Annotated in this window: 56 protein-coding genes and 1 pseudogene (2 of these 57 running past the window's edge); 36 read left to right on the top strand and 21 right to left on the bottom strand. The window is 62.8% G+C overall.

Annotated elements, in window-relative coordinates:
• A protein-coding gene (gene hutC, locus O3299_RS17760; protein WP_070254615.1) for a histidine utilization repressor crosses the window boundary here: on the bottom strand, window positions 1–492 show its 5' portion. Its footprint begins 228 nt before the window's first position; 492 of the gene's 720 nt are visible here — the first part of the coding sequence; it begins with the start codon at window positions 490–492; its stop codon lies off the left edge, out of view.
• A gap of 180 nt (window positions 493–672) precedes the next feature.
• On the opposite strand from hutC, the gene ada reads away from it, so the two are divergent.
• The 3 genes from ada (at window position 673) to O3299_RS17745 (ending at window position 4,145) form a co-directional block, all read left to right on the top strand.
• Window positions 673–1,728 carry a bifunctional DNA-binding transcriptional regulator/O6-methylguanine-DNA methyltransferase Ada gene (ada, locus tag O3299_RS17755; protein ID WP_305062824.1) on the top strand — a complete coding sequence of 352 codons (1,056 nt, stop codon included), beginning with the start codon at window positions 673–675 and terminating at the stop codon, window positions 1,726–1,728.
• Entirely contained in the window at window positions 1,725–2,414 is a 690-nt protein-coding gene (locus O3299_RS17750) for a 2OG-Fe(II) oxygenase (protein WP_305062823.1), read from the top strand. The genes ada and O3299_RS17750 overlap by 4 nt, the downstream gene beginning before the upstream one ends.
• A 75-nt stretch (window positions 2,415–2,489) precedes the next feature.
• Window positions 2,490–4,145: a mechanosensitive ion channel family protein gene (locus O3299_RS17745; RefSeq protein ID WP_305054097.1), complete on the top strand. Its 1,656-nt coding sequence runs from the start codon at window positions 2,490–2,492 to the stop codon at window positions 4,143–4,145.
• A gap of 7 nt (window positions 4,146–4,152) precedes the next feature.
• Here the strand turns inward: O3299_RS17745 and O3299_RS17740 are convergent, their stop codons facing one another.
• Together O3299_RS17740 and O3299_RS17735 are read right to left on the bottom strand one after the other, a co-directional pair.
• Window positions 4,153–4,632 carry a hypothetical protein gene (locus tag O3299_RS17740; RefSeq protein ID WP_305054096.1) on the bottom strand — a complete coding sequence of 160 codons (480 nt, stop codon included), beginning with the start codon at window positions 4,630–4,632 and terminating at the stop codon, window positions 4,153–4,155.
• Complete coding sequence (locus O3299_RS17735; protein ID WP_305062822.1) at window positions 4,607–5,689, bottom strand: hypothetical protein; 1,083 nt, start codon at window positions 5,687–5,689, stop codon at window positions 4,607–4,609. Before O3299_RS17735 ends, O3299_RS17740 begins: the two co-directional genes overlap by 26 nt.
• A 108-nt stretch (window positions 5,690–5,797) precedes the next feature.
• On the opposite strand from O3299_RS17735, the gene O3299_RS17730 reads away from it, so the two are divergent.
• From O3299_RS17730 to O3299_RS17690, 9 genes are all read left to right on the top strand, one after another.
• Window positions 5,798–6,412 (top strand): GNAT family N-acetyltransferase, encoded by a 615-nt coding sequence (locus O3299_RS17730; protein WP_305054094.1) that lies wholly within the window; start codon window positions 5,798–5,800, stop codon window positions 6,410–6,412.
• A 66-nt stretch (window positions 6,413–6,478) separates the two neighbouring features.
• Window positions 6,479–8,152 carry an amidohydrolase gene (locus O3299_RS17725; protein ID WP_305062821.1) on the top strand — a complete coding sequence of 558 codons (1,674 nt, stop codon included), beginning with the start codon at window positions 6,479–6,481 and terminating at the stop codon, window positions 8,150–8,152.
• Window positions 8,153–8,258: 106 nt separating this feature from the next.
• Window positions 8,259–9,962, top strand: a complete 1,704-nt coding sequence (gene hutU, locus O3299_RS17720) for a urocanate hydratase (protein ID WP_305054092.1) — start codon at window positions 8,259–8,261, stop codon at window positions 9,960–9,962.
• A 19-nt stretch (window positions 9,963–9,981) separates the two neighbouring features.
• On the top strand, window positions 9,982–11,541 hold the full coding sequence (hutH, locus tag O3299_RS17715; RefSeq protein WP_289900202.1) for a histidine ammonia-lyase: 1,560 nt from the start codon (window positions 9,982–9,984) through the stop codon (window positions 11,539–11,541).
• Between the two features lie 20 nt (window positions 11,542–11,561).
• Window positions 11,562–12,350, top strand: coding sequence for an N-formylglutamate deformylase (gene hutG / locus O3299_RS17710; RefSeq protein WP_305057355.1), 789 nt, complete (start codon window positions 11,562–11,564; stop codon window positions 12,348–12,350).
• Window positions 12,335–13,711, top strand: a complete 1,377-nt coding sequence (locus O3299_RS17705) for a formimidoylglutamate deiminase (protein ID WP_305062820.1) — start codon at window positions 12,335–12,337, stop codon at window positions 13,709–13,711. Before hutG ends, O3299_RS17705 begins: the two co-directional genes overlap by 16 nt.
• Window positions 13,711–14,286, top strand: a complete 576-nt coding sequence (locus tag O3299_RS17700) for a HutD family protein (protein ID WP_305062819.1) — start codon at window positions 13,711–13,713, stop codon at window positions 14,284–14,286. Before O3299_RS17705 ends, O3299_RS17700 begins: the two co-directional genes overlap by 1 nt.
• A 12-nt stretch (window positions 14,287–14,298) precedes the next feature.
• Window positions 14,299–15,525, top strand: coding sequence for an imidazolonepropionase (gene hutI / locus O3299_RS17695; protein WP_305062818.1), 1,227 nt, complete (start codon window positions 14,299–14,301; stop codon window positions 15,523–15,525).
• A gap of 84 nt (window positions 15,526–15,609) precedes the next feature.
• Window positions 15,610–17,040, top strand: a complete 1,431-nt coding sequence (locus O3299_RS17690) for a glycine betaine ABC transporter substrate-binding protein (protein WP_305062983.1) — start codon at window positions 15,610–15,612, stop codon at window positions 17,038–17,040.
• 11 nt (window positions 17,041–17,051) lie between these two features.
• Here O3299_RS17690 and O3299_RS17685 read toward each other — a convergent pair whose 3' ends face one another.
• The 3 genes from O3299_RS17685 to O3299_RS17675 form a co-directional block, all read right to left on the bottom strand.
• Complete coding sequence (locus tag O3299_RS17685) at window positions 17,052–17,231, bottom strand: hypothetical protein (RefSeq protein WP_034746290.1); 180 nt, start codon at window positions 17,229–17,231, stop codon at window positions 17,052–17,054.
• Window positions 17,232–17,820: 589 nt separating this feature from the next.
• Window positions 17,821–18,327 carry a GNAT family N-acetyltransferase gene (locus O3299_RS17680; RefSeq protein WP_305062817.1) on the bottom strand — a complete coding sequence of 169 codons (507 nt, stop codon included), beginning with the start codon at window positions 18,325–18,327 and terminating at the stop codon, window positions 17,821–17,823.
• Window positions 18,324–19,268, bottom strand: coding sequence for a DMT family transporter (locus O3299_RS17675; RefSeq protein ID WP_305062816.1), 945 nt, complete (start codon window positions 19,266–19,268; stop codon window positions 18,324–18,326). The genes O3299_RS17680 and O3299_RS17675 overlap by 4 nt, the downstream gene beginning before the upstream one ends.
• A 182-nt stretch (window positions 19,269–19,450) precedes the next feature.
• On the opposite strand from O3299_RS17675, the gene O3299_RS17670 reads away from it, so the two are divergent.
• Entirely contained in the window at window positions 19,451–19,582 is a 132-nt protein-coding gene (locus O3299_RS17670; protein WP_257218848.1) for a hypothetical protein, read from the top strand.
• Between the two features lie 24 nt (window positions 19,583–19,606).
• On the opposite strand, the gene O3299_RS17665 is transcribed toward O3299_RS17670, so the two are convergent.
• Together O3299_RS17665 and O3299_RS17660 are read right to left on the bottom strand one after the other, a co-directional pair.
• Window positions 19,607–20,056 (bottom strand): glycine zipper 2TM domain-containing protein, encoded by a 450-nt coding sequence (locus O3299_RS17665; protein WP_034780449.1) that lies wholly within the window; start codon window positions 20,054–20,056, stop codon window positions 19,607–19,609.
• A 144-nt stretch (window positions 20,057–20,200) separates the two neighbouring features.
• Window positions 20,201–20,629 carry a DUF962 domain-containing protein gene (locus O3299_RS17660; RefSeq protein WP_305062815.1) on the bottom strand — a complete coding sequence of 143 codons (429 nt, stop codon included), beginning with the start codon at window positions 20,627–20,629 and terminating at the stop codon, window positions 20,201–20,203.
• Between the two features lie 62 nt (window positions 20,630–20,691).
• Between O3299_RS17660 and O3299_RS17655 the strand changes: the two genes are divergently transcribed.
• On the top strand, window positions 20,692–21,264 hold the full coding sequence (locus O3299_RS17655) for a DNA-deoxyinosine glycosylase (RefSeq protein WP_305062814.1): 573 nt from the start codon (window positions 20,692–20,694) through the stop codon (window positions 21,262–21,264).
• Between the two features lie 167 nt (window positions 21,265–21,431).
• Here the strand turns inward: O3299_RS17655 and O3299_RS17650 are convergent, their stop codons facing one another.
• Together O3299_RS17650 and O3299_RS17645 are read right to left on the bottom strand one after the other, a co-directional pair.
• Window positions 21,432–21,608: a hypothetical protein gene (locus O3299_RS17650; RefSeq protein ID WP_305054083.1), complete on the bottom strand. Its 177-nt coding sequence runs from the start codon at window positions 21,606–21,608 to the stop codon at window positions 21,432–21,434.
• A gap of 60 nt (window positions 21,609–21,668) precedes the next feature.
• Entirely contained in the window at window positions 21,669–22,754 is a 1,086-nt protein-coding gene (locus O3299_RS17645) for a DUF6516 family protein (protein ID WP_305062813.1), read from the bottom strand.
• A 295-nt stretch (window positions 22,755–23,049) separates the two neighbouring features.
• Here O3299_RS17645 and O3299_RS17640 point away from each other — a divergent pair.
• Window positions 23,050–23,394: pseudogene (locus O3299_RS17640) on the top strand (DNA-deoxyinosine glycosylase); the annotation flags it as partial.
• A gap of 9 nt (window positions 23,395–23,403) precedes the next feature.
• On the opposite strand, the gene O3299_RS17635 reads toward O3299_RS17640, so the two are convergent.
• The 3 genes from O3299_RS17635 to O3299_RS17625 all read right to left on the bottom strand — a co-directional run bounded on the left by O3299_RS17635 (window position 23,404) and on the right by O3299_RS17625 (window position 26,352).
• On the bottom strand, window positions 23,404–24,066 hold the full coding sequence (locus O3299_RS17635) for a hypothetical protein (RefSeq protein ID WP_305054081.1): 663 nt from the start codon (window positions 24,064–24,066) through the stop codon (window positions 23,404–23,406).
• 103 nt (window positions 24,067–24,169) lie between these two features.
• Window positions 24,170–25,378 carry a hypothetical protein gene (locus O3299_RS17630; protein ID WP_305054080.1) on the bottom strand — a complete coding sequence of 403 codons (1,209 nt, stop codon included), beginning with the start codon at window positions 25,376–25,378 and terminating at the stop codon, window positions 24,170–24,172.
• Window positions 25,379–25,485: 107 nt separating this feature from the next.
• Window positions 25,486–26,352 carry an HDOD domain-containing protein gene (locus tag O3299_RS17625; RefSeq protein ID WP_099666424.1) on the bottom strand — a complete coding sequence of 289 codons (867 nt, stop codon included), beginning with the start codon at window positions 26,350–26,352 and terminating at the stop codon, window positions 25,486–25,488.
• A gap of 290 nt (window positions 26,353–26,642) precedes the next feature.
• Between O3299_RS17625 and O3299_RS17620 the strand changes: the two genes are divergently transcribed.
• Complete coding sequence (locus tag O3299_RS17620) at window positions 26,643–27,206, top strand: DNA-3-methyladenine glycosylase (protein WP_305054079.1); 564 nt, start codon at window positions 26,643–26,645, stop codon at window positions 27,204–27,206.
• A gap of 175 nt (window positions 27,207–27,381) precedes the next feature.
• Here the strand turns inward: O3299_RS17620 and O3299_RS17615 are convergent, their stop codons facing one another.
• On the bottom strand, window positions 27,382–29,079 hold the full coding sequence (locus O3299_RS17615; RefSeq protein ID WP_305054078.1) for a methyl-accepting chemotaxis protein: 1,698 nt from the start codon (window positions 29,077–29,079) through the stop codon (window positions 27,382–27,384).
• Window positions 29,080–29,147: 68 nt separating this feature from the next.
• Window positions 29,148–29,606 (bottom strand): cache domain-containing protein, encoded by a 459-nt coding sequence (locus O3299_RS17610; RefSeq protein WP_099666427.1) that lies wholly within the window; start codon window positions 29,604–29,606, stop codon window positions 29,148–29,150.
• A gap of 282 nt (window positions 29,607–29,888) precedes the next feature.
• Here O3299_RS17610 and O3299_RS17605 point away from each other — a divergent pair, with 282 nt between their 5' ends.
• From O3299_RS17605 to O3299_RS17585, 5 genes are all read left to right on the top strand, one after another.
• A complete protein-coding gene (locus O3299_RS17605; RefSeq protein ID WP_305054077.1) occupies window positions 29,889–31,253 on the top strand; it encodes a KamA family radical SAM protein in 1,365 nt (454 codons plus the stop codon).
• A gap of 2 nt (window positions 31,254–31,255) precedes the next feature.
• Window positions 31,256–32,596, top strand: a complete 1,341-nt coding sequence (locus tag O3299_RS17600) for an MFS transporter (protein ID WP_305062812.1) — start codon at window positions 31,256–31,258, stop codon at window positions 32,594–32,596.
• On the top strand, window positions 32,541–33,389 hold the full coding sequence (locus O3299_RS17595; RefSeq protein ID WP_099666429.1) for a fumarylacetoacetate hydrolase family protein: 849 nt from the start codon (window positions 32,541–32,543) through the stop codon (window positions 33,387–33,389). Before O3299_RS17600 ends, O3299_RS17595 begins: the two co-directional genes overlap by 56 nt.
• On the top strand, window positions 33,389–33,955 hold the full coding sequence (locus O3299_RS17590) for a carboxymuconolactone decarboxylase family protein (RefSeq protein WP_289900216.1): 567 nt from the start codon (window positions 33,389–33,391) through the stop codon (window positions 33,953–33,955). Before O3299_RS17595 ends, O3299_RS17590 begins: the two co-directional genes overlap by 1 nt.
• Before the next feature lie 95 nt (window positions 33,956–34,050).
• Entirely contained in the window at window positions 34,051–35,610 is a 1,560-nt protein-coding gene (locus O3299_RS17585) for a S1C family serine protease (RefSeq protein WP_305062811.1), read from the top strand.
• A gap of 56 nt (window positions 35,611–35,666) precedes the next feature.
• Here the strand turns inward: O3299_RS17585 and O3299_RS17580 are convergent, their stop codons facing one another.
• The 3 genes from O3299_RS17580 to yjgA all read right to left on the bottom strand — a co-directional run bounded on the left by O3299_RS17580 (window position 35,667) and on the right by yjgA (window position 37,654).
• Window positions 35,667–36,335, bottom strand: coding sequence for an alpha/beta hydrolase (locus O3299_RS17580; protein ID WP_251350193.1), 669 nt, complete (start codon window positions 36,333–36,335; stop codon window positions 35,667–35,669).
• Entirely contained in the window at window positions 36,332–36,964 is a 633-nt protein-coding gene (gene mog, locus O3299_RS17575) for a molybdopterin adenylyltransferase (protein WP_099666433.1), read from the bottom strand. The genes O3299_RS17580 and mog overlap by 4 nt, the downstream gene beginning before the upstream one ends.
• A gap of 90 nt (window positions 36,965–37,054) precedes the next feature.
• Window positions 37,055–37,654, bottom strand: coding sequence for a ribosome biogenesis factor YjgA (gene yjgA, locus O3299_RS17570; RefSeq protein ID WP_099666434.1), 600 nt, complete (start codon window positions 37,652–37,654; stop codon window positions 37,055–37,057).
• 92 nt (window positions 37,655–37,746) lie between these two features.
• Between yjgA and pmbA the strand changes: the two genes are divergently transcribed.
• On the top strand, window positions 37,747–39,099 hold the full coding sequence (pmbA, locus tag O3299_RS17565; RefSeq protein WP_305062810.1) for a metalloprotease PmbA: 1,353 nt from the start codon (window positions 37,747–37,749) through the stop codon (window positions 39,097–39,099).
• Between the two features lie 46 nt (window positions 39,100–39,145).
• On the opposite strand, the gene O3299_RS17560 is transcribed toward pmbA, so the two are convergent.
• Entirely contained in the window at window positions 39,146–40,255 is a 1,110-nt protein-coding gene (locus tag O3299_RS17560) for a cytochrome-c peroxidase (protein WP_305062809.1), read from the bottom strand.
• Between the two features lie 279 nt (window positions 40,256–40,534).
• Window positions 40,535–41,659, bottom strand: coding sequence for a M14-type cytosolic carboxypeptidase (locus O3299_RS17555; protein WP_034746346.1), 1,125 nt, complete (start codon window positions 41,657–41,659; stop codon window positions 40,535–40,537).
• A gap of 141 nt (window positions 41,660–41,800) precedes the next feature.
• Here O3299_RS17555 and O3299_RS17550 point away from each other — a divergent pair, with 141 nt between their 5' ends.
• On the top strand, window positions 41,801–42,055 hold the full coding sequence (locus tag O3299_RS17550) for a hypothetical protein (protein ID WP_077408596.1): 255 nt from the start codon (window positions 41,801–41,803) through the stop codon (window positions 42,053–42,055).
• A 106-nt stretch (window positions 42,056–42,161) separates the two neighbouring features.
• On the opposite strand, the gene paaX is transcribed toward O3299_RS17550, so the two are convergent.
• Window positions 42,162–43,091 carry a phenylacetic acid degradation operon negative regulatory protein PaaX gene (paaX, locus tag O3299_RS17545; RefSeq protein WP_305054074.1) on the bottom strand — a complete coding sequence of 310 codons (930 nt, stop codon included), beginning with the start codon at window positions 43,089–43,091 and terminating at the stop codon, window positions 42,162–42,164.
• Window positions 43,092–43,358: 267 nt separating this feature from the next.
• Between paaX and paaA the strand changes: the two genes are divergently transcribed.
• From paaA to O3299_RS17480, 13 genes are all read left to right on the top strand, one after another.
• Entirely contained in the window at window positions 43,359–44,348 is a 990-nt protein-coding gene (gene paaA / locus O3299_RS17540; RefSeq protein WP_034780404.1) for a 1,2-phenylacetyl-CoA epoxidase subunit PaaA, read from the top strand.
• A 28-nt stretch (window positions 44,349–44,376) separates the two neighbouring features.
• Window positions 44,377–44,661 (top strand): 1,2-phenylacetyl-CoA epoxidase subunit PaaB, encoded by a 285-nt coding sequence (paaB, locus tag O3299_RS17535; RefSeq protein ID WP_034746356.1) that lies wholly within the window; start codon window positions 44,377–44,379, stop codon window positions 44,659–44,661.
• A gap of 14 nt (window positions 44,662–44,675) precedes the next feature.
• Window positions 44,676–45,428 carry a 1,2-phenylacetyl-CoA epoxidase subunit PaaC gene (gene paaC, locus O3299_RS17530; RefSeq protein WP_305054257.1) on the top strand — a complete coding sequence of 251 codons (753 nt, stop codon included), beginning with the start codon at window positions 44,676–44,678 and terminating at the stop codon, window positions 45,426–45,428.
• Entirely contained in the window at window positions 45,428–45,955 is a 528-nt protein-coding gene (gene paaD, locus O3299_RS17525; protein WP_305054073.1) for a 1,2-phenylacetyl-CoA epoxidase subunit PaaD, read from the top strand. The genes paaC and paaD overlap by 1 nt, the downstream gene beginning before the upstream one ends.
• Window positions 45,956–45,995: 40 nt before the next feature.
• Window positions 45,996–47,075 (top strand): 1,2-phenylacetyl-CoA epoxidase subunit PaaE, encoded by a 1,080-nt coding sequence (paaE, locus tag O3299_RS17520; RefSeq protein ID WP_305054072.1) that lies wholly within the window; start codon window positions 45,996–45,998, stop codon window positions 47,073–47,075.
• Between the two features lie 84 nt (window positions 47,076–47,159).
• Entirely contained in the window at window positions 47,160–47,951 is a 792-nt protein-coding gene (gene paaG / locus O3299_RS17515) for a 2-(1,2-epoxy-1,2-dihydrophenyl)acetyl-CoA isomerase PaaG (RefSeq protein WP_251350199.1), read from the top strand.
• Between the two features lies 1 nt (window position 47,952).
• Entirely contained in the window at window positions 47,953–49,518 is a 1,566-nt protein-coding gene (gene paaH, locus O3299_RS17510; RefSeq protein ID WP_251350200.1) for a 3-hydroxyacyl-CoA dehydrogenase PaaH, read from the top strand.
• A complete protein-coding gene (gene paaI / locus O3299_RS17505) occupies window positions 49,511–49,957 on the top strand; it encodes a hydroxyphenylacetyl-CoA thioesterase PaaI (RefSeq protein WP_251350201.1) in 447 nt (148 codons plus the stop codon). The genes paaH and paaI overlap by 8 nt, the downstream gene beginning before the upstream one ends.
• A 68-nt stretch (window positions 49,958–50,025) precedes the next feature.
• Entirely contained in the window at window positions 50,026–51,354 is a 1,329-nt protein-coding gene (gene paaK / locus O3299_RS17500; RefSeq protein ID WP_251350202.1) for a phenylacetate--CoA ligase PaaK, read from the top strand.
• A gap of 22 nt (window positions 51,355–51,376) precedes the next feature.
• Window positions 51,377–52,582 (top strand): 3-oxoadipyl-CoA thiolase, encoded by a 1,206-nt coding sequence (gene pcaF / locus O3299_RS17495; RefSeq protein ID WP_305054071.1) that lies wholly within the window; start codon window positions 51,377–51,379, stop codon window positions 52,580–52,582.
• Window positions 52,583–52,664: 82 nt separating this feature from the next.
• Window positions 52,665–53,816: an ABC transporter substrate-binding protein gene (locus O3299_RS17490; RefSeq protein WP_305054070.1), complete on the top strand. Its 1,152-nt coding sequence runs from the start codon at window positions 52,665–52,667 to the stop codon at window positions 53,814–53,816.
• A gap of 81 nt (window positions 53,817–53,897) precedes the next feature.
• Window positions 53,898–54,776 (top strand): branched-chain amino acid ABC transporter permease, encoded by an 879-nt coding sequence (locus tag O3299_RS17485; RefSeq protein ID WP_230538975.1) that lies wholly within the window; start codon window positions 53,898–53,900, stop codon window positions 54,774–54,776.
• Window positions 54,773–55,475 carry the 5' portion of a branched-chain amino acid ABC transporter permease gene (locus O3299_RS17480; protein ID WP_251350205.1) on the top strand. 281 nt of this gene lie beyond the right edge of the window, so 703 of the gene's 984 nt are visible here — the first part of the coding sequence; its start codon is at window positions 54,773–54,775; its stop codon lies beyond the right edge, outside the window. Before O3299_RS17485 ends, O3299_RS17480 begins: the two co-directional genes overlap by 4 nt.

The raw sequence follows: 55,475 nt of genomic DNA, 5'->3' as shown, positions 1-55,475 counted from the left end.
GGAAAAATCCTGCGTCATGTAGTCGGGCGCGCACTCGGGATTGACCCAGCGGTCTTCCACCTGGATCGGCACGCCGTTTTCAAAATGCACGATCAGCGAATGAAACAGCGGGTGTTCCGGCGGCAGGCCGAATTGCTTGGCCAGCAAGTCGGACGCCTTGGTGCGTTCCAGCAATTGCAAGCTGCTGCGGTGGATATGTCCGCGTGCCCGCACTTCATCGGCGATACTCTTGATTTCCAACAAGGTCGCCTGATATTTTTGCTGTGCCACATAGGTACCGGAACCCTGGCGGCGCGTCAGCACTTGCTCGCTGGTCAGTTCGCGCACGGCGCGGTTGACCGTCATGCGCGAGACGCCGAATTGTTTGACCAAGGCTTGTTCGGAGGGAATCACGTCGCCTTCCTTCCAGCGTCCGGCGGCGATGCCGGCCAGCAGAAAATCCTTGATGCGCTGGAAAATGGGCGTATTTTCTTGTGTATTGTGGTCGTCCAATGCGATTTCTCCGGGGCACGGGCAGGGCGCGCCGCCGGCTGGAGGCGCGATGGCCGATTTTAGCACCGAGCAAGGCAGGCGCCGCCAGCCTTTTTTGAATTCAAAAGCAAGCGCCGGAGTGTGGTGCGCCCAGGCGCTGGCTATGCTGGAGACTTGCCAATCACAAGCACGGAGTCCGACATGCCTCACTCATACCTGACCGACGACGAGCGCTGGGACGCCCTGCAGCGCCGCGCCGCCGACGCCGACGGCGTCTTTTACTATTCTGTGCGCACGACGGGCGTGTATTGCCGGCCATCCTGCGCGGCGCGCCCCGCCTTGCGCCGCAACGTGGCCTTCCACGCCAGTTGCGAGCAGGCGGAGGCGGCCGGTTTTCGTCCCTGCCTGCGCTGCAAGCCCAACCTGCCGCCGCTGGCCCAGCGCCAGGCGGCCATCGTGGCCGATATCTGCCGTTTGATCGACGCCAGCGACGAGCTGCCCGACCTGGACAGCCTGGCACAGGCCGCCGGCCTGAGCCGCTTTCACTTTCACCGCGTCTTCAAGGCGCACACGGGCATCACGCCGAAAGCGTATGCGGCGGCGCGGCGCGGCGAGCGCCTGAAGGCCGGCTTGCAGGGGGCGGGCAACGTCACCGAGACCCTGTACGCGGCCGGTTTCAATTCCAGCGGCCGCCTGTATGCCGCCACGCCGGGCTTGCTGGGCATGACGCCGGGCGCGTTTCGCGCCGGCGGCAGCGGCGCCGTGATCCGCTTTGCCATCGGCGCCTGCTCGCTGGGCGCCATCCTCGTGGCCAGCACGGACAAGGGCATTTGCGCGATTTTGATCGATGACGACCCGGAAGTGCTGCTGCGCGACTTGCAGGACCGCTTTCCGCAAGCCGAGCTGCGCGGCGCGGAAGCCGACTATGAACAGACGGTGGCGCAAGTCGTCGGCCTGGTCGAGGCGCCGGGCCTGGGACTGGACTTGCCGCTCGACGTGCGCGGCACCGTGTTCCAGCAGCGCGTGTGGCAAGCCTTGCGCGAGATTCCTGCCGGCAGCACGGTCAGCTATGCCGAGCTGGCGCGGCGCATCGGCACCCCGCAAGGCGCGCGCGCCGTGGCGGGCGCCTGCGCGGCGAATGCCCTGGCCGTCGCCATCCCCTGCCACCGCGTGGTGCGCAACGATGGCGCGCTGTCCGGCTACCGCTGGGGCGTGGAGCGCAAGCAGGCGCTGCTCGAGCGTGAGGGCGAACGGTGAGGGCGCTGGACTGGCGCCAGATCGAGGATGATCTGAATCAATACGGCTGCGCCGTCGTGCCTGGCTTGCTGAACCCCGCGCAATGCGCTGCGCTGGCGGCGCAGTACGACGATGCGTCGCGCTTTCGCAGCAGGGTGGTGATGCAGCGCCATGGTTTTGGGCAAGGCGAGTACCAGTATTGGGCGCATCCGCTGCCCGATGCCGTGGCCGCCTTGCGCACGGAGCTGTATCCGCCGCTGGCGGCCATCGCCAACCGCTGGCACGCCGGCATGGGCCTCGATAGCCGCTTTCCCGTGGCGCACGCCGATTTCCTCGCGCGCTGCCATGCGGCAGGGCAAACCCGGCCCACACCCTTGCTGTTGCGCTACCGCAAAGGCGATTACAACTGCCTGCACCAGGACTTGTATGGCGAGCACGTGTTTCCGCTGCAACTGGCCGTATTGTTGTCGCGCCCGCAAGACGATTTCACTGGCGGCGAGTTCGTGCTGACGGAGCAGCGCCCGCGCATGCAGTCGCGCGCCGAAGTGGTGCCGCTGGCGCAGGGCGACGCCGTGCTCTTTCCCGTCGCGCAGCGCCCCGTGAATGGCACGCGCGGCAGTTACCGCGTGAACATGCGCCATGGCGTGTCGCGCCTGCGTTCGGGCTTGCGCCACACCCTGGGCATCATTTTCCACGATGCGAGCTGAACGGTAGCTGCGGCGCTTGAGTTTCCAGGATTACATGGCATGATGGCTGCTTCTTGTCACTCTTTCATTTCTGCCATGTCCGCGCTGCTCCGCCTGTTGTGCCTGTTGACCATTTTCCTGCTGCCCGCAGCCCATGCGGACGATGGCGTGCCCGCGCTCGTTGCGGAGGCCGCGTCCGTCGTGGCGCCGTCGCAGGCCGCGGCGGCCAGGACGGCGCCGCTGATGTTTGCCAACCGCAAGGTGTTCGTCTTCCGCGCCGCGCTGGCCGGCTATCCGCCCGATGAGCGGGCCACGGGCGCGCAGCGCCGGCTGGAAGGCGTGCTGGCCAAGAATGGCCCCTTGCAGACGAGCACGCGCATGATTCCCGAAGGCACGCAAGTGCTGCTCGACGGCGTGCAGTTGTTCGTCGTCGTGCCTGGCGATGTCAACCAGCTGGCCGGCGACACGACGGAAAGCGTGGCGAAAACGGCGGCCGGCGAGTTGAGCAAGGCCGTGCTCGATTACCGCGAACAGGGCAGCTGGCGTTACCTGGCCATTGCCGCCGCCGTGTGCGCGGCCGCCACCCTCGTGTTCTGGCTCGTGTGGATGGGGCTGACGCGCCTGTACCACTGGGCCAAGCGCCGCAGCGGCATCCTGCTGGCCTCGCGCCTGCGCGACGTGCGCCTGAAGAATGTGCGCGTGCTCGACGCCGAACACTACATCGCCTTTGCGTATCAACTGCTGAGCGCCGTGCTGTGGGGCTTGCGCCTGATGGCCACGTATCTGTGGGCCGCCTTCGTGCTGGGCCGCTTGCCCTACACGCGCTCCTGGGGCGAAAGCCTGAGCGGCTATCTGTTCGACGTGGCCGCCGACGTCTTCCACGCCATCATCGGCGCCTTGCCGGGGCTGGTGCTGGTGTGCGTGATCTTCGCCATCGCGCGCCTGATCGCCGCCACGGCCGCCTCGCTGTTCAAGCGCGTGGAAAGCGGCGAATTGCAAATCGGCTGGCTGGACAAGGACACGGCCCTGCCGACGCGCCGCATCGCCAGCGTGGTGATCTGGCTGTTCGCGCTGGCCATGGCCTACCCGTATCTGCCCGGTTCGCACACGGCCGCTTTCCAGGGCCTGTCCGTGCTGGTGGGCCTGATGGTGTCGATTGGCGCGTCGAGCATCGTGGGCCAGGGCGCCAGCGGCCTGATCCTGATGTACACGCGCGCCCTGCGCAAAGGCGAATATGTGCGCGTGGGCGACAGCGAAGGCACGGTGGTCGACGTGGGCATGTTCGAGACGCGGCTGCGCACGGGCCTGGGCGAAGAGGTGGCCTTGCCGAACGCCTGGGTGATGTCGCAGACGACAAAGAACTATTCGCGCGCCCAGCCCGGCGGCGGCTTCGTGCTCGACTCCACCGTCACCATCGGCTACGCCACGCCGTGGCGGCAAGTGCACGCCATGCTGGAACTGGCCGCGTCGCGCACGACGGAGCTGTCCACCACGCCGAAGCCGTACGTGATGCAACTGGCCCTGCAAGATTACTACGTGCAATACCGCCTCGTCGCCTACGCCAGCGCCGAAGTCCCCCGCCAGCGCGCCGAAGTGCTGAACCGATTGCACCAGAACATCATCGACGTCTTCAACGAATTCGACGTACAGATCACCTCGCCGCACTACATCGATGACCCGAAAGAGTCGCATGTGGTGCCGCCCGGTGAATGGTTCAGGGCGCCGGCGCAGCGGGGGGAGGATGATAAATAACGTCGAATCATGGGCGTGATGGATGGGGTGGGCAGATTTCAGTGCGCCACTCCTGCATGTCGCTGTCAATAGGAATGACTTTCTGAGGTCCGGCCGCCGTCGCCACTACGCAGAATTTTCCTTGGTAACCATACGTTGGATCGGACGGATCTTTGGGGCTGCCATTCAGGAATACGCTATAGAAATGCCCGGGTATCAGTTTTTCTGCGCGTATGCCCGTCGCACCGGTAGGCACGTTTCCATAGCGGATGCATGTGCTGGCACGGATGGCTAACGCCATGTCTGGCGGCAGGGAGAACCCCCATACTTCCTTTACCGGTTGCACGGACATGTCTGAAACCATGAGTGCGCCAAGAAATGGCAGGCCATTGCGTGCCTCTTCTTTTTTTGTAATGGAGAAGCAGGGCATGCCCTGCGCCGACTGGATAACTGCTTCTGCCATGCGGGAATATGCCCATGTGTCAGGGAATATCGAATATAGGCTCATGGTCAATATCGTTACCAGGCAAGTTTTTCGGGCTCTTGCGGTCGTTAAAAAAATCATTGAGTACCTTTTTAAACAGTTCTCCGGAGTTTTTATAGCGTTGCTGGCGCATGGCACGAGTGGAAGTTAAAAATCTCAGCACAAAGTAGTCCGCCAATAAATCACCTTGCGCTTCCATGTCATGGCTGGATAATTTCTGATTGGGGAGTAAGGTATATTTGTAGTCCAGCCCCAAGCGAATGGCTCCCCGCAGTTTTACTTGATATCCGAGTTGGTACTGCCAAACATGAACCATTTCGTGCATAAACCAGTGTTTCAGACTATCTTTTTCTTTGGAAAAGTCCTCCTTGTAGTCCAATACATGAAAATACATCTCCCCATCCGGCGTCATGGCCACATCCTTCGGCTGCAAGCCAAACCATAGATACGGCTCCCCATGCACCTTGACCTTGCCGTAGTCAATCGCATCCTGGAACAGCATCCACGCCATGTCGATCTCGCCCCTGGTCAGCGGGCGAACCTTGTCCTTCACTTTGACCTGTTTCACGGACGAACCGACATCCTTGCCGGTCGTCTTGATGCCATCCAGTTGGACGATCTTGACGGCAGGCGCTGCGTGTTTTGGCGCGGCGGCGCAGCATGGCGATTTGTCCGGGTGCGGCAGGAATTCGGCCTGGGTGATTTGTTCCTCCCGCTTGCTGGCGATACGCCCCGTGCGCCCCTTCGCATTCGTCGTCCCCGTCCACGTTTCGCCATTGCTCAAGGTGAGCCGGTAGTCGGCGTGCGCCAGCGGTGCGTCGGCTTGCGAGACGAATTCCAGCTGCTCGTCATAGCCGCAGCACCAGCATTCGTCGGGCTGGCCGGCCAGGCGGTGCAGTTCGCAGCCGCTTGTCGCGTTGCGCAGGGCGGCGCCCAGCACGGGCTGGCCGTCGGCGCTGAAGGTGACGATCATGCTGTCGAAGCGCGCGCCCAGGCTGCTCTTCTGGTGCGCCACGAGCTTGAAGAACACGTCGCACGCGGTGGTGCTGATGACATGGTGCCTGGCCATGGGGTATTCCACCTGAAAACCTCAGCGTAGACCCGTGGCGTCTTGCAGGTATTGACTGGGCGCAAGGCCTGCGCGCTTGCGTTAAGATGCCGGGCGTTTCAATAAGAAGAAAGAGTCCCCATGTCCAGCCCATCCAACATCGAATCCTCCCGCACCGCCCGCAGCCTGGCCGCCGCCCTGATCGGCGATCCGTTCTACCACACCGTCACGGTGGCGTGCGGCGGCGACGAGGCGGCGCGGCTGGCCATGCTGGAAGCCTATTTCGCGCTGGCGCTGGTCGAGGGGGGGCAGGCGGGGCGCGTCGACCTGGCTGACGACGCGGGCAATGGCGCCGCCATCTGGACGACGGATACGCCGGCGGCCCTGCGCCAGGCCGCGTATGCGCAGCGCGAAGCCGCCTTGCGCGCGCTGCTGGGGGAGCGGGGCTTTGCGCATTTCACGGCCATCGTCGCGAACATGGAGCACGCGCTGGCGCCGCATGGTCTGCAAGACGCGTGGTACCTGTCGATCGCCGGCATCGCTCCCGCCGCGCAAGGGCAGGGGCTGGGCGCGTCCGTGCTGGCGCCGGGCCTGGCGGCCGTCGATGCGGCCGGCGCCGCGTGCTTCCTGGAGACCTACAACGAGCGCAGCCTGCCGTTCTATGCCCGCCTGGGCTTCGTGGCGGCGGGACGCTACGCGGAAGCCGTCACGGGCTGCGATTACTGGCTGATGGTACGAGCGCCCCGTGCTGCCTGATTGACCATTTTGCCAATTTCTATACACTCGTCTTTTTGCTAACGACTAAAAGACCTGGAGATGGAAATGCCGACCTTGCCACTGCGCCGCACCCTGCTCACGCTCGCCTGCCTGGGGGCCATCGGCCACGCGCATGCCGATACCATCATCGACAATGCCAACGGCTACACCCTCAATGCTGCCGGCAAGGTGGTGCGTTTCACGGCGCTGGCCTTTGACGACGGGGGCAAGCTGCTCGCCGTCGGCAGCGCCGCGCAGGTGAAGCGCAAGGCGGCCAAGGGCACCATCCATGTCGACGTGCAGGGAAAAACCGTGCTGCCAGGCCTGATCGACGCGCACGGCCACGTCTTCGGCCTGGGGACGATCGCCAGCGGCGTGATGCTGTACGGTTCTGCCTCGCTGCCGGCCGCCGTGCAGGCCGTGGGCGACTTCGCCAAAGCGCATCCCGAGCGCAGCTGGGTCGTCGGCAATGGCTGGAACCAGGAAATCTGGAAGCTGGGACGCTTTCCCACGGCAGCGGAACTCGATGCGGCGGAAAGTGCGCGGCCCGTGTGGCTGCGCCGCGTCGATGGCCACGCGGGCTGGGCCAACAGCCGCGCGCTGGCGCTGGCCGGCATCACGCGCGCCACACAAGACCCGGCGGGCGGCAAGATCGAACGCGATGCAGATGGCAATGCCACCGGCGTGCTGGTCGACAGCGCCATGGACTTGATGGACGCCGTGCTGCCCAAGCCGGGCGACGTGGAAAACCGCGCCGCCCTCGATGGCGCACTGGCGCAGCTGTCGCAAGTGGGCCTGACCAGCGTGCACGATGCGGGCATCGGCCAGATGCAGGACCGGCTGTTCCGCGACTATGCGGACCATGGCAAGCTGACGGTGCGCGTGTACGGCATGATTTTTGACACGACGGAAGACTTCGACGCGCTGTCGAAAAACGGCCCCTTGAATAGCTATGCGCGCGACATGTACGCCTTGCGCGCCGTCAAACTGGTGTCCGACGGCGCTCTGGGCAGCCGCGGTGCGGCCCTGCTGGCACCGTACAGCGACGATCCCTCTACCCGTGGCCTGCTGTTCTACCCGGACGGCGCCATGCGCGCGAAGATGGAAAAGGCCATGCGCGCCGGCTACCAGGTGAATGTGCACGCCATCGGCGACGCGGGCAATCACCAGATCCTCGACGGCTATGCAGCCTTGATCGCGCAATACCGCGGCGCGGGCCTGCGCCACCGCATGGAACATGCGCAGGTGGTGCAATTGAGCGATATCCCCCGCTTCAAGACCCTGGGCATCGTCCCCTCGATGCAGCCGACGCACGCCACGTCCGACCAGAACATGGCGGAGCAGCGCGTGGGCCATGAGCGCATCAAGGGCGCGTATGCGTGGCGCACCTTCCTTGCGCAAGGCTCGCGCATCGCCTGCGGTTCCGACTTCCCCATCGAGTCGCCGAACCCGTTCGAGGGCATCCATGCGGCCGTCACGCGGCAAAACAGCGAGGGCTTCCCGGCCGGCGGCTGGTATCCGCAGCAAGCCATGACGGTGACGCAGGCGCTGCGCTGCTTCACCCTCGACGCGGCTTGGGCGGCGCACCAGGAAAAGGCCATCGGCACCCTGGAAGCGGGCAAATGGGCGGACTTCATCGTCGTCGACCAGGACTTGTTCAGCGTGGAACCAAAGGCCATCGGCAAGACGCAGGTGCTGCAGACGTGGGTGGCGGGCAAGCGCGTGTTCGAGAAAAAATAAGGATTTGACGCCTGCAAAAACCTGTTGACTTGGTTGTATAGACAACCTATGCTGGTAGCACCAGAGCGGGCCAAGTACGCCCGCTCGCACCCTACGAGGAGACAGCATGAACAGCACAATGGACACCGATCCACGCTTTGATGCCAGCCGTACCATCCGCGCCCCGCGCGGCACGGTCATGGCTTGCAAGAGTTGGCAGGCCGAGGCGGCCTACCGCATGTTGCAAAACAATCTGGACCCGGAAGTGGCGGAAAATCCGCAGCACCTGGTCGTCTATGGCGGCATCGGCCGCGCGGCCCGCAACTGGGCTTGTTTCGACCAGATCCTCGCGTCCTTGCGCGAGCTGGAAGACGACCAGACCTTGCTGATCCAGTCCGGCAAGCCGGTGGGCGTGTTCCAGACCCACGCGGATGCGCCGCGCGTACTGATCGCCAACTCCAACCTGGTGCCGAAATGGGCCAACTGGGAACATTTCAACGAACTCGATCGCCAGGGCCTGTTCATGTACGGCCAGATGACGGCCGGCAGCTGGATCTATATCGGCACGCAGGGCATCGTGCAGGGCACGTATGAAACCTTCGCCGAAGCGGGCCGCCAGCATTTCGGCGGCGACTGGGGCGGACGCTGGATTCTGACGGCGGGCCTGGGCGGCATGGGCGGCGCGCAGCCGCTGGCCGCCACCATGGCGGGCGCCGTCTCGCTCAATATCGAATGCCAGCAAAGCAGCATCGACTTCCGTTTGCGCACGCGCTACCTGGACAAGCAGGCGTCCAGCCTGGACGAAGCCCTGGAACTGGTCAAATACCACACGCAGCGCAAGGAAGCCATTTCCATCGGCTTGCTGGGCAACGCGGCCGAAGTGCTGCCGGAGCTGGTGCGCCGCGCCAAGGCGGGCGGCCTGGTGCCGGACCTGGTGACGGACCAGACGTCCGCGCATGACCTGGTCAACGGCTATCTGCCGCGCGGCTGGAGCGTGTCGGACTGGAAGGCGGCGCAACAAGACCCGCAGCGCCATGCGCGCCTGACGGTGGCGGCCGCCGATTCCTGTGCCGCCCACGTGCAAGCCATGCTCGATTTCCACGCCATGGGCGTGAACACCGTCGATTACGGCAACAACATCCGCCAGGTGGCGTTCGACCAGGGCGTGCAGAATGCCTTCGACTTCCCCGGCTTCGTGCCCGCCTACATCCGCCCGCAGTTCTGCGAAGGGCGCGGGCCGTTCCGCTGGGTGGCCTTGTCGGGCGACCCGGAAGACATCTATAAAACGGATGCGAAGATCAAGGAGCTGTTCCCGCACCACGCGCAGGTGCACCACTGGCTGGACATGGCGCGCGAGCGCATCGCCTTCCAGGGGCTGCCGGCGCGCATCTGCTGGCTGGGACTGGGCGAGCGCCACATCGCCGGCCTGGCCTTCAACGAGATGGTGCGCACGGGCGAGCTGAAGGCGCCCATCGTCATCGGCCGCGACCACCTCGATACGGGGTCCGTCGCCAGCCCGAACCGCGAGACGGAAAGCATGAAGGATGGCACGGACGCCGTCTCCGACTGGCCGCTGCTCAACGCCATGCTCAATACGGCCGGCGGCGCCACCTGGGTCTCGCTGCACCATGGCGGCGGCGTGGGAATGGGGTATTCTCAGCATGCGGGCATGGTCATCGTGGCCGATGGCAGCGAAGCGGCGGCGAAACGCCTGGCGCGCGTGCTGGTCAACGACAGCGGCTCGGGCGTGATGCGCCATGCCGATGCCGGCTACGAAACAGCGGCCGCCTGCGCCAAGCGCAACGGCCTGATTCTTCCCATGATTCCTTGAGACCTCGATTCGAATGACTATGACACAGCATGCCAAAAGTTGGACCCTGAAACCAGGCGCGATGACCCTGGCCGACCTGCGCGCCGTCTGGGCCGCGCCGGCAAAATTGACCCTCGCTGCCGAGGCCTATCCCGTCATCGAGGCGTCGGCCGCCGCCGTGCAAGCCATCGTCGCCAAGGGCGACGCGGCGTACGGCATCAACACGGGCTTCGGCCTGCTCGCCAAGACGCGCATCCCCGATGAAAAGCTGGAGCAGTTGCAGCGCAACCTGATCCTGTCGCATTCCGTCGGCACGGGGGAACTGCTGTCGGACGCCGTCGTGCGCCTGATCATGCTGATGAAGATCGGCAGCCTGGCGCGCGGCTTTTCCGGCGTGCGCCCGCTGATCGTCGATACCCTGATCGCCCTGTACAACGCGGGCATCATGCCGGCCATTCCCGCCAAGGGGTCCGTCGGCGCCTCGGGCGACCTGGCGCCGCTGTCGCACATGACCCTGGCCATGCTGGGCGTGGGCGACGTGCGCGTCAACGGCGAATTGATGGCGGCCCCCGAGGCGCTGGCGCAGGCGGGCATCGCGCCCGTGGTGCTGGCGGCGAAAGAGGGCCTGGCGCTGATCAACGGCACGCAAGTGTCGAACGCGCTGGCGCTGCATGGCCTGTTCATGGCCGAGCGCCTGCTGGAAGCGGCCATGGTCACGGGCGCGCTGTCGCTCGACGCGGCCAAGGGCAGCGATTCGCCGTTCGACGCGCGCGTGCACGCCGTGCGCGGACAGCCGGGCCAGATCCTGGCCGCGCAGATGTACCGCCAGTTGGTGGCGCACAGCGCGATTCGCGCTTCGCACCTGGAAGGTGACGAGCGCGTGCAGGATCCGTACAGCCTGCGCTGCCAGCCGCAAGTCATGGGCGCCTGCCTCGATTTGATCGGCAACGTCGGCCGCACCCTGTTGATCGAAGCCAATGCCGTCACGGACAACCCGCTGATCTTCCAGGATGGCCCCAACGGGCAGGCGGAAATCGTCTCGGGCGGCAATTTCCATGCGGAGCCGGTGGCCTTTGCGGCCGACACCTTGGCGCTGGCGATTTCCGAAATCGGCGCGCTGGCCGAGCGCCGCATCGCGCTGCTGATCGACGCCACCTTGTCCGGCCTGCCGCCTTTCCTCGTGCGCGACCCGGGTGTCAATTCCGGCTTCATGATCGCCCACGTGACGGCTGCCGCGTTGGCGTCGGAAAACAAGTCGCTCGCGCATCCGGCCAGCGTCGACAGCCTGCCGACGTCCGCCAACCAGGAAGACCACGTGAGCATGGCCACGTTCGCCGGGCGCCGCCTGGACGACATGGCGCACAACACGGCCGTCATCGTCGGCATCGAGCTGCTGGCCGCCGCGCAGGGCATCGATTTCCACCGTCCGCTGAAAACCTCGCCGCACCTGGAACATGTGCATCACCAGTTGCGCCAGAAAGTGCCGTTCTTCGACGCCGACCGCTTCTTCGCGCCCGACATCGAAGCGGCCAAGCAGATGGTTCTGCAGGGTGAGTTGAGCAGCACGTGCAAGAATTTGTTCGCCCCGCTGTACGCTTGAGCTGGAGCAAGGAGACAAGCATGGATTTCCGCTTTAATGAAGGCAGCATCCCGCTGCTCGTGTCGATGCCCCACGTGGGCACCGACATACCGGACGATATCGCCGCGCGCATGACGCCGCAGGCCCTGGTCAAGGCCGACACGGATTGGCATCTGCGCGAGCTGTATGGCTTTTTGCAGGAGATGGATGCGTCCGTGCTGTCGGCGCGTTGGTCGCGCTACACCATCGACTTGAACCGCCCGCAGGAAGACACGAATCTGTATCCGGGGCAGGATACGACGGGCTTGCTGCCCAACGATACTTTTCATCGCGAGCCGCTGTACCTGGCCGGTCGCGAACCGGATGCGCAGGACGTGCGGCAGCGGCTGCAGAGTTACTGGGCGCCGTATCATGCGCAGCTGCGCGCGGAACTGGACCGGCTGCTGCGCGTGCATGGCGCCGTGGTGCTGTGGGATGCTCATTCGATCGCCTCGCGCGTGCCGCGCTTCTTTGACGGCAAGCTGCCCGACCTGAACTTCGGCACGGCCGATGGCGCCAGCTGCGATGCGGGCCTGACGTCCGCCGTGGTCGATATCGCGCGCGCGCAGGATGCATTTACCGTGGCCTTGAATGCCCGCTTCAAGGGCGGCCATATCACGCGCCGCTACGGCCAGCCGGAAGGTCGCGTGCATGCGATCCAGCTGGAGATGTGCCAGTGCCTGTACATGGATGAAGCGGCGCCGTTTGGCTACCGGCCCGACCTGGCGGCGCAAGTGCAGCCGCTGCTGCGCCAGATGATGGAAGCGGCCGTGGCATGGGTGGCGCGTTGAGTGCGTCCCTGTTTGCGCGCCATGCGCTGCTGCCGCAAGGCTGGCGCCGCGACGTGCTGCTGGAATGGGACAAGAATGGGGATTTGACGGCGGTGGCGGAAAACGCCGCGCCGCCTGCCGGCGCCGAAGTGGCCGAATATGTCTTGCCCGGCATGGTCAACCTGCATTCGCACGCGTTTCAGCGGGCGCTGGGCGGCATGACGGAGATTGCGGGTGACGGACCGGACAGCTTCTGGACCTGGCGCGACCTGATGTACCGCTTCGCGCGCCACATCACGCCGGAACAGATGGAAAGCATCGCCGCGCAGCTGTTTGCGGAATGCCTGCGCCATGGCTACACGGCCGTGTGCGAATTTCACTACCTGCAGCGCGATGCGGCCGGCGCGCTGTATGCGCGTCCCGCGGAAACGGCGGAACGGGTGCTGGCGGCGGCGCGCCTCAGCGGCATCGGCCTGACCATGCTGCCCGTGCTGTACAGCCATGCGGGTTTTGGCGAGCAGGCGTTGAAAGCGGAGCAGGCGCGCTTTCGCACCGATGCGCAAGATGTGCTGCGCATCGTCGAGGCGCTGGCGCCGCAGCGCGGCGGGCAGGTGGAGGTGGGCTTTGCGCCCCATTCGCTGCGCGCGGCCGGCGTAGCGCAGATCAAACAGGTGGCGCAGGCACTGCCCGCGGGCCGTCCCATCCACATCCACATCGCCGAACAGCAGGGCGAGGTGCACCAGTGCCTGGACTACAGCGGCCGGCGCCCGGTGCAGTATTTGTACGAGCAGGTCGACGTCGATGCGCGCTGGTGCCTCGTGCATGCCACGCATGTGCAGCCCGATGAAGTGGCGCTGATGGCCGCCAGCGGCGCCGTGGCGGGCCTGTGCCCGACGACGGAAGCGAACCTGGGCGACGGCCTGTTCCCGCTGGCCGAATTCATCGCTGCCGGCGGGCGCTTTGGCGTCGGCAGCGACAGCCATGTATCGCAGTCGCCCGTCGAGGAATTGCGCTGGCTCGAGTATGCCCAGCGTCTGCAGCGGCAGCAGCGCAATGTCGCCGCCACGTCGGAGGAGCGCCATGTGGGCGACTACCTGTGGCAGGCGGCCCTGCAGGGCGGCGCGCAGGCGGCCGGGCGCAAGCTCGGCGCGCTGGCGCCCGGCTGCCGCGCCGACTTGCTGGTGCTCGACGAGGCGCATGTGAACCTGTGCGGCGTGGCCATCGACAATGTGCTGGGCAGCGTACTTTTCTGCGGCAACGATAACCTGGTGCGCGACGTGCTGTGCGGCGGCCAATGGCAGGTGCGCGACGGGCGCCACGTGGCGCAGGACGCCATCGCCGCCGCCTACAAGCGCACGCTGGCGCAACTGAGGGCGCTCTGATGGCGACCTTCATCCCGCAGGAATGCCTGCGCGCCGCGCCGTGGAAAAACGGCGGCGGCAGCACGATGGAAATCGCCATTGCTCCGCCCGGCGCCAGCCTGATGGAATTCGACTGGCGTATCAGCCTGGCGACGATCACGGCCAGCGGGCCGTTTTCCAGTTTTCCCGGCATCGACCGCAGCCTGATGCTGGTCGATGGCGACAGCGTGCAGCTGACGCTGGACGGCACGCGCAAGGTGACCTTGAGCGCGGCGCAACCGATGCTGTGGTTTCCCGGCGAAGCGGCCGTGGAGGCGCAAGTCAGGGGAACGACGACGGATTTCAATGTGATGACGCGGCGCGACCGCTGCCGCCACCAGCTGGAAAAAATTACGGCCCCGTGCCGGCTGGTGCGGCGCAGCGCGGCGACCTTGCTGTTTGTCGCCGGCGAAGGCCACGTGCTGGCGCGCGGTGGCGAGCAGCAGTTCGCGCTGGCTCGCCATGACGGGCTGCTGCTGGACGCCGACGATGCGCAGGAATGGCGGCTCGACGCCTTGCAGCGTTCGCCCGTGCTGTGCGTCGACCTGTTTACCTAGGGAGAGAAAGCGATGCAAGACTGGGACCTGGTCATCCACAACGTCCACCTGGCCACCATGGAGCACGGTTATGGCGAGCTGCTGGACGCGGCCATCGCCGTCAAGGATGGCCGCATCGCCTGGTTCGGCCCCGGCGACGAATTGCCGGCCAGCGGCGCGGTGCTGCAGGATGGCCAGGGTTGCTGGCTCACGCCCGGCCTGATCGACTGCCACACGCACATCGTCCACGCGGGCAACCGCAGCGACGAATTCGAGGCGCGCCTGAATGGCGCCAGCTATGAAGACATCAGCCGTGCCGGCGGCGGCATCATGTCTACCGTGCGCGCCACGCGTGCGGCCAGCGACGACGAATTGCTGCGGCAAAGCCTGCCCCGCGTGCTGGCGCTGCTGGCCGAGGGCGTGACGACGCTGGAGATCAAGTCCGGCTACGGCCTCGATGCGGCCAGTGAGGCGAAGATGCTGCGCGTGGCGCGCCGCATCGGGCAAACACTGCCCGTATCCGTGCGCACCACCTTCCTCGGCGCGCACGCGCTGCCGCCCGAGTATGCAGGCCAGGCCGATGCGTATATCGGGCTGCTGTGCGGGCAAATGCTGCCCCAGCTGGCCAGCGACGGCCTGGTGGACGCCGTCGACGCGTTTTGCGAGCGCATCGGCTTTACGCCGGCGCAAACGCAGCGCATGTTTGATGCGGCGCAGGCGCTGGGGCTACCTGTAAAACTCCATGCCGAGCAGCTGTCGGACCTGGGCGGCGCGGCGCTGGTGGCGCGCTATGGCGGCCTGTCGGCCGACCACCTGGAATTCCTGTCGGCAGAGGGCGTCGCCGCCATGGCGCAGCATGGCACGGTGGCCGTGCTGCTGCCGGGCGCGTATTACTTTTTGCGCGAGACGCAGCCGCCGCCAGTGGCGGCCTTGCGCGCGGCCGGCGTGCCGATGGCCGTGTCCACCGATTGCAACCCGGGCACGTCGCCGCTGACGTCCCTGCTGCTGGCGATGAACATGGCCTGCACCCTGTGGCGCTTGACGCCGCAGGAAGCGCTGGCCGGCTGCACGATCCATGCGGCGCGCGCGCTGGGCTTGCAGCAGGAAACGGGCAGCCTGGCGGTGGGCAAGCGCGCCGATTTTGCCCTGTGGCGCATCGCGCGCCCGGCCGACCTGGCGTATGCGCTGGGCCTGAACCCGTGCGCGGGCGTGGTGCATGGCGGTGTCTGGCGCGCGCCGGTGGTAAGCTTGCCGGATTGATCATCCGTCCTGGAGCGCCGCGTGCGTGCTGCTTATTTGCTGTTGTTACTTGTCTTCGCCGCCGCGCCCATATCCTCCCTTGCCATGGACGGCGGCACCCTGAAGGTGGGTTCGAAGCGCTTTACGGAATCGTATATTCTCGGCGAAATCGTCAAACAGAGCGCTGCGCCGCACGTCAGGGCGGAACACCGCCAGGGCCTGGGCAACACGGCCATCGTGCTGGCCGCGCTGCAGGCGGGCAGCATCGACGTGTATGCCGAATACATGGGCACCATCGCCAGCGAAATCCTCAAGCACGACAAGGCCATTGATCTGGCGCAGATGCGGCGCGAGCTGGCCACGCTGGGCCTGGGCGTGGCCGTGCCGCTGGGATTTAACAATACGTATGCGCTGGCCATGCGCGGCGATGAAACGGGCATCGCCAGCCTGGCGCAGCTGGCACAGCATCCCGCCCTGAAATTCGGTCTGTCGCATGAATTCATCGGCCGGGTCGATGGCTGGCCGGGCCTGGCCGCGCGCTATGGTTTGCCGCAGCGCCCGCGCGGGCTCGATCACGGCATCGCCTACGAGGCGCTGGCGCAGCGCCAGGTGGATGTGATCGACATTTATTCGACGGACGCGAAGATCCGCCAGTACGGCTTGCGCGTGCTGGCCGACACGCAGCAGTATTTTCCCCGCTACGATGCCATGCTCCTGTACCGGCTCGACGTGCCGCGGCGTTTTCCCGCTGCCTGGCTCGCGCTGCAAGGCTTGCAGGGGCGCATCAGCGAGAGTGACATGATCGCCATGAATGCGGCCGTGGAAATCGATGGCAAGACTTTTTCCGGCGTGGCGCACCAGTGGCTGGCCTCCGGCACGTCGGCGAAAAAACCGGCCGCCGCGCGCAGCAAGCTGCTCGATAAACTCATCGGCGACGATCTGTGGACCCTGACGCGCCAGCACCTGACCCTGGTGCTGCTGTCGGTGGCGCTGGCGTGCCTGATCGGCATTCCGCTGGGCGTGCTGGCGGCGTTGTCGGCGCCGCTGCGGCAAACGGTGCTGGCCTTCGTCGGCGTGCTGCAGACGGTGCCGTCGCTGGCCTTGCTGGCGATATTGATCCCGCTGCTGGGCATGATCGGCACCGTGCCGGCGCTGGTGGCGCTATTCGTGTACGCCTTGCTGCCCATCGTGCGCAACACGTGCACGGGCATCTTGCAGGTGCCGCAAGGCTTGCGCATGGCGGCGCTGGCGCTGGGCTTGAGCAAGCGCGACCGCTTGCTGCACGTGGACTTGCCGCTGGCCTTGCCGGTGATGCTGGCGGGCATCAAAACGGCGGCCGTGATGAGCGTGGGCACGGCCACCATCGCCGCTTTCATCGGCGCGGGCGGTTATGGCGAACGCATCACCATCGGCCTGGCGCTGAATGACAACGACATGCTGCTGGCCGGCGCGATCCCCGCAGCCGTGCTGGCCCTGCTGACGCAAGGCTTGTTCGAGCTGGTGGAGCGCTGGGCCGTTGCCGGCCGGCAGCACTGACGGCATCACGGTTACAGCGAGTGCAGTTTGGAGCGCACCGAGACGACGGCCTGGTGCAGGATGCGTTCAGCCTGGAAGTCGTTCTCGCGCTGTTCGGCGATGGCTTGCAAGTCGCGCGTGTAGCGCTCCAGGCGGGAGCGCAGGTAGGCGCGGTAGATTTTCATGACGAGCGGTTTGGCAGAGACATTCATGATGTGGCTCCCAGGTGCGTAACGATGCGTTCATTTTGTGTGAGCGGAATGCCGCCACTTTGCGCCATATCAAATGCCATGACCCCGTCAAATTGGCGCGTTTGAGATTGCGCAATGCCCCCCAGACCGAAGATGCCACACTGAATCTTCCCTGCTCGCCCGGTCATCATCAGGCGCCGCGGGCTCTGATTCCCTCAAGCATACTCAAGGAGCGTCGCATGGTCATTTTTGCCGTGGTTGCTGGCTGCATCGCCTGTTTCACAGTGTACCAAATCTATAAGAATGCGCAGGGTGGCAGTGGGCTTACACAACAACATATCGGTTTGCACGGCACATTGATTGAACCACGGAAATAATCAGTGTCATCCGAGCGACACTCGGTGACACTTGGTTAGCGGATTTAAGTCAAATGTAAGGCCCGGTAAGCAAATGTAAAGGTCTGCGCGGTGGCAAGCGGCAGCGTTTATATTGATAACCGTTGATTGCATTCTCCCCCTCCCACTTGACAATGGGTTCACCCCGCGGTGCCGCTAGCCCGCGGGGATTTTTTTTGGAACTTGCATTTGCAGTTCCCGCGATGCAGTGCCAATCACAGTGGTTGCGGCGTACCGGCCGACAATTGCGTCAAGGCATCGCCAGCGACCCGGCAGATGCGCCAGTCCGGCATCACGTCCGCGCCCATGCCCTTGTAGAAATTGATCGCGTTTTCATTCCAGTCCAGCACCGACCATTCGAAGCGGCCGCAATCGCGTGCGACGGCCAGTTGCGCCAGCGCCACGAGCATCTGCTTGCCATAACCCTTGCCGCGCACCGATTGCTTCACATACAGGTCTTCCAGATACAAGCCCTTGCGGCACAGGAAGGTGGAAAAATTATGGAAGAACAGGGCGAACGTCACCACCTCGCCATCTTCCTCGCCCACCAGCGCTTCGCACGCGGGATGGGCGCCGAACAGGCTGTCGTGCAGCATGGATTCCCTGGCGATCATCATGTGTTCGAGTTTTTCAAACACGGCCAGTTCATGGATCATGCCAAAGATGGAGGCCACGTCGGATGCGGTCGCGGGACGGATGGCGAGGGAGGAAGAGGTGCTCATGTTGCCTTTGTGGATGGAGTGGTGGAAAGGGAAGCGATGCTGCTCGTCTTGCGCGCGCCCGACGTCAGGGCCCAGGCCACGCTGGACAGGCACAGCACCATGCCCACCCATTCGATGGCGGCGGGCCGGTAGTGTTCGAACTGCACCGACAACAGCACGGAAATGACGGGGGTGACGACGCCGATATACACGGTCTTTTGCGTGCCGATGCGGGCGATTAACGTGAAATACGCGCTGAAGGCGATCACCGAGCCGAAGATGGCCAGGTACACCAATCCCATCCAGTAACTGGGGCGCGTGGGCAATTGCCAGGACTGGCCCGTGGCGATGGCCCAGGCGGCTACCATCAAGGTGCCCCACAGCATGGTCCAGGCCATGGTCAGCATCACGTTGCCGGAATGCTCGCGCACTTTCATGACGAGGGCATTGCCCGCCGTGCTGGACACGGTGGCCACCAGGGCCAGCATGAAGCCGAGCAGGAAATGACCATTGCCGCCGCCCAGGATATCTTGCAGTGCCGCACCGATGGACTGGTAAAACAGCAGCACGATGCCGCAGATGGCAACGAAGGCCGCGCAGCAGGTGCTCCAGGTGATGGGCGTGCCGAAGGCGATGCGGTTGAGCAATGGCGTCCAGAACACCATCAGCGCAAACAGCACGCTGACGAGGGCGGAGACGAGGTACTGTTCGGAACTATACGTGCACACATAGCTGAGGGCAAACGAGGCCAGGCCCTGCAGCAGCATCCATTTCTGCGCGCGCCAGGGCAGGCGCAAGCGGTCGCCGCGCAAGGCGCACCAGGCAAACAGGGTGGCGGACGCGAGGCCGAAGCGGTAGACCACGGAAACGGCGGGGGCGACATCGCCCAGCTGCAAGGTGATGGCCCAGAAGGTGGAGCCCCAGATCAGGCAGGCAATGATGAACAGGAGAGGAGAGGACATCGCGCAAGTATACGGGCATCGCGCGGGGATGGCGAGTATTGGCCGGGCTTGCTCAAAGAGTGGTCAGGAGACAACGAGGCATTGAGCCAGCGCAGTGCTTCTGGAAAATGTTGAATTTATGAAAATATTTACTTTATTATCAAGTAAACATTTTCTGAATTGCATCTTTGAAGGGGACCGCCATGCCAGCCTCACTGCAGATCAAAGTATGGAGCGTGCTTGTGTATGTCGTGGTGGCAACCTTGGTTGCCATCTGGCTGCATGAGGGCATGTCACCCTCGGCCTTGCTGATGGCAGCCGGCGCATTCGGCTAAAGCGCATGCGCCGGCAAGCAGAGATCAGTGGGTGACGCGGGTCTTGCGGCCATCGGACAGCAGGCGCACGCGTTCGCCCGGACGGAACAGTTCGTCCGCGTCTTGCACGATGGCGCGCATGTCGCCATTGTCCAGGCGTACGGTGATTTCCAGGCCGGGTTTGTTGGACGCGTTCGCTTCGATGCTTTTGCCCGCCATGCCGCCGGCGACGGCGCCCAGGATGCTGGCAGCGATGGCGCCCTTGCCGCCACCGACTGTCGAACCGGCCACGCCGCCCAGCGCCGCGCCAGCCAGCACGCCCGTGCCCGTTTCACCCTTGTCGATGGTGACCTGGCGCACGGATTCAACCGTGCCCATGCGAACCGATTGTTCATTCTGCGCCTGGCGCGCGTTGTACACATTCGCCGAGTTCGGTTGTACGGCGCAGCCGGCCAGGGTGGCGAGCAATGCCACTGCAATAATTGGTGCTTTCATGTGGGACTCCCTTGGACAAAAGTTAGTTGCCGATTACATTGACCGACAGATGATGACTTATCATAAGGACACTTGCCTCATATAACTAGTTGCGAATAGTAAAAATCTGTTACGGCCCCGCGTGACCGCGTGACCGCTTGCTGCTCAATACGCCAACCGCAGGCGCCGGTATAAAAATCCCAGCACGAACAGCGGTCCCACCAGCAAGAAGCGCAAGTCGTCCAGGAACGACGGTTTCTTGCCTTCGATCTGGTGGCCGATGAACTGGCCTATCCAGGCCAGCACGAACAGCGCCAGCGACACGGGCAGGATGGTCAGCGCCGGCATGAGCAGCAGCAGGCCCAGCATGGCGGCCAGCATGGCCAGCATGCCCACCGCAAACGGACGTGACAGCTTGTAGTAATAGTATAAAGCGAGAATACTGCCGAGCAGCGCCACGCTGGGATGCACGCTCCAAAGCAGCCCCAGCAGGCTGAAAACGATCAGCGGCACGCACACGATGTGCACCCATTCATTGACGTGGTTGCGGTGGCTTTCGCCATACTGGGCCAGCAGGGTGTCGATGGTGCGCATGGGCGGTCTCTTGTGTAGGGATGGTTGTCCGGGAATTCTACACCGTCGCGTGGCCGGGTAAAATGGCCCTTCATTTCCCCCTCCGGACCGCTCATTTGAATAGCCCAGCCTACTTGCCAGACACTGCCGCCGACCCGCGCAAGCGCTGTTTCGATCCCGTCGTCGACGCCGATACGCGCTTGCTGATACTGGGCAGCTTGCCCGGCGAAAAATCGCTGGCGCACAGCCAATATTATGCGCATCCGCAAAACAAGTTCTGGCGGTTGCTGGGAGAGGTGCTGGGCGTGGACTTGACAAGCCAGCCCTATGAAGCGCGCTTGAGCACCTTGCTGGCGCACGGCGTGGGCCTGTGGGATGTGGTGGCGCAGGCGCAGCGTACGGGCAGCCTGGACAGCAATATCCGCGCCCGCGACGACAACGATTTACTCGCATTAATTTCCAATTTACCTGAGTTGACGACCATTGCTTTTAACGGCGGGACGGCGTCCAAGTTGGGTCTGAAGGTTCTGGGTCAGCATGCGACGCGCTATCGCATCGTCCAACTTCCATCGAGTAGCCCCGCCTATACTTTGTCCTACGTCGAAAAATTGCGATTATGGCAGGTTCTATGCGGTGCTATCTCGGTCACCAACTGACATCGAGCAGCCTGCCTGAAAATCAACGCCGAATCCGGTGGAGTGAGCGTATCATTTCGGTCAGAAAGAACGGGATCAGTATCGACCGAGGACGTATTGCGGCAATTTCTGCCGAAGAGAACGGAACGTGATTTTGGTGTCATCCGAAGGAGCACTGGCACTTCCAGTCAAGTGAATGTTTTCTCCTGCGGCAGGATGCCAATAAAATCGGCCTCATCACTTCCTACCTCCTGCAGTATGCAGCCCATGTCCGCAAAGAAATCGTTGATGAGTTGCTGTGCATCTTTGAACTCATACGGCACTCTTTGATCTGATGGATGCCGGTATTTGTGGTCGAAAGCCAAGATGCGTCCCACATATTTGGGGCGGCTTTACCAAGTAGGCGTTTAAGCTTCGGTCGTGTTTTATGTAACCTTGCCTGAGACTTGTGCCAATGTCCATTTTTCTTCGGCAGTCTCAACAAGCTGCCGAATTGCCTTGAGGTCGGCTACTGCAAATCCATATGTGAAACTCGGTTCAACTTGATTTTTCTTGGACTTGCTCAAGTTGCGATGAACATGGTCCGGGCCATATTCGACTTTGTGATGATCAGCCGAATCTATCCGCGCAATCGGCTTCCCTGTAGGATCTTGAATATTGTATGCGTAATCATTTAACGCATCTTGACGAATGATCAGGCGAAACCCTGACTTGCGCATAGCAGTTATGGTCTGACCATCAATTTTTTCAATCACGCATTTTAGTTCGTCGCGCACCGCATCACAGGTCATGTCGATGGTTTGCTGCCCGTGCCGCACGACCTTTGCACCTACGAGGAAAGGGGCAGGCACGCCCATCTTTTCTGAAATGTAGTTGAGCAGTGTTGAGTGATCCATGGCTTCCGCTTCATGCTGACCGCAAAGCTGCAAACCAATCATTATGCCCTTCGCACCGATAACTGTAGTCGTAGACATCAGATCAGTCTTGTCTCCACACATCATGCAACTGCCATCGGAAGACAACCAAATACCTTGTTCGACCGCTGTGTTCCTGACCCTCCCGTCCAGCAAGCCCTTGAATGCCTTGCTGTTCGCCTCCCACCGCGTATGCCATTGTTCGTAACGTTTGGCATAGCGCTTGTCCTCAATCAGTGGTGAGAACCGTTCGTCGTTCATAGGCGGAAGCGTTACACCATGCTGCTGCATATATGCGCCAATCGTACCGACAGCCATCAGGTCAGCCGTCTTCATGTAGTAAATTCGTGGCGCAGGGAAGTTATCGGTTGCTGCATAGAAAGCATTGAAATGGAAGACACCGGCACCGATGTAGATGTGGGTATTGTCGGCTGTCTTCATCATTTGCAGAAGATCACTTCGGCTCTTCATTTCAATCGCGACCACGGGCATGTTCGGCTTCAGCACGTTTACCGCCATGCTCTTTACACACGTGTCCGTATTGCGTCCGTCAAGGCCATGACTGAAACAAATCTGGATCATTTGGTGGATGCTCAAGTTATTCCTTCACTTTCAACTGGTGAGTATCGAACCGATATGCGTCTGCATTATGCAAAATCAAGCAGATATCCAAAGCTTCCGCATACTTCGAGATTCAATCGGTGAAGACTTCCCGGGACTTTCATGAACGCTCCAGTTGCATTCACGGTAGCGCCTGAAAGCTACGCTATTCGTCGCACAACTATATCCAGAAAACCTGAGGGACTTGTAGAATGAAAGCGAGAACCTTGCGCAAGTCGCAGAGAATCGCATGGATGCGCGCTTTCAGGTGCCAAAGGGCAGCAGAAAAACCGAAGTGCTGGGCGTGGAATTGACTAGCTTGCTTTATGAAGAGCGTCTGGCAACCTTGCTGGCGCACGGCGTGGGCCTGTGGGACGTGGTGGCGCAGGCGCAGCGCACGGGCAGCCTGGACAGCAATATCCGCGCCCGCGACCACAACGACCTGGTGGCCCTGGCCGCCAGCCTGCCGCAATTGCAGACGATCGCCTTCAACGGCGGCACGGCCGCCAAGCTGGGCATCAAGGTGCTGGGCGAGCACGCGCAGCGCTACCGCATCGTCAGCTTGCCGTCGAGTAGCCCCGCCTACACCTTGGCGTATGCGCACAAATTGCAGGCGTGGCTGGCTTTGCGCCGGTGAGATGGCATGTCAGGCGGCAAGCCTGTGCATGAGGCGCTGCGCCTGTTCCTGCCGGTACTGGCGCCGCCAGAACCAGGCGATGCAGATCAAACCCAGCAGGGATGGCGCCAGCTGCGTCCAGGGCTGGCCCATGCGCAGCAGGTTGCCCGCGGCGGCCGAAAGCATGGCGAACAGCGAGGCGAGCAGCTTGTAGATATGTTCATAGCGCCACAACATGCCATGCCAGCGGCGGGGAAAGAGCCAGCGCGCGCTGTCGTAGACGAGGATGGTGGCCAGGCCGCCCAGCGAGGACAGCACGACGATGGTTTGCTGTCCGGAAGCATCGTGCTGCAGGCGCAACAGGATCATCCCGCCCGCCGCCAGCGCGGCTGCCGTCATCGCGCCATCGACGGCTTGCGGACCGGCATCGCGCGTGTACACGGCGCGCCAGCCGCTCAGCAGCTGGTACAGCACCAGCACCGTCAGCACGGCAAAGACGGGGCGATAGTCAAACAGCAGATTGCCGATGGCGGCCGTGGCGCAGACCAGCAAGGTCAGCCACGCGAACAGCCTGCCGCGGCGACGGTGCTGCGGCGTGCCCTTGGCCGTGGTCAGCAGGAGCAGGCCCAGGCCGATGGCGGCGCTGCCGGCCAGCACATGGGTGACAATATTGATCAGTTGCGGCTGGGGCATGCGCATCTCCGGAAGGTGCGCCAGGCTGGCGCACGCTCGCGGAGATAGTATCTTGATAATTGCCGCCTGCCAAGATGGCAGGCGACGGAGGAGGCGACGGGACTTACGCCGGCGCGTACGGCTGCGCTTCCAGCGGCTGTCCCTTGGCGTCGAATTTCAGCGCCACTGACAAGCGGGTGACGCCGATGGTGGCCAGCGCGTCGCAGATGTCGTCGACTTCGTCCTGCAAGTCGGCGGCCAGGTCCAGCGGCTTGTCGGCGCTGTGCAGCAACTGGCCGTCTGCCGTGCTGACGTTGACGCGCAGCAGCATTTCGCCGTGCTCATCGGCCGGGCCGACGACCACCGAGACGTCGCCCGCGTCCACGTTGTTTTCCGCCAACGCATGGTTGATGCCGGACATCATCTGCAGCATCGCATACTCGCTCATGCCTTGTTCCTTGCCACCGTGGAACAGATCCTGGTAGAGGAAGCTTACTTCCAGGGTGTTGCCGGCCGGCGCCAGGCAGCGTTTCACCAGATCACCCACTTCCGTCGTCCATTGCTGGTAGCGGGCCATGCGCGCGTCGAACCAGGCGTCGAGCGCCGCTTCATCCTTCGGTTCCGCGTAGAACGGGTCGTCCACGCGCTTGAGGGCAAAGCCCAGCAGGAAGCGCAGTTCGACGGCCGTGTCCTGTGGGCCGAAGGCCGTCTCGCTCCAGCCGACGATGCTGCTTTCCAGGCCCGGCGTGGCGACGATCTTCTTGTCCGTCATCGATGCGTACGCATCGCGCACCATTTCGTGCAGGTGGCTATAGGTGATGCGGTCGATTTCATCGAGGTCGTAGGCGTGGCTCATCAGGACCACCTTGGCCTTGGCGCTTTCCAGCTCTGCCTGCTGGAAACTTTTCACCAGCGCTTCGAACGCGTCCTGGTCCTGGAAGCTGTCCGCTTCCTTCAGGCCGCCCGTGCTTTGCACCAGCAGGGGCACGACGAAGGCGTTGATTTCCATGGCAGGGGCATTTTCGCGGCGGATCACGGAAATGGACGCCGCTTCCTCGATATGGCTGCGCAGGTACTGGTAGGCGCCCACGTCCTCGTATTTCGCCCGCTCGATGGCGTCGTACAGGATTTCATCCTTCTTTTGATTCAAGGCCTTGCGGATCAGGCGGCCGAACTCGACGGCTTGCTCGGCCAGCACCGTGCCCTGCGATTCGCTGTCTTCCTGCTCCGCCAGGTTCAGGGCCATCGTGCACAGCATGCGCGTGACGGATTCATCCTTGTCTTCAGGCGTGTTGGCGGATTTACGGGGGACAGGGCGCTTATTTTTGGGCATGGCGATCAACAGGTTAAGAAAGAAGGGTCAGGCAAATGGAAACAGGCGCCAGGGCTTGTGCCAGGCGCCGGGACGGATCATACAGGCGGACGCGGCCGCCTGATACCTCAATGGTCGGTATCGAACATCTCGTGCAATTCGTCGAGCAGGTCGGCGGCTTCTTCCTGCGACAGGCCGAGATGCTGGCAAGCAAGTTCGCCGCCCTTGTCCCACTCCAGCGAGGTACTGTTGCCATGGTAGCGCTGAATGCCCTTTTCGGCCAGCAGCGACAGGGCGACGAGCGAGCGGATGGCGTCGTCCGTGGACGGGTCGGCCAGCACCGTGTAGTCGTGGTGGTGCAAAATCGCCCACGAGACGTCGGACGACAAGCCCCAGTTGCGCGCCAGCAAGCAGCCGATGGCCGCGTGGTTGGTCTGGTGGCGCGCGTCTTCCAGTGCTGTAAAACAATTGTGCGCATCGTTGGCGGCCGCCGCGTACGTGTTGACGTAGTCGGGAAAGCGGTTCATCAGCAGGGGCACGCCGATGTCGCAGAACAGGCCGAAGGTGTGGGCGATGTCGGGCGGGGCGATGCGCAACTTGCGTGAGGTAAATACCAGGGCGCGCGCGCGCTTGGCCGACACATCCCAGAAATTGGTCAGTTCCACGCCTTCCGCTTCCAGCGCCTGGCGCGCCAGCAAGCCCGTCATCATGGCGCTGCACTGGTTGATGCCGAGGAAATTGATGCCTTGCTCGACGGACTTGGCCTTGCGCGCGGCGCCATAGAACGGCGAATTGGCCAATTTCAGCAGGGCGCCCGACATGCCGACGTCGTCGGCGATGATGCGCGCGATGCGGCGCGGCGACGGGTCCTGTTCCGCCAGTTCGCGCTGCAAGTCGACCAGCAGGCTGGGACGCGGCGGGATACGGATGGAACGCATCAAGGCGTCAACCGGATCTTCCTGCTCTATCTGCTTTTGCGCTGCCGCTCTCATCATCACGCTTTCATCATCATTTTTGTGCCCGGTGCTTATTCTGTCGCGCGCTGCCGCTGCCCGCCTCAGGGGCGTCTGGCGCAGTGCCCGACGATTATCGCTGTTTATGCATAGCAATAGTTCATATCTGCAATATATTCTGGAAAAAATCCCCGTTTTGGCCTGGTCCGGCCGTGATTTTCGTCATTTCACGACCTTGCCCATCCCGGTATCCATGATGAAAAAACCAAGTTTTATTTGTTTTCAAGGCGGGGCCAGGCGTGCGGCGGGATGCGCGACGGTACAATTGCCGGATGAAAAAAATCCTTGCGGGTATCGATTTCGCGGACGATTCCAGCAGCGTGGCGCGCCAGCTGATCGGCGTGACCGTGCTGGTCGACGGCGTGGGCGGGCGCATCGTGGAAACGGAAGCGTATGACCGGCTGGACCCTGCCTCGCACACGTATGGGGGCATGACGCCGCGCAATGCGTCCATGTTCGGCCCGCCCGGACATGCCTATGTCTACCGCTCGTACGGCATCCATTGGTGCCTGAACTTTGTGTGCCGCGAAGCGGGGCATGGCGCGGGCGTGCTGATCCGCGCGATCGAACCCGTGGAGGGACTCGATGCGATGCGCGAACGGCGCGGCGTCGAGGGGGAGCGGCTGCTGTGCTCGGGACCGGGCAAGGTGTGCCAGGCGCTGGGCGTGAGCCACCTGCACAACCGGCTGGCACTGGACGCGCCGCCGTTCCTGTTGCTGGCCCGCGAGAGTGATGTCACGGTGCAAACGGGGCCGCGCATCGGCATTTCCAGGGCGATGGACACGCCGTGGCGCTTCGTGCTGGCCGGCTCGCCCTATCTGAGTAAACCGATCTAGAAACACCTAACCAAACCTACTGCGCGTTGCGCTTTGCGGCCTGTGATGCTCGCTGCCTCGGCGGCCCCGTGCTTCAGCACAGCTGCGCTTCTCAGCCACAAATCACTGCCGCTCGCTACGGTTTTGTTAGGCGTTCTTGAGTGTGCCTGTACGTGCCTGCGGCTGGATGCCGGCATTAAACACCGCGTTGGCGGCGGGACGCGTTACCTGGTGCATTGTTGTGTGGCATGCCGCGTAGCGGGCTGTGCAGCGCGCGCCGGTCCTGTTGCGCACCAACTGGATGCTGGAATGCTTCCTCGTCAGGCGCGGCCGGCTGCGCGGGCGCCAGCGGGTCGAGGGTAAATACGGCCACGGCCGCCGACAATTTGACGGCCTGGTCCTGCAAACTGGCCGCTGCCGCGGCTGCCTGTTCCACCAGGGCTGCATTTTGCTGGGTGACGTCATCCATTTGCGTGACGGCCTGGTTCACTTCCGTGATGCCAGACGCCTGTTCCACGCTGGCCTGTTTCACGCGCTGGATGATCTCATTGACTTGCTGCACCGAGGCCACGATGGCGCCCATGCTGTCGCCCGCTTGCTGCACGGCCACGCTGCCGCCATCGATGGTGGTGACGGACGTGGCGATCAGGGTCTTGATTTCCTTGGCGGCCTGCGCCGAGCGCTGCGCCAGGGTGCGCACTTCCGACGCCACCACGGCAAAGCCGCGGCCCTGTTCTCCCGCGCGCGCCGCTTCCACCGCCGCATTCAGCGCGAGGATATTGGTCTGGAAGGAAATGCCGTCGATCACGCCGATAATATCCACGATCTGGCGCGAATTGGCGCGTATCGTCGCCATCGTCGTCACGGCTTGCTGCATCGATACGCCCCCTTGCACGGCCAGGGTGGATGCCTGCCCCGCCAGCTCGCAGGCCAGCTGGGCGTTGTCGGCGTTGTCATTGACGGCTTGCGTCAGCGCTTCCATGGCGCTCGATGTTTCTTCCAGCGAACTGGCTTGCATTTCCGTGCGCGCCGACAGATCCAGGTTGCCGGTGGCAATTTCATGCGAGGCCGTGTCGATCGATTGCACGGCGCCCATGATGGTGCGCAAGGTCTGGTTCAGGTGGGCGATGGTCTGGTCCAGCACGCGCGAGGTGGCGGCGATTTCATCATTGCCCTGCTTGGGCGCGCCGGCCATCAGCTTGCCCGCCGCCAAGTCTTGCACGGCGTCGGCAATGCCGCGGATTTCCACCAGCATGGCGCGCCGCACCAGCATGGTCACCACGATGGAGACGAGGATGGAGAGCAGGACGGTCAGCAGCAAGCTCCAGCACAGGGTGCGAAACTCGGCGCTGGCCGTCGCATGGGCCTGGCTGCTGAGCGTTGTTTCCAGCGCGGACAGTTGCGCCAGCTGCGTATTGAACTGGCCGAACTGCGTTTCCGCCTTGAGCATGGAATTGGTGGCGATCGACTGGTCCATCTGCGCCATTTCCATGGTTTCCAGCACGGCCTTGCGATAGCCGGCCAGTGCCGTGATGGCCGCATCGACCAGGGTGAGTTCGGCGCCCGTGGCCGTGGCGCGCAGCGAGGCCAGCTGGGTGCCGATGGCCGCGTGGCGCGCCTTGATCTGTTGCTCCAGTGCATCGAGACGGGACTTGGCGAAGCTGCCATTCGTCCACGACAGCAACTGGTACATATTGCCGTGTACATGCTTGGCCTCTCCTAGTACGTCGGCGGCTGCCTTCAGGTGCGTGATGCGCACCCGCACCATGTTTTCCAGCGAGGCATTTTGCCGCACCATGCCATACCAGGCGCCGGTCGAGCTGAGTATCAGCAGCAGCAGGACCAGGGTGGGTGCCAGCAATAATTTTGGCCCTATGCGTAATTGATTGAGCATGCTCGACTCCTGGCGATGGCCGTTCAAACCGCAGGCGGCGCGCGGTGTGTGTGAGCGCCGCCCTTGCCCTATTTTTTGTAGATCCCCGCTTCCAGCACCACATCGTTGACGCGCAGGATGTAGGTGGTCTTCGGTTCGATCTTGCCGGTGGTGGGATTCTTGTACTGATAGTCGACCCAGCCCTTGCCCTGTTTTTGCGCCAGCTCAATGATTTCACGGCGATATTTCTTGCCATTCGCATCGGGCACGTCCGTCAAATCCTTGCCGACGATGGAAGGATTGATGGGGTGGGCCAGCACGATGCCCGTCTTGATGTCGCGCATGTCCACATACAGCGAGCCCTGCACGAAGTCCGGGTCTTTCGCCGTGATTTTCTTCATCATTTCTTCCTTGCCATGCGCCTTCATGAAGGCGGCGCCCCGTTCGGCCATGGCGATGGCGTCTTTTTCCGTTGGTTCGACCGCGGCGCTGACGTTGCCACCGGCAAATGCCAGGCACAGCAGGCTACCCGTGAATAAGCGTTTCATGAAAGCTCCTTGTGATATCGAGGGATATGTTGCCAAGTCGTAATTTACGTCGCCGGCGCTTCCCGCAAATTGCGATGGCACAAACTAAGGTGTTGCTTGTCGGTAGCTTGCAACGTATCGACGGCTTGTTGATATGTAACAATTTGGTTCCGAGCGGCAAGAACTATGATGACTTTCACAGCATGCCAAGCGGGCAAGGCATGGCAGAGGAAGAGGCTGGAATTGGCCGGGATAGGGCTGGTTTCAAGGAAGTTATCGCTGTTTACTGGCAAGGAGCCGATCGTGTCCGCACCCATTACCGAGCCGTTTTCACCCAAGTTCAAGCCGTATACGCGGCACACCATACAACAGGCGCGGCAGTGGGAATGGCTGCCGGAAGAGCAGCGTGAAGCCGTGCAAGTGGTGTCGCATGTCTTGCCGTTTCGCACCAATGCCTATGTGCTCGACCAGTTGATCGACTGGAACAACATCCCCGACGACCCCATCTATCGCCTCGTCTTTCCCCACCGCGACATGCTGGCGCCCGAGCAGTACGCGCACCTGCGCGAGCTGGTGCTGGTGCAGAGGGACAAGGCCGCTATCGATGCCTATGTGCATGGCTTGCGCCTGGGCATGAATCCCCATCCGGCCGGCCAGATGACGCACAACGTGCCCCGCGTCAACGATGCGCCCGTGCGCGGCTTGCAGCATAAATATGCGCAAACGGTGCTGTTTTTCCCCAGCGCAGGACAGACGTGCCACGCGTATTGCACCTTCTGTTTCCGCTGGCCCCAGTTCGTCGGCATGGACGACATGAAGTTCGATGCGCACGAGTCGCATGAGCTGGTCGCTTACCTGAAACTGCATCCGGAAGTGACGGACGTGCTGATCACGGGCGGCGACCCGATGATCATGAATACGCGGCAACTGGCTGCCTACCTGGAACCGTTGCTGGCGCCGGGCCTGGAACATATCCAGAACATCCGCATCGGCACCAAGGCGGTGGCGTATTGGCCGCAGCGCTTTGTTTCGGACCGCGATGCGGACGACTTGATGCGCCTGTTCGAGCGCATCGTCAAGGCGGGCAAGAACATGGCCGTGATGGGCCATTACAGCCATGCCGTCGAGTTGCGCCAGGACATCGCCCAGCAAGCGGTGAAGCGCATCATTTCCACGGGCGCCACCTTGCGCATGCAGGGGCCGCTGATCCGCCACATCAACGAAGACCCCGCTAGCTGGGCCGAGCTGTGGCAGACGGGTACGCGCCTGGGGGCGATTCCGTATTACATGTTTGTCGAACGGGACACGGGCCCGCGCAGCTATTTCGAGTTGCCCCTGGCGAAGGCGCACGAGATTTTCCAGGCCGCCTACCAGATGGTGTCCGGCTTGTCGCGCACGGTGCGCGGGCCTTCCATGAGCGCGTTTCCCGGCAAGATCGTCATCGATGGCATCGTCACCATCCATGGCGAAAAACTATTTGCCCTGCAATTTTTGCAGGCGCGCAACCCGGACTGGGTGCGCCGGCCGTTTTATGCCAAGTTCGATGCGGAAGCGACGTGGATGGACGATTTGAAGCCGGCCTTTGGCCAGGACAAGTTTTTCTTTGAAACGGATGACCCGGTGCCGCAGGTGCCGCATAAAATCATCCGCCTGGCACAGGCCGCCTGAGCATGCACGGCCACGGCGCGCCTGCCCGTTCCGGCGCGGCCGTGTTTTGCCTGGTGTTCCTGCCGTTCGCGCTCGGTCATTACCTGTCCTGTCTGCTGCGCGGCGTGAATGCCGTGCTGACGGCCGAATTGCTGGGCGCCATCGCCCTGACGCCGACCCAGCTGGGTCTGCTGACCAGCGCCTTTTTTCTCGCTTTTGCGCTGGTGCAATTGCCGGTCGGCATGGCGCTCGACCGCTACGGCCCCCGCACGGTGCAACTGTGGCTGCTGGCGCTGGCGGCCCTGGGCGTGTGGCTGTTCAGCCGGGGCCATAGCTTTGCCGAACTGATGTGGGCGCGCGCCTTGATGGGGGCGGGCCTGGGCGGCTGTTTCATGGCCGCCGTGAAAGCGATCTCGTGCGCCATCGCGCCAGCTCGCCTGCCGTCCGTGCATGGCTATCTGATCGCCGTGGGCGGCCTGGGGGCGGCCACGGCCACCATGCCCGTCAAGCTGGCCCTGCACTACACGGATTGGCGCGGCGTGTTCCTGGGCTTGGCGCTGGCGGCGCTGGCTATCGGCTTGCTGATCCGCCTGCTGTCGCCGGCCCTGCCTGCGCCCGCCGCGGCGAGGAACAAGGTCAGCGTCTGGAGCGTGTATCGCGACAGGGCCTTTCGCCGCACCATCGCGCTGATCCTGCTGCCGCACACGGTGTTCTTTGGCGTGCAGGGCTTGTGGGTGGGGCGCTGGCTGGCCGATGTGGGCGGCTTGTCCGACGACAATGTCGCGTATTTGTTGTACCTGGGCATGGCGGCCGTCATCTTTGGCGCCATCGGCATGGGCATGCTGACGGAATGGGCGGCGCGGCGCGGTATTGCACCCATGCAAGTGGCGGGCGTGGGCATCGTCCTGTTTGTTGCCGTGCAAGTGGCGATGGCGTGCAATGTGGTGCCCAGCCTGCCTTTGCTATCCGTGCTGTTTACCCTGCTGGGCACGGTGACGGGCCTCGAGTATGCGATCGTTGCGCAAAGCATGCCGGCCAGCTTGACGGGCAGGGCGGCCACCTGTTTGAATTTGCTCATTTTCACGGGCGCCTTTCTGGTGCAGGCGGGCTTTGGCTTGATCCTCGGCTGCTGGCCCCTGAACAGCCAGCAGCAGTATCCGCCGCAGGCGTACCAGGCGGCGTTTGGCGTGCTGGCGGCCTTGCAATTGCCGGGACTTGCGATGTTTTTCATTCACCGCTGCAGGCGTGCCGGGCCATCCGGTAAAATGGCAGCCTGCACAGCGGCAATGATCAACTCCAAGGAAGACTATGAAACTCGTTCGTTATGGACGTCCAGGCAAGGAAAAACCGGGCCTGATCGATGAAGAAGGCAAACTGCGCGACCTGTCCGGCGTGATTGCCGATATTGATGGCGCGCAACTGTCCGACAAGGCCCTGCGCAAGCTGGCCAAGCTGGACGAAAAGACCTTGCCTTTGGTGCGCGGCAATCCACGCTTCGGCGTGCCGCTGGCGAAAGTCGGCAAGTTCATCGGCATCGGCCTCAATTACGCGGATCACGCGGCCGAGGCCGGCATGCCGATTCCGGCCGAACCCATCGTCTTCATGAAGGCCATTACTTGCCTGAATGGCCCGGACGACAATGTCGTGCTGCCAAAAGGCTCGAAAAAGACGGACTGGGAAGTGGAGCTGGGCGTGATCATCGGCACGCGCGCGCAATACGTGAGCGAAGAGGACGCCTTGAAATACGTGGCCGGCTATTGCGTCGTCAACGACATTTCCGAGCGCTCGTTCCAGCTGGAACGGGGCGGCCAGTGGGACAAGGGCAAGGGTTGCGACACCTTCGGCCCCGTCGGCCCATGGCTGGTGACGCGCGATGAAGTCATCGACGAGCAGGACCTGGACCTGTACCTGGAAGTCAACGGCAAGCGCATGCAGACCGGCAATACGCAAACCATGATCTTCACGGTGGCGCAGATCGTCAGCTACCTGTCGCAATTCATGACCCTGGAACCGGGCGACGTCATCGCCACGGGCACGCCGCCGGGTGTGGGCCAGGGCCGCAAGCCGCAGCGTTTCCTCAAAAAAGGCGACAGCATGCGCCTGGGTATCGCCGGCCTCGGTGAACAGCAGCAGGACGTGGTCGCCTGGACAGCCTGATGGCCGGTAGCGATATCGACCGTTTGCCGCCGTTGCCGCTGGACCAGCTCGATGTCCAGCAGCGCGCGGCCGCGCAAGCCATCATCGACGGTCCGCGCGGGGCGCTGTACGGCCCCTTCGTGCCGCTGATCCGCAGCCCCGAGCTGATGGAAACGGCGCAGCGCATGGGGGAATATTTGCGCTACCGCAGCGCCATCGGCACGCGGCTGTCGGAACTGGCGATCCTGGTGACGGCGCGCCAGTGGGACCAGCAAGTCGAGTGGGCCATCCACGCGCCGCTGGCCGTGCAGAACGGCATCGCGCAAGCGGCCGTGGACGCCATTGCGGCGCGGCGCGCACCGCTGGCCCTGAAAGAAGACGAGCAAGCCGTGCACGACTTTTGCATCGAGTTGCAGCAGAACAAGCGCGTCAGCGATGCCACGTATGCGCGGGCGCTGGCGCTGTTCGGCGAGCACGGCGTGGTCGACTTGATGGGTATCAATGGCTACTACACCTTCCTGGCCATGGTGATGAATGGCGCGCAGACGGCGGTGCCGGCCTTGGGTGTGCCGCCCATGCCCGCCTGATGACAGGTGTTTTTCTGGCAAAGATGGACAAAGTGTAATGAAGTTGAAATTATTCAATATATAATTTTACTTCCCTGCCATTGCCAACAAGCTCAATGAAAACTCGTCCGTGCTTCACCCTGATGGGCCGCGCCTTCCTGGCGCTGGCCCTTTCTTTTTGCCCCTTGATGACGGTGCGCGCGCTTGCCGCCGAGACCGCTGCCACCGCCAGCCCCGGCGCTTCCGCCCTGGAAAACTCCGTCGTCAAGGTGTTTTCCACCCTGCGCGGGCCGGATCCGTACAAGCCTTGGAGCAAGGCTGCGCCGCAAGAGGTGACGGGTTCCGGCGTCGTCATCGAAGGCCGCCGCATCCTCACCAATGCGCATGTGGTCGGCTATGCCAGCCAGGTGCAGATCCAGGCGAATGGCGCCGGCGACAAGATACCGGCGACCGTGCTGGCCATCTCGCGCGGCATGGACCTGGCCTTGCTGAAAATCGACGACGACAGCTTTTTCGCCAGCCACAAGGCGGTGCCGCGCGCGAATGTCTTGCCGGACGTGCGCGATGCCGTGCTGGCGTATGGCTACCCGACGGGCGGCACCTCGCTGTCGATCACCAAGGGCATCGTTTCGCGCATCGAATTCGTGCGCTACAACTTCCCCGTCTCCGGCCTGCGCATCCAGATCGATGCGGCCATCAATCCGGGCAATAGCGGCGGCCCCGTGATTGCGGGCGACAAGATGATCGGCCTGGCCTTTGCCGGCATGGCCAATGCGCAAAACATCGGCTACATCATCCCTAACGAGGAAATCGAACTGTTCCTGCGCGACCAGGACAGTGGCGCGCCCAAGGGCAAGCCGGCCATGCGCGACGTGACGCAAACGCTGGAAAATCCCGCGCTGCGCACGTATCTGAAGCTGGCCAAGGGTGTCGAAGGCGCCGTCGTGATGACGCCGGCCAGCAAGGATGCCGCCTATCCGCTCAAGGAGTGGGATGTCATCACGCATATCGGCGATTTCCCCATCGACAACCAGGGCATGGTCAAGCTGAATGCCAACAGCCGCGTGCGCTTCCAGTACCGGGTACAGCAGTTGGCGAAAGACGGCCAGTTGCCGTTGACGGTGGTGCGCCAGGGCGCGCCCCTGAAAATCAAGGTGCCCGTCTCGGCGGCGCACCCGATGCTCATCAGCGGCTTGCAGGGCAATTACCCATCCTATTTCATCTTTGGTCCGATGGTGTTTTCGCGCGCCAGCACGGAATTCATGGCGGCGCCGAATGGCAACCCAACGATATTGGGCGGCATGGCGTTTGCCGGCAATCCGCTGGCTACGCGGCGCGGCGATGCGCCCGACAGCGAGCGCGAGGAACTGGTGGTGATCGCCGCGCCGTTCTTCCCGCACAAGCTGATGAATGGCTACAGCACCCGTTTCTTCTCGGTTATCGATTCCGTCAATGGCGTGCGCGTGCGCAGCCTGGCGCACCTGGTGGCCTTGCTGCGCGATCAGACGGATGAATTGCTGACGTTCCGCTTCCAGCAGCGCGATGCGGAAATGGTCGTCGTGCCCCGCAAGGACATGCTGGCAGCGACGGAATCGGTGCTGACGGATAACGGCATCCGCTCGGAAGCGTCGCCCGATATGTTGAAAATCTGGAATGAAAAAACGCCGGTAAACTGATCGTTCCCGGCGTTCCGCAAGACAACAGGCGCGGTGCAGACCGCGCCTGTTTTACTTTAAGCCAATACTTTTTTCAGCCACGCGCCGATGGCGTCGATTTCTTCCTGGCACAGCGAGTGCTGCATCATGTACTCGTGCCATTCCACCTTGTAACCCATGCCGGTGAGCAAGTCGCGCGACTGTTGCGCGCGGCCGATCTGCACCACGGGGTCGGCCGTGCCGTGCGCCATGAAGATCGGCGTCTGCAGGCTGGCCGGCGTGCGTTCCAGAGCCGTCTTGTCGGCCAGCGGCAGATAGCCGGACAGGCACATCAGGCCGGCCAGCGGTTCCGCATGGCGCAAGCCCGTTTGCAGGGTCATGGCGCAGCCTTGCGAGAAGCCGGCCAGGATGATGCGGCTGGCGGGAATGCCGCGCGCCTTTTCGCGCGCGATCAGCGCTTCGATCTGCAGCTGCGAGGCGCGCAAGCCGCCCTCGTCTTCGCGGCGTACGAGGTCGCTCACGAGGATGTCGTACCAGGCGCGCATCACATAGCCGTTGTTGATGGTGACGGGCATGGTGCCGGCGCTGGGGAAGATGAAGCGGATGGCGGGGCAGCCGCGCAGGTCGAGTTCTTTCACCAGGGGAACGAAGTCGTTGCCGTCGGCGCCCAGGCCATGCATCCAGATGATGGAGACGGTGGGGTTCGGTGCGCTGTCGAGTTCGATGGTTTCCAGCAAAGTGCTCATGTATTTTCCTCTGGTAGTGGTTGCGCCGGACGCAGCGCCGATTTGGGACGGAAGGCCTTGCAGATGGCCGGGTCGGTTTCCATGTAGGGGCCTCCTATGAGGTCGATGCAATAGGGCACGGCGGCAAAGATGCCGTTCACCAATTGATTTCCATCAACATCCTTTAAGCCTTCCAGGGTTTCCTTGATGGCTTTCGGCTGGCCCGGCAAGTTCATGATCAGGGCGGCGCGCTCGGGCGTCTCGCGGATCACGGCTACCTGGCGCGACAAAATGGCCGTCGGCACGAATTGCAGGCTGATCTGGCGCATCTGTTCGCCGAAACCGGGCATTTCCTTGGTCCCGACGGACAAGGTGGCGTCCGGCGTCACATCGCGCCGCGCCGGACCCGTGCCGCCCGTCGTCAGGATCAGATGGCAGTGGCTCAGGTCGACCATGTCGATCAGGGTGTTTTCAATTTGCGAGCGCTCGTCCGGGATCAGGCGTTTTTCCAGGCGGAAAGGCGTGCGGATGGCGGCGGACAGCCAGCTTTCCAGGGCGGGGATGCCCAGGTCTTCATACACGCCGCCGCTGGCGCGGTCCGAGATCGACACGAGGCCGATAATCAATTCGTCTTCGAGAGTGGTGGACATCGGTCACCTATAAAAGTTTGGAGTGTCTTAAAAACAATAAAACCGGGATTATCCCGGTTTTTTGTCCATCCTTGCGTTTGGGACGGTCAATTACTCGTCGTCTTCCGCTTCTGCGTCATCTTCGTCGGCATCTTTCTTGCCGCCATTTTGCTTCTTGGCGATCTCTTTCAAGATCTGGAAGATTTCACGGTAGGCCTTCGGCGGCTTGTTCTCGGCTTGCTCCTTGCGGGCATTGCGGATCAGGGTGCGCAGGTGCTGCACGTCCAGTTCCGGATTTTCCGACAGCAAGACGGTCAGAGCCTTGTCGTCCGTCAAGAGTTTGTCGCGGCGGCGTTCCATCGCGTGCATATTGGCCGTGTCGGCTTTCGACAAGCCTTTCCAGCTATCGATGGTGCGTTGGATGGCGGCAACTTCGTCTTCATCCAGGGTGCGCATCTTCTTGCCCACATATTGCAGCTGGCGGCGGCGGCCTTCGTGATCCTTGATTTGCTGGCATTCGAGAATGGCGTCGCGCACGTCTTCTGGCATAGGGACGCGCTTGACGCGGTCGCGGGCCTCATTGACGAGTTCTTCGCCCAGCTTTTGCAGGACGGTCATCTGGCGCTTGAGTTCCGACTTCGAAGGACGTTCATATTCCTGTTCGAATTCGGTGGATTGGAAGCCGCAAGCTCCCCGGTTTGGATTTGGCATGATAAGGCGGGATTGGCCGCGTAGGCCGCACCTGTAAACTGTAAACGACTGCTATGATAACCTTTTTAGCGGCTTTCCGAAGAAAACAGCGCATGAACGACTCCGTATTTACCCATAGTCAAGAGCAATTGCAGCAACTAGCCCGTGATGTGTTGTCTTTTGCGCGGGAAGCGGGCGGCACCGACGCAGCCGTCGAAGTCAGCGAAGGCGGCGGCTTGTCCGTTTCTGTACGAAAAGGCAAGATCGAGACGATCGAGCAAAACAAGGACAAGGGCATGGGCGTGACCGTGTTTGTCGGCAAGAAGCGCGGCAATGCCAGCACCTCCGATTTCTCGCCGTCCGCCCTGCGCGCCACGGTGGACGCCGCCTACAACATCGCCCGCTTCACGGCCGAGGACGATTGCGCGGGCCTGGCCGACACGGACATGCTGGAAATGTCGCCCCGCGACTTGCAATTGTTCTATCCCTGGCTCATTTCCACCGAGGAAGCCGTCGCCCTGGCCCAGCGGGCTGAAGCGGCCGCGTTTGCCGTCGACCCGCGCATCACGAACAGCGAGGGGGCCAGCGTGCACATGCAGCAATCGCACTTTGTTTCCGCCAATTCGCGCGGCTTCATCGGCGGCTACCCGTTCTCGCGCCACACCCTGTCCGTGGCGCCCATCGCCGGCAAAGGGGCGAAGATGCAGCGCGACGATTGGTATTCGTCCGTGCGCGACGCCTCTAAAATGTCGAGCCCGGAAGCCATCGGGCGCTACGCCGCCGAGCGCGCCCTGTCGCGCCTGAACGCGCGCAAGCTGGGCACGCGCACTTGTCCCGTGCTGTTCGAGGCGCCGCTGGCGGCCGGTTTGCTGGGTACCTATGTGCAAGCGACCTCGGGCGGCGCCCTGTACCGCAAGTCCACTTTCCTGAACGACTCCCTGGGCACGCAAGTGCTGCCGTCGCACGTGCAGATCTTCGAAGACCCGCACGTGATCGGCGGCGTCGGTTCGGCGCCGTTCGACGAAGAGGGCGTGAAAACCGTCAGCCGCGACGTCGTCAAGGATGGCGTGGTGCAAGGCTATTTCCTGTCGACCTACACGGCCCGCAAGCTGGGCATGCAGACGACGGGCAACGCGGGCGGTTCGCACAATCTGTACCTGACCTCGAACCTGACGGCCGCCAGCGACGATTTTAGTGCCATGCTGAAAAAGCTGGGCACGGGCTTGCTGGTGACGGAGCTGATGGGACAAGGAACCAATTACGTGACGGGAGACTATTCGCGCGGCGCATCCGGTTTCTGGGTGGAAAATGGCGTGATCCAGTATCCGGTGGAAGAAATCACCATCGCCGGCAACATGAAGGACATGCTGCGCAACATCGTTGCCGTGGGTGCCGACGAACTGCGCCGCGGCACCAAACAGACGGGTTCCATCCTCATCGAGAGCATGGTGGTGGCGGGCGGCTGAGCGCCTGCATGGCAAGCGCGACAACGCCGGGCGGGCGTTCCACGCTTTACTGCTGGACTTGATAGCCATCCGTCAGGGTGGCCAGGAACTTCACCATATCCTCGATCTCGCCCGCCGTCAGCGCCGGCGCCATGCCGCGCTTGCGGTCGAACGGCGCTTCCTTGACGTTCACGTTGGCGCGGTATCTGGCGGGTATGTCATTGAATTTCTGCACTTTTCCCCGCTTGTCGCGCGGATACCATTCTTGCGGATGCGTATCGCGCCGCACATAAAAACGCAGGGCCTCCGTCAGGTTGTCGAACACGCCATTATGAAAAAACACCTGGCGCGTGGCCACATTGCGCAGGCTGGGTACCTTGAAGGCGCCGCATAGCTCGTCTTTCGCCGCCAGGTCCGTACGGTCGGGACCGCACAAGCCCAGGTCGAAATAGGCCGGATCGGCCGTGGCGGGAATGCGCATATTGCGCGGCACGCCCAGATTGTCGAAACTGAAGTCCGTAAACAGGGGCGGCGCGCCATGTTCGCCCCGCACGCTGGGGTGGCAAGCGGCGCAATTGCCCTTGCGTTCATCGTTGAACAGGGCCAGGCCCCGCAATTCGGCCAGTTCCAGCGGAACCTTGTTGGCCAGGTACAGGTCATATTTGGAATCGTAGCGGTGAAAATCCGGCTCTTCCTGCTGGAATTGCTGCAAAGCATACGTGATGCGGCTGAATGCCTGTTGTGGTTGCGCAAAGATGGCGTCGCCAAAGACGTGCCGGAATGCGTTCGCATAGTTGCCGTTGCGCAACCGTTCCACCACCGCATCCGTGCTGGCATTGGCCATTTCGTGCGCTGCCAGGAACGGCCGTTCCGCCTGTTCTGCCAGGCTGGCGGCGCGGCCGTCGCGGTTGATGCCGCCGTTGGGTGCGCCTTCTTCATCAAAGTGGAAGGGCGGCGTGTGTTCCAGGTAGCGCAGCGATGGCGTGGCACGGTAGCCGTGCGCCTGGCCATCGGCGCCGCCCAGTTGCACGGCCAGCTTGTTGCCGGGTGCATAGGCGTGGGCCGGGTCATGGCAGCTGGCGCACGACTGCCTGCCCGAGGCGGACAGGCTGGCATCATGGAAGATGCGCCGCCCCAGCTGCGCGGCAGGGCTGAGTTCGGCCGCCGTGCCTGGCATGCCGTGCAAGCCAAGAAACAAGAATATGCACACGTGTGCAAATCGAGTCGGTGAAAATCGCGCCTCGGCGCGTGGCTGGTCTTTGATGGTCATATGCGGGATGGTTGTCGACAAGGGAGAGACAGGCAATGCTGCGCCCAGTATAGGCAGCAATGGCTGGCGTGGCAACGATTAGCGATGCTGCGCTGCGCAAGACGGCGAGCGGAAAACAGCCGGCGGCAGAGTAAGCGCCGGCCAAGCCCGTCACGTCATGCGTGGCGGGCCAGTTTCATGCGCGGCTCAGGCGCGCAAGGTGGACAGGATAGGCTGCAGCACGGCCGCGCCCAGGGCGGCGCTGCGGGCGCCGCTCCAGCCCGTTTGCGGGTCGGGATCGTTGGCGTTGTCCTTGAACGGCAATTCCAGGGTCAGCGACAGGCAGCCGAAGGCGTGGGTGATGTGGGGCGAACCCATGGTCAGCACTTCCGGCGTGAACGGGCCGTCTTCGTAGCCGTGCTCATCCTGGAAGTCGGGGCTGGCCACCTTGAAGTCGGCGATGAAGCGGTCTTGCTCGGCCTTCTGTGCTGGCGTGAAATTTTCCAGCGCATCGCTGCCGGCCACGAAGACGTAAGGCAAGCCTTCGTCGCCATGCACGTCGAGGAACAGGTCGCAGCCGATTTCATGCATTTTCTGTTTCACCAGGAACACTTCCGGGCTGCGCTCCATCGTCGGCGTCATCCATTCGCGGTTCAGGTTGGCGCCGGCCGCGTTGGTGCGCAGGTTGCCATGCACGGAGCCGTCCGGGTTCATGTTCGGCACCACGTAGAAGACGGCGTCTTGCAGGCACTGGCGGGCAAATGGATTGGCCTGGTCCAGCAAGGCTTCGAGCATGCCTTCGACAAACCATTCCGCCATCGTTTCACCGGGATGCTGGCGCGCGATGACCCAGACTTTCTTTTCGGCATCGGCGTCGCCGACCACCAGCAGATTCATGTCGCGGCCTTCCACGGTGCTGCCCAGGTCGATCAAGCGCACGAGCGGCGACGCTTGAGCGCTGTCGATCAGGGCCAGGTGGCGGTCCCATGGGTACGGCTCGAAGTAGGCGTAGTACACGCTTTCCTCTTCCGGCGTGTGTTCGATGGTCATCACCGTGCCGTCAAAGCTGGTGGGCACGCGGAACCAGGTTTCGCGGTCGTAACTGGCCACGGCCTGGTAATCTTTCCAGCCGTCCGGGTAGGCCGACTTGCCTGCGTTCATGAAGCGGATCGTGCACGCCTCGCCTTGCGCGCCTTGCAGGCGGAAGTAAAACCACTGCGTGATGTCGGCGTGGGAATCCTTGCGGATGTTCAGCTCGATGGATTGGGCATCGTCGGCGCGCAGCACCTCGATCGCGCCGGCGTCGAATTGCTGGCTGATTTTAATGGTCATGAGTGTTCCTGATAAAAACGTATGGGTTTTGCATCGTGTGCAATGGCGCGATGATACCTGTTTTGCGGTGGACTTTGTGCTGGCGCAAACGATGATGGACGCGCTTTGCTAACGTGATAGCTTAGACACGGGGAGGCCATCATGGATGACAACGGCAAACACATACGCGAACTGGAAAAGAAAATCAGCGCCCTCAGCGACGCCCTGGCGCACCTGGGCAAGGGCACGACCTTGCAGGAATTGCTGCGCATCATACGTTTCCCCGGCTATACGACGCCGGCCGAATTCACCTTTAACGTCGCCATCCTCGACACCATGCTGGTGCAGGCCAATGCGCTGGAAAAGCTGGGGCAGGATTTATTGGCAGGGGCGAAACAGGTGGTCGCAAAACAGTGAGCGCAGGCACTGACGTATTCCTGAATGCCTGAAAAATGGCCAGGGCCAGGGCCGCAGACAGTGCGAATGGACGCCCAGGCCCTGCAACATCGTCATGGACGTGTTGTCAGGTGTTCAGGCCGCCGAAACGTTCGTAGAACCACGGCTCCACATCGGGCGCCTGCGCATCTTCGCGCCGCAAGGTGGCCAGGATATGTTCCTCGGCCGCCGCGTACGTGATGCGGTACAGGTCGCGGGCCAGCGCATACGCCTGCGTGCCGGGCCACGGTTCGGGCAGCAGTTCGACGGGCAGTTGCGGGTCGTGCAATTGCACGCGGCGGTAGGCGTGCGTCAGCAGCGAGCGGATCACGAACGCTTGCTCCGCATCGAACACGGGTGCTTCTTGCAGCAAGGTCAGCAGCGGTTGGAAGCTGGCGATGAATTTTTCGTAGCCAGCCATCACTTCCGACAAGTCCCAGCAGTCGCCCACCATGTCGCGCAGGGGGCGCGTGCTGACACCTGGCAACTCCGTGGTGTGGCAGACATACAGCTTGCCCTGCACCTCGTTGCGCACGAGGATATCTTCCAGCGCCTCCGTATTGCTGGCAGGATGGCCAAAGATGCCAGGCGAGATCAAGCCATAGCCAGCCCACAATAATTCCTTGCGCAGCGCCCCCCGCTCGGCGGCGCCGATGCTGCCGGCCGGCCCGATCACCAGGGTCCAGCTGCCATCCCAGTGCACGACCAGCGGCGCATAGATGCGGCGATAGGCGCGCTCGAAGCGGGCCAGCGCCTCCGGGCGTATCGTATAGGCGCTGCGGCGGCCGTCGCGCTGCGAGCTGAGCCAGCCTTCCTGCGCCAGGCGGAACACGCTGGTGCGCAATAAACGGTCATTCACGCCAAACGGCGCCAGCAGTTCGATCAGGCTGCCCAGCCAGATGGCGCCGCCACGCGGCACGATGGCGTCGCCAAAGATGGTCATCACCAGGGACTTCGAGCGCGGTGGGTCGCTTTCCAGGAAATCGGCTATCCATGCCGTGCAGCGGGTGTTCTTCATGTGGTTCCGGTCTGGCCGTGTTGCGGTCGGTTCAATAAAAGCAGCAGTTTACTTGGCTGCGCGGGTAGCGCGGCAATAATTTGCCGGAAGCGCTGGTGGCGCTCCGCAGTGTTTTCTCATAAGCAATATCATACGCACAAAAAAGCTGCACAAGATACGAATTTTTAAAATGATTCATATCAAGTGTATGCAAATCGTTTTTTGTATCGTATTATCTGTTCATCGCACCGCGTTGCTGCGCAAAATCAAAGACATGGGAGACAGATCATGTACGCACAAATGGTTGAAACCGGCCTCAAGAACGTTCGTTCCCTCGACGACATGGGTCAAGAAGAGCGCGCTTTCCAGGCGCGCATCGACGAAGGCATCAAGATCGAGGCCAAGGACTGGATGCCGGATGCTTACCGCAAGACCCTGATCCGCCAGATTTCGCAGCACGCGCACTCGGAAATCGTCGGCCAATTGCCTGAAGGCAACTGGGTCACGCGCGCGCCCACCCTGAAACGCAAGTCCATCCTGCTGGCCAAGATCCAGGACGAAGCCGGTCACGGCCTGTACCTGTATAGCGCCGCGGAAACCTTGGGCGTGTCGCGTGACGACTTGCTGGCCGCCTTGCATTCGGGCAAAGCCAAGTATTCCAGCATCTTTAACTATCCGACCCTGTCGTGGGCCGACATGGGCGCCATCGGCTGGCTGGTCGACGGCTCTGCCATCATCAACCAGATTCCCCTGTGCCGCTGCTCGTACGGCCCGTATGCGCGCGCCATGATCCGCGTCTGCAAGGAAGAATCGTTCCATGCGCGCCAGGGCTACGACATCATGATGTCGCTGTGCAAGGGCACGCCCGCGCAGAAAGCCATGGCGCAGGATGCCTTGAACCGCTGGTGGTGGCCGTCGCTGATGATGTTCGGCCCGTCCGACGCCGCCTCCGTCAACAGCGCTCAGTCGGCGCAATGGCGCATCAAGCTGTTCTCGAACGACGAATTGCGCCAGCGCATGGTCGATCAGACCGTGCCGCAAATCGAATACCTGGGCCTGACCGTGCCCGATCCCGACCTGAAATTCAATGCGGAAACGGGCCACTATGAATTCGGCGAGATCGACTGGTCCGAGTTCAACAATGTCCTGAAGGGCAATGGCCCATGCAACCGCGAACGCCTGCAAACGCGCGTGAAAGCGTATGAAGACGGCGAATGGTTCCGCGATGCCTTGGTCGCGTATGCAGACAAGCAAGCTGCTAACAAAGCGGCAGCGTAAATACATAAGACAGATAGGGGATAGCAACATGAGCAAAGAATGGCCTTTGTGGGAAGTTTTCATCCGCAGCCAGCACGGCCTGGCGCACAAGCATGTGGGCAGCCTGCACGCTTCCGACGCCACTATGGCGGTCAACCATGCGCGCGACGTCTACACGCGCCGCAATGAAGGCGTGAGCATCTGGGTGGTGCGCGCGGCCGATATCGTCGCCAGCAGCCCCGGCGACAAGGGCGCCCTGTTCGAACCGTCGAACAGCAAGGTGTACCGCCATCCCACCTTCTTCCCGATGCCGGAAGAAGTCAAGAATCTGTGATGGGAGCGCCTGCAATGGATGACAAGGTCAATTACCTCCTGCGCCTGGGCGACAACGCCCTGATCCTCAGCCAGCAGCTGTCGCAGCTGTGCGGCAAGGGCCCGGCGTTGGAAGAGGACATGGCGCTGACCAACGTGGCGCTGGACTTGCTGGGCCAGACGCGTTTGTGGTTCAGCTATGCGGCCGAACTGGAAAACGCGGGCCGCGACGAGGACGACATCGCCTTTTTGCGCGACGCCCACGATTTCAAAAATTGCCTGCTGGTCGAGCAGCCGAACGGCAATTACGCCGACACGATGATGCGCCAGTTCTTCTTCGACAGCTGGCACTATTTCCAGCTGCTGGAACTGACGAAATCGACGGATGCGCGCATCGTCGAAGTGGCGCAAAAGTCGATCAAGGAAGTGACGTATCACCTGCGCCGCAGCGGTGACCTGATCGTGCGCCTGGGCGACGGCACGGCGGACAGCCACGCGAAAACGCAGGCCGCCGCCGACAAGCTGTGGATGTACACGGGCGAGATGTTCAAGTACGACGCCGTCGACCAGGCCATGGTCGCCGCCGGCATCGCGCCGCCATCCGACATCCTGCGTCAGGCGTTTCTGGAACACGTGGCCGAGATCTTCGCCGAAGCGACGCTGGCCATGCCGGCGCCCGACGCCTGGATGCAAAAAGGCGGCAAGCAGGGCACGCACACGGAACACCTGGGCTTTATTCTGGCCGAGATGCAGTTCCTGCAGCGCGCCTATCCCGGGGCGGAGTGGTAATGAACACGGCCGCGGCAGCGCTGGACGCCGCCCAGGTCTGGGCCTGGCTGGGCGACGTGCCAGACCCGGAAATCCCCGTCATTTCGGTGGTGGACCTGGGCATCGTGCGCGCCGTCGAAGTCACCGGCGGCGACGCCTGTACCGTGACGATCACGCCCACGTATTCGGGCTGCCCTGCCATGCAGGTGATCGCCGACGCCGTCACGGATGCCTTGCGCAGCCATGGCGTGGACAAGGTGACGCTGGTGAACCAGCTGGCGCCCGCCTGGACGACGGACTGGATGAGCGAGACGGGCAAGGCCAAGCTGAAAGGCTATGGCATCGCTCCGCCGCAGCAGCAGGTGATCGACATCAGCGGTTTGCGTGGTGGCGTCAAGCGCCAGCCCATGCCGAAACTGGACGTGATCTGCCCGAATTGCGGTTCCACGCATACGCAGCTGACCAGCCAGTTCGGCTCCACGCCGTGCAAGGCCCTGTACAAATGCCTGGATTGCCGCGAACCGTTTGACTACTTCAAGTGCCACTAAAAAAATCAGGCACACGTTCCGAAGAAACTGGAGATGAAGCATGAGTAAATTTTATCCGCTGTGCGTGGCCAACGTGCGCAATGAAACGCGCGACACCATCGCCGTCACGTTCGACGTGCCAGCCGAGTTGCAGCAGCAGTTCCGCTTCCAGCAGGGCCAGCACCTGACCCTGCGCGCCCATATCAATGCGGAAGACGTGCGCCGCTCGTATTCCATCTGTTCGGCGGTGCAGGATGGCACCCTGCGCGTGGCCATCAAGCGCACGCCGGGCGGCGCTTTCTCTACCTGGGCGAACGACACCCTGAAAGCCGGCGCCACCATCGAGGTGATGCCACCGATGGGCCACTTTAACGTGCCGCTCGACTGCGTCAATCGCAAGCACTACCTGGCGTTCGCGGCCGGCAGCGGCATCACGCCCATCCTCTCCATCATCAAGACGACCCTGCTGACGGAGCCCCTGAGCCGCTTCACTCTGTTCTACGGTAACCGCGCTTCGTCGTCCGTCATCTTCAAGGAAGAATTGACGGACTTGAAGGATGTGTACCTGGAGCGTTTGAACCTGGTCTACGTGATGAGCCGCGAACAGCAGGACATCGAACTGTTCAACGGCCGCATCACGCAGGAAAAATGCGAGCAATTCCTGCAGCACTGGATCAAGATCGAAGACTACGACAACGCCTTCATCTGCGGCCCGGAAGACATGATGCTGGGCGTCTCCGCAGCCTTGCAGGCAGCCGGCATGCCCAAGCAGAATATCAAGATCGAGCTGTTCGCCGCCAGCATCCCGAAAAACGCCCACAAGCCGCGCGCCCAGCTGGCTGCGGACGCCGTGCAGGAAACGGAAGTGACCGTCATCCTGGATGGCAACCACACCACCTTCACGATGGACAAGGACAAGGAATCCATCCTCGACGCGGGCCTGCGGCAGGGCATCGATATGCGCTACTCGTGCAAGGGGGGCGTGTGCTCGACCTGCCGCTGCAAGATCCTCGACGGCAAGGTTGAAATGGACGTCAACTACGCGCTGGAAGACTATGAAGTGGCGCGCGGCTTCATCCTCAGTTGCCAGAGTTTTCCGGTTACTGACAAAGTCGTGGTGGACTTTGACCAAGCCGAATAACCCAACTGCCACTGCCGGGGTCAGACCCGACGGGTCTGACCCCAGATTGCCGCTGTGGGTTGATAACTAAAATAGCGAGACGCCATGACCTACCAAAACATCCTCTTCACCATCGAGCAGGGCATCGCCACGCTCACCCTGAACCGTCCCGACAAGCTCAATAGTTTTACGCAAGCCATGCACGAGGAAGTGCGCGACGCCATCGCCAAAGTGAACGCCGACAGTACCGTGCGCGTCTTCGTGCTGACGGGAGCGGGCCGCGGCTTTTGCGCAGGCCAGGACTTGTCCGACCGCGCCGTGGAACCGGGTTCGAAGGGCGTGGACCTGGGCGAATCCGTGGAAAAGAACTATGCGCCGCTGGTGCTGGCCTTGAAAGCGCTGCCGATGCCCGTGATCTGCGCCGTCAACGGCGTGGCCGCCGGCGCAGGCGCCAACCTGGCGCTGGCTTGCGACATCGTCATTGCCGGCAAGTCGGCCAGTTTCGTGGAAGTATTCTGCAAGCTGGGCCTGATCCCGGACACGGGCGGCACCTTCTTCCTGCCGCGCCTGATCGGTTCCGCGCGCGCCATGGGCTTGGCCATGCTCGGCGAAAAACTGACGGCGGAAAAAGCGGAGGACTGGGGTTTGATCTGGAAATGCGTCGAGGATGCCCAGCTGGCCGACGAAACGCGCAAGCTGGCCGTGCATTTTTCTACCGCACCGACCAAGGGCCTGGCCTATACCAAGCAGGCGCTGGCCGCCAGCGGCGCGAATACCCTGCCGCAGCAGCTTGCGCTGGAAGCGCGCATGATGAGCGATCTCGGTAACAGCGACGATTACCGCGAAGGCGTGGCCGCCTTCGTGGAAAAGCGCGCACCGCAATTCAAGGGACATTGATATGGCAGCTTTGGACAATAACAGTATCGTCGCCGTCATCGGCAGCGGCGCCATGGGCGCCGGCATCGCGCAGGTGGCCGCAGCCGCCGGTTACCGCGTCAAACTGTACGATACGCGCACGGAAGCCGTCAGCAAGGCGTTGGCCGACATTGGCAAGATGTATGCGAAGCTGGCTGAAAAGGGCCGCATGACGCCCGACGAAGCCGCGGCCGCCACGGCGCGCCTGCAGGCGGCCGGCAGCCTGGCCGATGTGGCAGATGCTGCCCTGGTGGTGGAAGCCATCGTGGAAAACCTCGACGTCAAGCGCGGCCTGTTCTCCGAACTCGAAGCGCTGGTCAGCGACGACTGCATCCTGGCGACGAACACCTCGTCGATTTCCGTCACGGCGATTGCCGCCAAGCTGCGCCGCCCGGAACGCCTAGTCGGCATGCACTTCTTTAATCCCGTGCCACTGATGGCGCTGGTCGAAGTGATCAGCGGGCTGGCCACCAGCGAGCAAGTCGCCGCCACCGTCTACAATACGTCCATCGCCTGGGGCAAGAACCCCGTGCATGCGAAATCGACGCCCGGCTTCATCGTCAACCGTGTCGCCCGTCCGTTTTATGCGGAAGGCTGGCGCTTGCTGAATGAACAGGCGGGCGACGCCGCCACCATCGACGCCGTGCTGCGCGAAGCGGGCGGTTTCCGCATGGGGCCATTCGAATTGATGGACCTGATCGGCCATGACGTCAATTTCTCCGTCACGCAATCCGTGTTCGGCGCCTATTTCAACGATCCGCGCTTCACGCCGTCCGTGCTGCAGCAGGAAATGGTCAACGCCGGTTTCCTCGGCCGCAAATCGGGCCGGGGTTTTTACCTGTATGGCGAAGGCGCCGTTGCCCCCGTGGCGCAGGCGGAAGGCGCGCAAGCGAAGCCGGAATTCGTTGCCCTGTCGGCCGCCATCGGCGGCGATGGCCGTGGCCACAGCGGCATCATCCGCAGTCTGGTGCAGCGCCTGGAGCAGGCCTGCATCACCGTCAGCCGCCGCGTGACGCAGGAAGGCCAGTCGCATGACGAGGCGCCCGCCCTGCATTGCCATGGCGCCGCGATTTATCTGACCGATGGCCGCAGCGCCACCCAGCGCGCGCACGACAACCAGCATCCGGACACGGTGCTGTTTGACCTGGCGCTCGATTACGCCAATGCCAGGCGCATCGCCGTGGCCCGCGCCGACCAGTGCAGCGATGCGGCCTACGCGGCCGTCGTTGGCCTCTTCCAGGCGGCCGGTTTCATCGTCACGCGCCTGGACGACGTGCCTGGCCTGGCCGTCATGCGCACGGTGGCCATGCTGGCCAACGAAGCGGCCGACGCCGTCAACCAGGGCGTGTGCACGGTGGCTGCCGTCGATATCGCCATGCAGAAGGGCGTCAACTATCCGTGCGGACCGCTGGCCTGGGCCGATGCCGTCGGCGTCCAGCACATCGTGACCGTGCTGCACCACCTGGCGCAAGGCTATGGCGAAGACCGCTACAGGGTCTCGCCGCTGCTGCGCCGCAAACTCGCCAATGGAGCACAGTTTCATGCATAAGGAAGAGCAAATCCACGCTGCCCAGGCTTTGGCCGAAGCGGCCGCCGCCTCCATGCTGTCGCGCGATAACGCCACCGTTGCCATGGGCATCGCCCTGGCCGACGTGGGCCCCGGCCATGCCCGCATGACGATGACGGTGCGCGCAGACATGCTCAATGGCCACCAGACCTGCCATGGCGGTTTTATCTTTGCCCTGGCCGACAGCGCTTTCGCGTTTGCCTGCAACAGCTACAACCTGAACACCGTGGGCGCCGGCTGCACCATCGATTATCTGGCGCCGGGCCGTGAAGGCGATGTGCTGACGGCGCACGCCGTCGAACAGGCGCTGGCCGGCAAGAGCGGCGTCTACGACGTCAAGGTCAGCAACCAGGACGGGCGCGCCATCGCGCTCTTCCGCGGCAAGTCGATTCGCGTGGCGGGTGAAGTCATCAGCAATTGAAGTTACAAGAGCAGGCTTGAACTGCCGGAACGAATTACATAGTTATAGAACCGAATCAGGAGACAGAGATGGTCCAGAGAACCCCAGCACCGAATGACCTCGAGCCGATCGAGCGCGCCAGCAAGGATGAACTGCAGGCGCTGCAGCTCGAACGCATGAAATGGACGCTCAAGCACGCGTATGACAACGTGCCCCATTACCGCGCCGCTTTTGACGAAGCGGGCGTGCATCCGGACGACCTCAAATCCTTGTCCGACCTGGCCAAATTCCCGTTCACCGACAAAAAAGTCTTGCGCGACAATTACCCGTTCGGCCTGTTCGCCGTGCCGCGCGAGCAGGTGGTGCGCATCCACGCATCCAGCGGTACCACGGGCAAGGCCACGGTGGTCGGCTATACGCAGAACGACATCGACACCTGGGCCAATGTGGTGGCGCGCTCGATCCGCGCCGGCGGCGGCCGCGCTGGCGACATGGTGCATATCTCCTACGGCTATGGCCTGTTCACGGGCGGCCTGGGCGCGCACTACGGCGCCGAGCGCCTCGGTTGCACGGTCATTCCCATGTCCGGCGGGCAGACGGAAAAGCAGGTGCAACTGATCCAGGATTTCAAGCCATCGATCATCATGGTCACGCCATCGTACATGCTCAACATCATCGAGGAATTCACGCGCCAGGGCCTTGACCCGGCCGAGTCGTCGCTGAAGGTGGGCATCTTCGGCGCCGAGCCGTGGACGGACGCCATGCGCTCGGAAATCGAGGCGCGTGCCGGCATCGACGCCGTCGACATCTACGGCCTGTCCGAAGTGATGGGCCCTGGCGTGGCATCCGAATGCATCGAAAGCAAGGACGGTCCCGTCATCTGGGAAGATCATTTTTACCCGGAAATCATCGATCCGGAAACGGGCGAAGTGCTGCCGGACGGCGAAGAGGGCGAGCTGGTGTTTACTTCGCTGTCGAAGGAAGCGCTCCCCATCATCCGCTACCGCACGCGCGACCTGACCCGCTTGCTGCCGCCGACCTCGCGCTCGATGCGCCGCATCGGCAAGATCACGGGCCGCTCGGACGACATGCTGATCATCCGCGGCGTGAACGTCTTCCCCACGCAGATCGAAGAACTGATCCTCAAAATGCCGAAGCTGGCGCCACAGTATCAATTGGTGGTCACGCGCGACGGCCACCTCGACAAGCTGGAAGTGGTCGCCGAGCTGCGTATCGACCTCACTGCCACCATCTCGGCCAGTGAAACGGACGCGCTGGCGCGCGAGCTGGAACACCGCATCAAGACACACGTGGGCGTGAGCACGCGCGTGCGCCTCGTGGCCGCCGCCAGCATCGAACGCACCCTGACGGGCAAGGCCCGCCGCGTGGTTGACCAGCGCCCGAAGATTTTCTCCTGATAGCCCGAACAAGGAACCAGACATGAACGACGCTTTTATCTGTGACGCCGTACGCACTCCTTTTGGCCGCTATGGTGGCGCGCTGTCCAGCGTGCGCGCGGACGACCTGGGTGCGCTGCCGATTGCCGCGCTGATCGCCCGCAACCCATCCGTCGACTGGGCCGCCATCGACGACGTGTTCTACGGCTGCGCCAATCAGGCGGGCGAAGACAACCGCAACGTGGGCCGCATGGCTGCGCTGCTGGCCGGTTTGCCGGCGGCAGTACCCGCCAATACCATCAACCGCCTGTGCGGTTCCAGCCTGGACGCCGTCGGCATGGCTGCCCGCTCCATCAAGGCGGGTGAGGCGGAACTGATCATCGCCGGTGGCGTGGAAAGCATGACGCGCGCGCCTTTCGTGATGGGCAAGGCCGACAGCGCTTTTTCGCGCGCGGCGAAAATCGAAGACACGACCCTGGGCTGGCGTTTTGTGAACGGCAAGATGAAGGCGCAGTACGGCATCGACACCATGCCGGAAACGGCGGAAAACGTGGCCGTGGAATTTGGCATCAGCCGCGCCGACCAGGATGCACTGGCCCTGCGCAGCCAGCAGCGCTGGGCCGCCGCCCACGCGGCAGGCGTGTTCGAGCGTGAAATCGTGCCCGTCGCCGTGCCGCAAAAGAAGGGTGATCCAAAGATGGTCACCAGCGACGAACATCCGCGTCCCGACACCTCGCTGGAAATGCTGGCAAAGCTCAAGGGCGTGGTGAAAGCGGATGGCACTGTCACGGCCGGCAATGCCTCGGGCTTGAACGACGGCGCTTGCGCCATCCTGCTGGCGTCCGCCGCCGCCGTCGAAAAATACAAACTGACGCCGCGCGCAAAGGTGCTGGGCATGGCCACGGCCGGCCTGGCGCCGCGCATCATGGGCTTCGGTCCCTCGCCCGCGTCGCGCAAGGTTCTGGCGCAAACGGGATTGAGCATCGAGCAGATGGACGTGATCGAACTCAATGAAGCGTTTGCCGCGCAGGCGCTGGCGGTGACGCGCGACCTGGGCCTGGCGGACGACGCAGCCCACGTGAACCCGAATGGCGGCGCGATCGCCATCGGCCACCCGCTGGGCGCATCGGGCGCGCGCCTGGTGATGGCCGCGCTGAACCAGCTGGAACGCACGGGCGGGCGCTATGCGCTGTGCACCATGTGCATCGGCGTGGGGCAGGGTATTGCTGTAGTAATTGAGCGCGTATAAAAAGTAAAAACAAAAAAGGCGCAGGCTTGCAAAAAAGCGCCAACCATACATTGACCGTAGTGCCAACCTGGTGGAGACCACAATGATTGCCAATATCTTCAAGAAAACCCTGATCGCCGGCGTGCTGGCCATGTCCGCCGCGGGCGCGTATGCGGCCGATAACATCAAGATCGGCTCCGTGCTGTCCGTCACGGGTCCAGCCGCCTTCCTGGGCGACCCGGAACTGAAAACCCTGCAGCTGTACATCGAGAAGATCAACGCGGCCGGCGGCGTGCTGGGACGCAAGCTGGAACTGGTGCACTACGATGACGGCAGCGACGCGGCCAAGGCCAACGGTTTTACCAAGCGCCTGATCGAGTCGGACAAGGTCGACGTGTTGATCGGCGGCACCACCACGGGCGCGACGATGGCGATGGCGCCGCTGGTGGATCGCGCCAGCATGCCGTTCATTTCGCTGGCCGGTGCCGTTGTCATCATCGATCCGGTCAAGAAATGGGTGTTCAAGACGCCGCACACGGACCGCATGGCGGCCGAGAAGGTGTTCGAGGACATGAAGAAGCGCGGCATCAGCAAAGTGGGCCTGCTGTCGGAAACGAGCGGCTTTGGCGCCTCGGGCCGCAAGGAATCGCAGATCGTCGCCTCCAAATACGGCATCACCCTGGTGGCCGATGAAACCTACGGCCCGAAAGACACGGATATCACGGCGCAGCTGACCCGCATCAAGAACACCGCCGGCGTGCAAGCCGTATTCGTGTTCGGCCTGGGCCAGGGTCCTGCCGTGGTTACCAAAAATTATGGCCAACTGGGCATGGCTGCACTGCCGCTGTACCAGTCGCACGGCGTGGCGTCGGACGAATACCTGAAACTGTCGGGCAAGGCCGCCGAAGGCGTGCGCCTGCCAACGCCGGCCCTGCTGATCGGCGCCATGCTGCCGGACAGCGACGCGCAAAAAGCCGTCGTCGTCGGCTACGACAAGACGTATAAAGACCGCTACAAGATCGACCCGTCGACCTTTGGCGGCTATGCGCTCGACGCCCTGAACCTGTCGGTCGACGCCATCAAGCGCGCCGGCGGCACGGACCGCGAAAAAGTGCGCACGGCGCTGGAATCGACCAAGGGTTTTGTCGGCACCACCGGTGTCTTCAACATGTCGGCCAAAGACCACATGGGCCTGGACCTGTCGGCCTTCCGCATGGTCGAAGTGAAGAACGGCGAATGGCAATTGTCTAAATAAGTTCGAGAAGGTAAGCCGGAAGTACCCGCGCGGGCCGCCCTTGAAGGCGGTTCGCGCGCAGCCGAACATAATGGAGACACCATGGAAGTCGCTCAATTTCTACAATTTCTGTATTCCGGGATGACGGTCGGTTCCGCCTATGCGCTGGCGGCGCTGGGCTTCACCATCATCTACAACACCAGCGGCGTGATCAATTTCGCCCAGGGCGAATTCATCATGCTGGGCGGGATGCTGGCTGCCGTGATGTCGGCCGCCGGCGTGCCGCTGCCGCTGGCCATCATCCTGGCCGTCGTCGCCACCGGTATCGTTGGCCTGTTGATGGAAAAAACCGTGATCGAACCGGCGCAAAATGCACAGGTCATCACGCTCCTGATCATCACCATCGGCGCCTCCCTCGTGCTGCGCGGCCTGGTGCAAATCTGGCTGGGCAAGGATACGCACTCGCTGCCGGCGTTTTCCGGCGATGCGCCGATCGAATTCCTGGGCGCCAGCCTGCTGCCGCAAAGCCTGTGGGTGCTGGGCGTCACGGTGGTCATCGTGCTGGTGCTGGGCTGGTTTTTTGGCCGCACCCTGATGGGCAAGGCCATGCTGGCCACCTCGCACAACAAGCTGGCGGCACAACTGGTGGGCATCAACACGCGCAAGGTGCTGCTGTTCTCGTTCGGCCTGTCGGCCCTGCTGGGAGCTGCCGGCGGCATCCTCGTTGCACCGATCACCTACACCTCATATGACGCTGGCATCATGCTGGGCCTGAAAGGCTTTGTCGCCGCTGTCCTCGGTGGCCTGGGCGGCGGCGCGGGCGCGATCGCCGGTGGCCTGATCCTCGGCATCGCCGAAGCCATGACGGCCGGCTACATCTCGTCGGCCTACAAGGATGCGGTGCCCTTCGTGCTGATTTTATTGATCCTGTTCTTCCTGCCGCAAGGCTTGTTTGGCGCTAAAAATTCGGAGCGTGTATGACCAACTTTTTCACACGCTCGCGCCACGGCGGCTTGTTGTTGCTGGCCCTGGTGCTGGCCATCCTGCCTCTGTTCCTGACTAACGCGTTCTACTATGACGTGGCGATCCGCATCGCCCTGAACGCCATCGTCGTCATCGGCCTGAATCTGCTGATGGGCTACACTGGCCAGATCAGCCTCGGTCATGCCGGTTTCTATGGCCTGGGCGCGTATGCGTCGGCCGTGCTGACCACCCACTACGGCTGGCCGCCGCTGGCCGCGCTGGCGGCGGGCGCCGTCGCCACCGGCCTGCTGGCGCTGTTGCTGGCGCGCCCCGTGTTGAAACTCAAGGGTCATACCCTGGCCATGGCGACGCTGGGCCTGGGCATCATCATTTCCATCGTCATCAACAACGAGACGCAGTGGACGGGGGGGCCGGACGGCATCGGCGTGTCCGCCTTCACGGTGGCCGGCTTGGAAATCGCCGGCGAGAAATCGTGGTACCTGGTGTGTGCCGTACTCCTGTTGCTGGTCACATGGCTGGCCCTGAACCTGATCGATTCGCCCGTCGGCCGCGCGCTGCAGGCCATTCACGGCTCGGAAGTGGCGGCCCGTGTGGTCGGCGTCGACACGACGCGCTTCAAGGTGCGCGTGTTCGTGCTGTCGGCGGTGATTGCCAGCATCGCGGGCAGCATCAGCGCCCACTACATCGGTTTCATCA

It is taken from the genome of Janthinobacterium sp. SUN176 (assembly GCF_030587335.1).
GTDB classification, from domain to species: Bacteria; Pseudomonadota; Gammaproteobacteria; order Burkholderiales; family Burkholderiaceae_D; genus Janthinobacterium; species Janthinobacterium kumbetense.
The sequence above is the reverse complement of the archived record's forward strand: the minus strand, read 5'-3'. Positions and strand labels throughout refer to the sequence as shown.

What these genes read in the sequence shown, in the direction of transcription:
- paaD (WP_305054073.1), top strand. Translation starts at nt 45,428, where the DNA reads ATGAACACGGCCGCGGCAGCGCTGGACGCCGCCCAGGTCTGGGCCTGG.
- mog (WP_099666433.1), bottom strand. Translation starts at nt 36,964, where the DNA reads ATGTCCACCACTCTCGAAGACGAATTGATTATCGGCCTCGTGTCGATC.
- O3299_RS17610 (WP_099666427.1), bottom strand. Translation starts at nt 29,606, where the DNA reads ATGAAACGCTTATTCACGGGTAGCCTGCTGTGCCTGGCATTTGCCGGT.
- yjgA (WP_099666434.1), bottom strand. Translation starts at nt 37,654, where the DNA reads ATGCCAAATCCAAACCGGGGAGCTTGCGGCTTCCAATCCACCGAATTC.
- O3299_RS17625 (WP_099666424.1), bottom strand. Translation starts at nt 26,352, where the DNA reads ATGATGAGAGCGGCAGCGCAAAAGCAGATAGAGCAGGAAGATCCGGTT.
- hutI (WP_305062818.1), top strand. Translation starts at nt 14,299, where the DNA reads ATGCAAGACTGGGACCTGGTCATCCACAACGTCCACCTGGCCACCATG.
- O3299_RS17595 (WP_099666429.1), top strand. Translation starts at nt 32,541, where the DNA reads ATGAAACTCGTTCGTTATGGACGTCCAGGCAAGGAAAAACCGGGCCTG.
- O3299_RS17660 (WP_305062815.1), bottom strand. Translation starts at nt 20,629, where the DNA reads ATGCGCACCATCGACACCCTGCTGGCCCAGTATGGCGAAAGCCACCGC.
- O3299_RS17635 (WP_305054081.1), bottom strand. Translation starts at nt 24,066, where the DNA reads ATGCCCCAGCCGCAACTGATCAATATTGTCACCCATGTGCTGGCCGGC.
- O3299_RS17730 (WP_305054094.1), top strand. Translation starts at nt 5,798, where the DNA reads ATGTCCAGCCCATCCAACATCGAATCCTCCCGCACCGCCCGCAGCCTG.
- O3299_RS17630 (WP_305054080.1), bottom strand. Translation starts at nt 25,378, where the DNA reads ATGCCCAAAAATAAGCGCCCTGTCCCCCGTAAATCCGCCAACACGCCT.
- paaX (WP_305054074.1), bottom strand. Translation starts at nt 43,091, where the DNA reads ATGAAGAACACCCGCTGCACGGCATGGATAGCCGATTTCCTGGAAAGC.
- paaE (WP_305054072.1), top strand. Translation starts at nt 45,996, where the DNA reads ATGAGTAAATTTTATCCGCTGTGCGTGGCCAACGTGCGCAATGAAACG.
- O3299_RS17670 (WP_257218848.1), top strand. Translation starts at nt 19,451, where the DNA reads ATGCCAGCCTCACTGCAGATCAAAGTATGGAGCGTGCTTGTGTATGTC.
- O3299_RS17490 (WP_305054070.1), top strand. Translation starts at nt 52,665, where the DNA reads ATGATTGCCAATATCTTCAAGAAAACCCTGATCGCCGGCGTGCTGGCC.
- O3299_RS17690 (WP_305062983.1), top strand. Translation starts at nt 15,610, where the DNA reads ATGGACGGCGGCACCCTGAAGGTGGGTTCGAAGCGCTTTACGGAATCG.
- O3299_RS17680 (WP_305062817.1), bottom strand. Translation starts at nt 18,327, where the DNA reads ATGAGCACCTCTTCCTCCCTCGCCATCCGTCCCGCGACCGCATCCGAC.
- O3299_RS17550 (WP_077408596.1), top strand. Translation starts at nt 41,801, where the DNA reads ATGGATGACAACGGCAAACACATACGCGAACTGGAAAAGAAAATCAGC.
- O3299_RS17620 (WP_305054079.1), top strand. Translation starts at nt 26,643, where the DNA reads ATGAAAAAAATCCTTGCGGGTATCGATTTCGCGGACGATTCCAGCAGC.
- paaG (WP_251350199.1), top strand. Translation starts at nt 47,160, where the DNA reads ATGACCTACCAAAACATCCTCTTCACCATCGAGCAGGGCATCGCCACG.
- paaI (WP_251350201.1), top strand. Translation starts at nt 49,511, where the DNA reads ATGCATAAGGAAGAGCAAATCCACGCTGCCCAGGCTTTGGCCGAAGCG.
- pmbA (WP_305062810.1), top strand. Translation starts at nt 37,747, where the DNA reads ATGAACGACTCCGTATTTACCCATAGTCAAGAGCAATTGCAGCAACTA.
- O3299_RS17705 (WP_305062820.1), top strand. Translation starts at nt 12,335, where the DNA reads ATGGGTGGCGCGTTGAGTGCGTCCCTGTTTGCGCGCCATGCGCTGCTG.
- paaC (WP_305054257.1), top strand. Translation starts at nt 44,676, where the DNA reads ATGGATGACAAGGTCAATTACCTCCTGCGCCTGGGCGACAACGCCCTG.
- O3299_RS17740 (WP_305054096.1), bottom strand. Translation starts at nt 4,632, where the DNA reads ATGAGCCTATATTCGATATTCCCTGACACATGGGCATATTCCCGCATG.
- O3299_RS17590 (WP_289900216.1), top strand. Translation starts at nt 33,389, where the DNA reads ATGGCCGGTAGCGATATCGACCGTTTGCCGCCGTTGCCGCTGGACCAG.
- paaK (WP_251350202.1), top strand. Translation starts at nt 50,026, where the DNA reads ATGGTCCAGAGAACCCCAGCACCGAATGACCTCGAGCCGATCGAGCGC.
- O3299_RS17685 (WP_034746290.1), bottom strand. Translation starts at nt 17,231, where the DNA reads ATGAATGTCTCTGCCAAACCGCTCGTCATGAAAATCTACCGCGCCTAC.
- pcaF (WP_305054071.1), top strand. Translation starts at nt 51,377, where the DNA reads ATGAACGACGCTTTTATCTGTGACGCCGTACGCACTCCTTTTGGCCGC.
- hutH (WP_289900202.1), top strand. Translation starts at nt 9,982, where the DNA reads ATGACACAGCATGCCAAAAGTTGGACCCTGAAACCAGGCGCGATGACC.
- O3299_RS17655 (WP_305062814.1), top strand. Translation starts at nt 20,692, where the DNA reads ATGGCCCTTCATTTCCCCCTCCGGACCGCTCATTTGAATAGCCCAGCC.
- O3299_RS17560 (WP_305062809.1), bottom strand. Translation starts at nt 40,255, where the DNA reads ATGCCAGGCACGGCGGCCGAACTCAGCCCTGCCGCGCAGCTGGGGCGG.
- O3299_RS17700 (WP_305062819.1), top strand. Translation starts at nt 13,711, where the DNA reads ATGGCGACCTTCATCCCGCAGGAATGCCTGCGCGCCGCGCCGTGGAAA.
- paaH (WP_251350200.1), top strand. Translation starts at nt 47,953, where the DNA reads ATGGCAGCTTTGGACAATAACAGTATCGTCGCCGTCATCGGCAGCGGC.
- paaB (WP_034746356.1), top strand. Translation starts at nt 44,377, where the DNA reads ATGAGCAAAGAATGGCCTTTGTGGGAAGTTTTCATCCGCAGCCAGCAC.
- O3299_RS17675 (WP_305062816.1), bottom strand. Translation starts at nt 19,268, where the DNA reads ATGTCCTCTCCTCTCCTGTTCATCATTGCCTGCCTGATCTGGGGCTCC.
- O3299_RS17485 (WP_230538975.1), top strand. Translation starts at nt 53,898, where the DNA reads ATGGAAGTCGCTCAATTTCTACAATTTCTGTATTCCGGGATGACGGTC.
- hutU (WP_305054092.1), top strand. Translation starts at nt 8,259, where the DNA reads ATGAACAGCACAATGGACACCGATCCACGCTTTGATGCCAGCCGTACC.
- hutG (WP_305057355.1), top strand. Translation starts at nt 11,562, where the DNA reads ATGGATTTCCGCTTTAATGAAGGCAGCATCCCGCTGCTCGTGTCGATG.
- O3299_RS17555 (WP_034746346.1), bottom strand. Translation starts at nt 41,659, where the DNA reads ATGACCATTAAAATCAGCCAGCAATTCGACGCCGGCGCGATCGAGGTG.
- O3299_RS17580 (WP_251350193.1), bottom strand. Translation starts at nt 36,335, where the DNA reads ATGAGCACTTTGCTGGAAACCATCGAACTCGACAGCGCACCGAACCCC.
- O3299_RS17585 (WP_305062811.1), top strand. Translation starts at nt 34,051, where the DNA reads ATGAAAACTCGTCCGTGCTTCACCCTGATGGGCCGCGCCTTCCTGGCG.
- O3299_RS17600 (WP_305062812.1), top strand. Translation starts at nt 31,256, where the DNA reads ATGCACGGCCACGGCGCGCCTGCCCGTTCCGGCGCGGCCGTGTTTTGC.
- O3299_RS17725 (WP_305062821.1), top strand. Translation starts at nt 6,479, where the DNA reads ATGCCGACCTTGCCACTGCGCCGCACCCTGCTCACGCTCGCCTGCCTG.
- O3299_RS17665 (WP_034780449.1), bottom strand. Translation starts at nt 20,056, where the DNA reads ATGAAAGCACCAATTATTGCAGTGGCATTGCTCGCCACCCTGGCCGGC.
- O3299_RS17615 (WP_305054078.1), bottom strand. Translation starts at nt 29,079, where the DNA reads ATGCTCAATCAATTACGCATAGGGCCAAAATTATTGCTGGCACCCACC.
- O3299_RS17745 (WP_305054097.1), top strand. Translation starts at nt 2,490, where the DNA reads ATGTCCGCGCTGCTCCGCCTGTTGTGCCTGTTGACCATTTTCCTGCTG.
- ada (WP_305062824.1), top strand. Translation starts at nt 673, where the DNA reads ATGCCTCACTCATACCTGACCGACGACGAGCGCTGGGACGCCCTGCAG.
- paaA (WP_034780404.1), top strand. Translation starts at nt 43,359, where the DNA reads ATGTACGCACAAATGGTTGAAACCGGCCTCAAGAACGTTCGTTCCCTC.